The following is a 57,671-nucleotide window of genomic DNA, read 5'->3' on the forward strand; positions in this document are numbered from 1 at the left end:
AGATCAATTTTATTTCCTGTCCTACAGAAAACGCGCATCTGCAGGGGCGTGGCGATAGTTATCCGAAACGCCGGGGCCTGACACGTGTAAAGGAGCTACTAAACAACGGAAATCATGTTGCTTTTGCACAGGACTCAATTGCGGATTACTGGTACCCTTTAGGGAACGGAAACATGATGAATATCCTGGATAACGGAATCCATTTAGCCCATTATACTCACATCGACGAGATCAATAAAGCGTTTGACCTGATCACGTACCACGGCGCACACATTATGCGTGTAAATGACCAGTACGGCATTGAAGCGGGGAAACCAGCCAACTTTATTGTGTTGGATGCTTACGACGCATATGAAGCCATTCGCGAGCGAGCAGAAGTGCTTATGTCTATCCGTAACGGAGAATACCTGTTTAAGCGCGAACCACGAAAGAATGAGATAGAAATTGATTTTCTGAAACTATAGCTGGTTTCTTGACTCACGTCAAAGGTTATGCGAATGAATTTGCGAATAGACAGCGCTGATCAGACTGGTTTGCGAACCAAATTGTCTTGCTGCTGCAGTAATATCGCAAAATTTTAATATACTGCAGTTGTAAAGCGGCTCACATCCTGGCTTACATGCATGCTTTTCGCTTCTGCTTCAACTATAGCTACACCAACTATAGCACACTTTGATCCGGATAGGAAATGGTAAAGCCGGGCCGCACTATCAAAACAGAAAATTGCCAATCAGATGAAAAACGTATTTGCCCCTGAAACTACAGCTGAGCTGATAAACCGTGTAAATGCCTTAACGCCCGATAGCAGACAGTTATGGGGTAAGATGGATGTGGCCCAGATGCTGGCACATTGCAACGTGACCTACGAGCTGGTGTACGAAGACAAACACCCGACGCCAAACCCGATCATGAAGTTTTTGGTGAAGCTTCTTGTGAAGGATTTTGTAGTAAATGAGAAGCCCTTTAAGCAGAATGGGCATACTGCGCCGCATTTTAAAATCGCTGATGCCAGAGACTTTGAAGTGGAAAAAAACCGCCTGGTTGGCTTTCTCCAAAAGACCCAGCAATTAGGCGAATCACATTTTGAGGGGAAAGATTCTCACTCGTTTGGCAAACTGACCAGTACCCAGTGGAACAACATGTTTTACAAACATCTGAATCATCACTTGTGCCAGTTCGGGGTGTAAACCTATAGTGTAACTATAGTTTGCGGCAATTACTTTGTGAGGATAATATCGCGTTTGCCGACCCATGTACTGTCGGGCAACTTTCTTACATCCAGTATACCTGTACCACCTACCAGCGACGTAATGGTTTTTAAGTAAGAGGCATTAACCAGACTATCGTCTTTAAACACGAAATCAGAAACATAATAGCTCTGGTTTGTATCTGGTTTTTTAATAGCAGCGTGTATGTTTGCCGGCATGCTGTTATCAGGGTAGCGGGCAGGACGTATAGTCCGGATTTCGTAAAACCCCCTCGCATCTGTTTTGCACCATCCGTGCAATCGCCCGTGCCATTTCTGGAAACCCTTTTCATTTCCAGCTTTAGAATAGTAGCCGTTATCATCGGTTTGGTAAACGTACAGCACCACGTCCGGGTAAGGTGTTTTCCCATCTGCTTTATAGATAGTACCCGTGATGCGTAGCTTTTCCCCGTGCTCCCTGTCCCCGGCTATTTTCATTGTAGACGTCAGTGTTTCCGGTATATACTCATAGCAACACAAAATATGCGCATCGGGGTTGTTACAAGTGTCTGCTGGCAGGTGGGTGGCAGGTTCTCTTTGTGCGAGGTTCTGAGTGCTCTCCTGGCAGGCAACCAGCGTAATGACTACTGTAACTGCAAAGCATACGTTTCTGTGAATTACCTGCATCTGGAAAAGGGATTTACTGTAGGAATATACGTTGCCGATACTGATATGTGAGGTTATAGTTTAAGGTGGTAACTATAGCCTCACCACTTTAATACATGCTGTGTCTTTTACATATACCGGAACCCCGGCCAGCTTCCTCAACTACCAGAAAATTCATGAGTTTTTCTCTTAAAATTCCTGAAGCCGGAAAACGACAGAAAATGTCATCTCCCGGCTTCAGGCATCTATGAGCAGAAAGTTTATAGTTATTAGTTTGCCTCTACGTATTTCTTGAAGTTATTCAGTATTGCCTGCCAGCCGCTTTGCTGCACTTCTACCGGCATGCTTTCTTCTGCATCAAAGGTTTGGGTAATCCTGGTATGGTTGCCGTTATCCTCAAAATAGATGCTTACTTTGCGGCCATCGGCCATGCCGTATGCAATCAGTTTCTGATCTTCCACATCGGTATAAACACCTTCAAAATCGAAAGCCATGCTTTCGTCTTTGGCGGCCATTGTGGTTTTAAAAGCTCCGTTTACGCGCAGATCGTTTTCAGCGTGAGGTGCATGCCAGTCGTCGGAGGCAAAGGCCCAGTTTGTGATGTGCTGCGGCTCGTTCCAGTATTGCCACACTTTTGCTACAGGTGCGTTTACGGTAGCTTCTACGGTTATTGCAGTTCTGTTGCTGGTATCCATTTCGCTGTTTTATGGTTTAGTTATAGTTTACAATTTGTACAGTTCAGGTAGTCTAACAAGCTATAGTTGCTTTTGCTTAAATCAAGATACAAACTTGTTGGAATTAATAGTGTTCAGGCTATAAAAAATTAAGACAACTATAAACTGCTCTGGCAAAACAACACACCTAAACATTAAGCATATAAGCATCCACAGCCTTTCCATCATCAGCAAACTATACAGCCCTAAAACAACGCCGTAGGAAACAAAGAAGGTTTATTTCCAACCGTCGTACTTGCCTTAAGTTACCCGGCCCGCCTGTTTACTGCTTGCCTGCCGGTGGTGGCGGCGTGATCATGATATGCGCTGCATGCGTGCCAGGGTCCATGATCCAGGGCATGGCTGGCGCTTCGGGCTTTAAGGGCAGGCCGGTGCTCTCGGCGGTGGCATACGGAATATACACCACGTAACGCAGGTAACCATCTTTTACCTCGCCGGTAGTCGGGTTCACATTCTCGTCTTTAGCTGTAAAAACGAACAGCGAGGTAGGCTGTTTCGGCATTTTCAGCTTTCCGCTTTTCACTTCCTGCTCCCGCATGTCAAAGATCTCCTTGCTTTCTTTTCCCGCCTTTCTCAATTCGCGGCCACGGGCCATAAAGGGGTCCAGGTCTTTATGATAGCTGGATACAGAGAAACCTTTTTGATTCGGGTCATCGGCAAGACATACCATTTCGTTTGTACCTTTTCGTAACTGCACAAATTCGCCTTTCTGGTTGTAGCCGTATACGGTGGCGCCATCCCGCTTATCTGCCGGAGCCGCCTGCACGGCCAGCTTTATCTGCGTGGCAGCGGGTGGTATAGTTGCCTGGCCCATTGCAATTGCCGAGAGCAACAGGCAAAAGGAAGTGAGTAAAGTAGTTTTCATGCCCATTTCAGTTTATAGTTGTTGAAAATTGATGACTGTGTAAGCTACCTTATACGGCTAAACTGAAAACTGACATAACCTCATTATAGCGTGCGGCCCCGTCATTTAGTGGCTTTGTGGTTAAACTATAGTTTGCTGCCACTTACAGTGTTTTCCTTTCTACATCAGAGAATCCTGATCACCGCTATTCTTTATGCGTAAAAAAGCTGTTCCGTACTGGTTGTGGCTCCAATTGTCTGGCTGCGACAGTTGTTTGGCGTAAAATCTGGTGAGGGCAAGCATTTGTCTATCTTTTAATGACTATATTTACAGCAGACATCAACTAAATAACAGCATGTATACAGGAATACAGCATTTGCATTCTTATCTTAGCTACCTAGTGCTACTGGGTCTGCTTGTGAGCTTTGTAGCGGCGCTTGCCGGGTGGTTTGGCAACAAATCCTTTACCGATAAAGACAGAAAACTCGGTCTGCTGGGACTAATCCCGGTGCACCTGCAGTGGGTAATCGGTATCGTTCTTTATTTTGTATCTCCGCTTGGTATGAGCAACTTCTCCGGCGAGGCAATGGGCGATTCAGTTTCCAGACTTTACATACTGGAGCACCCGCTTACCATGATCATTGCTGTTGTGCTGATCACAGTTGGTTATTCGCGTGCGAAGCGCCAGATAGGTAGCGACAACAGAGGATTTAAGAGCATTGCTATTTTTTACGGCATTGGCCTGATCCTGATCCTAAGCCGTATTCCGTGGAACGCATGGCCAGGCAACTAAGCCACCATACTCCCTGAAACTATAAACAGCCGCTCTGCCCTTTAATGGAAGAGCGGCTGTTTTTTTTGTCAACTTATTTAAATAGTGCAGGTCTCTGAAGTGCTCTAAACTATAGTTATGCCATACCTGCTTTTACTCATCGGAAAACGTTTATCTTTATCAAAAACAAACAACCTCAACCCGATGAAAACACCTTTACTCCTGCTTTTCCTGTTTCTGACAACTTCTTTTATTACTCTACCCGATAACTGGCAGAAAGCTACTCTCCGGAAAGAAGTAAGTGTCGAGCTTCCTACTTTACCGCCACTTGAGAAAGCCTTTGGTGTTGAAGGGTACCGAGTTCACAATGGCCGAACCGCCTTTGTTGCTTCAGTAGCAGATCTTATGGTGCCAAAGGAACAGCAAATAACAGCATACGATGCACAAGTTATTTTAATGGGAGCAGAAATGGGTACCATAAAGCGAGCCAAAGGTGAACTTATAAATGCAACTGAACTGAAGTTAGGCAAAACTACAGGGCGCGAGATTACTTTTAAAACAACCGACCCCGATTCCGGAATGACGATCCTGAATTATATGCGCATGTTTGTAGTCGGCCGTAACATGTACTCTTTCCATTGCTGGTACCCAGAAACCGGTGATGCAGCTAGCCTTCAGGATAAAGAAAAGTTTTTCGAATCGATCAGTATTATCAACTGATTCTAAAATAAGGCACCACCGAACTATAGCTTATGCTATCTATAGTTTAGGGTTGTTATTAATCTGGTTCCATAGTTAAAACCTTGCTCCTACTCATTCCACTAACTATATCATCAAACTAAAAAAGGAGCCAATAATTGACTCCTCTTTATTTCTAACTTTAACTCAGCATTTATTAGGTTGCTTGAATTTCAGGTGTATAGCAATCTGTTATATCAATCTATAGTTCAGGCTGCTGCATTTTCAGATATTTCTTTACACGGCCCTTCATACCGGATAAAAATGTGGATCCAGACTGCCCTGGAAAGCCGGAAAATAACCGGTAAAAACCCGACTACCGTTACAGCTATCACGCCTATCATCATGGCCATCGTTACTTCCTCTACAAACTGATACAGCACAAAAAGCGATACTAGGAAAATAGCCACGTTGAAACCAAAACTGACATACATGGCCCCGTAATAATAGCCTACTTCGGGTTCGAATATCTGTCCGCAGCAAGGGCAGCTTTTGTGCATATCCGCAAACCGTGTAGTGTAAAGTGTGCCTTCCGGAAACATGTTTCCTTGTCTGCAGCGCGGACATTTTACGGTAGCCATACTATATAAAGCCGATTTTCTCTCCCCCATTTCGTTTACCTTTTATGAACTAAGCAAAAATACAACTTTTAACAGCCGGTTTCACGGCACAAATGAGACGAAATACTGTACTTTTATGCTCCGGTAGTTCCCAAAGCCGTGTTTTGGGCAATCCGGCTAAGTTGCAACTATAGCTACGCAGCAGCGCTCATGCAAAAAGATCATTTACCTATTTACCAGATTCAGGATTTTGAGGCGCAGGCCAGGAAGGATCATTACTTTTATTTCAGCTCTTTTGCAGCTCATTTAAAGGAGCATCTCTTTATCCGGGAGCCCCATAAACACGACTTTTATATTGTACTGCTCATTACCAAAGGCACCGGCACACATACCATCGATTTTAAAGCGTATGATGTTAAACCGGGAACCGTATTTTTTATGACTCCGGGGCAGGTGCACAGCTGGCAGCTGTCGCAGGATGCCGACGGACTTGTGATCTTCTTTACACATGCATTTTATACACGGGAGTACCCGGACCGACTGCTGTATGATTTTCCGTTCTTTAATGCCCTACTCCAGAACTCAGCACTACATCTGACAGCACAAGACGAAGCAACGCTTCTGCCTACTCTGCAACTACTTAAACAGGAGTACGAACAAGCTCTGCCCATGCGAAATGTGATGCTCAGCAGGTACCTGGATGTGCTGCTGATCGGGCTTAGCCGGATATACAGGCCTGATGATGCTGAGATAGAAACCATAGCTACCGAACAAACACTACTGCAGCAACTGGAGCGCCTGGTAAACCTGCATTACAAAGAGCACAAACCGGTAGCCTTTTATGCCGAACAACTGCACGTTACTGCTAAACATCTGAACGAGGTCTGCAAGAATGCTTTGGGAAGAACCACGAAGGAACTGATTCAATACCGAGTGCTGCTGGAGGCGAAGCGGCTGCTGGTGCATGCCGATCTTACCATTTCCCAGATAGCACTGGAGCTTGGCTATTTCGATACTACTTACTTCTTCCGATTCTTTAAAAAACAGACATGCCTTACCCCGGAGCAGTTCAGGGCGCAATATAAATAGAGGCTGTTATGCTACTGAATTAAGAGTTTGTTGCTAACTATAAACTATAGCAATCCTGCTTAAATCAGGAGTATGTGCTACTATAGTTGCATCAAAAAGGAATACGGCTCTACTCTCAAGCTCTTTCGGACTTCTAAGTCGAAAGCTTTATGTTGAAGGATTTCCTAATCTCCGTGTTGGGAATAAGGCGGAGAAGGATGTCTGCAGCAGCTTAAGTTCCGGACCTTCTTGCCCGGAACAGCAAAACACCTTGATGTATGGAACAGCAATGTTTTAACTGGCCGGAGGCCCAACTATAGTTCATTACGAGCGAGAACGTTTGCGCCATTGGCAGAGAGTTTACAGAATAAATCAGCAATGCTCTGAAGAAGGAGGAACTTCCTTCTTCAGAGATCATAACCTACTGTTCACCTTCAGCTTACTTTGCAGAGCAGGTTCCATCGCAGGCTTTTTCTACTATAGATTCAGCTTCGGCGTTATTGGCAACTATAGCATCTATTCCATCATTGCCATCCCATTTCTCCATCACCTCCGGGGCGGGACGTGCGTTTATGCCTTCGCCGTATACAGTGGCTGTACCATGAGTGTAAAATGCTTCCCAGTCCACACCCTGCGGATCTGTGATCCAAGACTTCTGGCTTTTGGAATAGCAACAGGTGCACTCTCCTTCTTCAAACACTTTGCCTTTTGCTTCCTGCATGTTGGCATACACTTGCTGCAGCGCCTCTTCAGAATCAACCTGTAGCCCCAGGTGCTCTATTCCAGTCTGTGCATGCCCCGTTGATATGGCAAAATTAATTCTTGGGTCTTCGAGCATCCATTTCGCATAATCCGGCTTTACAATTGCCGCAGCAGTTCCGAACAAAGCGTTGTAAAATGCGACGCTCTCCTGTAAATTTTTAACCCGAACGTGTACGTGAAATCTTTTCATGGCTGTATCAGCTTTAAGTTTAACCTTGTTTTTAAGGATGACTGACAAGCCCTGAAAAAGACGCAGCAATTATTCAGTTTTTTTTCGGAGTTGCTGCAAAGGTGCACAGCTATCTTTTACACTAAAGCCAACTATAGTGCCCCTGCTGTCAGTTTCTGTGTTGCAGCAGGCTTGTATCTCTTTTTGCAGCAGTTCTCTACCCCGTTGTATCCGGCTTTTGGTAGCACTTATCCCGAGGTTTAACTGTGCAGCTATATCCGTCTGCTTAAGGCCTTCTATATCCGACATGTACAGGGGCTTGGCGTACATTTCAGGTAAGAGGTTTATCAGGGGTGCCACATATTCCACCAGTTCGCTCCAGACCGATTTGTCATCTTCCAGCAGCACATCAGGCAGGTCGTGGCTGAGTTTTTTGTGGGTTTGCCAGTGGTCTGCTACCGCATTATGCGCAATCCGGAACAGCCAGGCATCTACTTTCTGAATTTCTCGGTCGGAGCAGCAGGCGCCGTAAATCTTCATCAGCACTTGCTGTGTGATCTCGTTCGTTGTATCTTCATCCTTTACCCGGCTGCGTATATAGTTTCTCAGTGCCTGCTGGTACTCCAGCCATAGTGTAGAGGCCTGCTGGTATTTCGTTATCTTCATAAATCTGATCGGTAGCGGAATGGAAGTTAAGCGTTCGCCTTTAAAATGATGCTAACTCCGCCTGAAAAATTATTTCTTCCGCAACTATAGTTTTGATGAGAGTTATAGTTGCAGCAGGTACCAAACTATAGTGGCAGGCATCAACTATAAACCAACTGAAGTGCACGTAATAAAATACAGTGAAACCGATCTGTCAAACTATAAATCTGAATTATGAAAAAGCATTCTCTCCTGAAAAGTGTAGGTGTTGCCGTGATCAGCCTGGCGCTGCTTGCCGGTTTTAAAGCCCCTGAGACTATAGCAAAGCAGGTAAAGGCCGAGCAACAGACGCAGGCAAACAGTCTGGAAGGTGCCTGGCGCCTGACCAGCAAAACCAAGAATGCAGCCGAAACGATAACCACAGTTAAGATTGTGCAGGATGGCTTTTTTACGGTAGCTGTATTTGATGAGCGCAACAAGAAATTTGTGGGCACTTATGGCGGTACTTATACGATAGCCAACGGACAGCTCACCGAGAAATATGAATTTAACACATTCGACTCAACACAGGTAGGCAAATCCAAAACCGGTAAATCCACTCTAAAGAGCAATACATGGCAGACCACCGGCCTTGGGCAACAAAACAGAACCGAGAACTGGGAAAAAGTGAACGAAACAAAGGCAGGCTCTCCGCTGGCAGGAACCTGGCGCATAACAGGGCGCGAGCAAAACGGGCAGATGAACACCATGCGGCCAGGCCCCCGCAAAACGCTGAAGGTACTTTCCGGCACACGTTTCCAGTGGATCGCCTTTAACTCAGAAACCGGCGAATTTTCCGGAACGGGAGGCGGTACTTACACTGCTAAAGACGGAAAATATACCGAAAATATCGAGTTCTTTTCCCGCGACTCCAGCCGGGTAGGCATGCAGCTGTCGTTTAACTTCGAAGTAAGAAATGGCAAGTGGCACCACAGCGGCCAGAGCAGCACTGGCAAGCCTGTTAACGAGATATGGGAACGCATTGCCGGTAACTAGCATCAACTATAGTTACACCAGAAACAAGCAGCTTTTCCTCGGGGGGAAGGCTGCTTATTACTTTTTCTCCATGCCATGTTGCTGCAGGTAAGCTGCGGTGTAAGGGTGTTCTGTAGCTACTTCCTCCTTCATTATGTGCATTACAAGCCAGCCCTCTTCCTTCAGGCAATCCGAGATGATGGCCCTGTGGCAACGCCACCAGACTGCCTCTGAGCACATATAAGCCGTACGTTTTTCCTGGGCTAGATCCTTCAACGCCTCTAGTGCATTCCTGAATTCTGCTGTCTCCGAATAATCGGCATACCCCCTGAACGATTCACTTCTCCAGATGGTATTATGAGAATCTGGTCTGGGTTTGCGGCGCCCGCCTAACGCTGTGAAGGGTGTATAATTTATGCCCGCTGCGGGCAGGTATTCTTCCAGCGCCTCTGCGTTAAAATGCGGGTATTTCCGGGAGCCCGGGTAGCGGCGCACATCTGCCAGCACTTCTATCCCGAAGGATTGTAATGCCTGAATAACTTCTTCGGGGCTGCGGGTAGAGTGGCCAAAGGTCCATATAGTTTGTTGAGCTGTCATATTTTTGTATTAGCCCTTATACCTACGATAACCTGCAGATTAGTATACTTAAACGACAGGGTTTGCCCAGACACGTGCTCCGGAACTATAGCTCAGGCCCAAAACCAAACCGCAGCGCCGGTGCCGGCGCTATGATGCCGGAACGGGCGCTGCAGTAAGGTATTCTATGGTTTTTATTGTCTTACTTAAACTCTTTCGTCAGGCAGCAGCATATAAAGCGAGAATGCCCCGATTGCCATAACAAGGTCACGAACAGCCACATCGAAGTACTGCCCGGAGATCAGCAGGTTAATGGCAATACCTACCAGCCAGAACGCTACGATCAGCGAGCCTATCTTAGGCCTGATCAGGACCAGCACACCGGCAATGATCTCGATTACCCCAACAATACTCATAAAAGTACCGACACTGAAAGGTAGAATATCAGCCACAGCCGGGGCAAGGTATTTATTCCAGTTGGTGAGCAGGTGTGTGTATTTGTCCAGCCCTGCTACTATAGGCACAATGCCGTAAGTATATTTCAGCAGGTTAATGGCAGTGGTCAGGCGGTCGTATGAGGGGCGCTCGGCCCTGTGCATGCCTGTTGATGTTGATGCGATAGTTCCCATGATGTTGTCCTCCTCTTTTAAAGTTAATTCTGATGATTAGATGATTGTGCAGGAAAAACGTTACACTAAATGTAACCAACTGGTTTTCAGAGCATCTAACCAGCAAATAAATACTTACAAAACAAGCTAATTATTATCACAAAGCCATGAAACAATTAACTGCAACAAACTATACAGAACTTACCGATGCGGAGGTGGTGACACGCGTGCTCGCCGGCGAGGTAGCGTTGTATGAACTGCTGATGCGGCGGCATAACCAGAAACTGTACCGCGTGGTTCGCAGCTACCTGAAGCAGGAACAGGAAGTAGAAGATGTGATGCAGGACACCTACCTGAAGGCATTCGAAAAGCTTTACCAGTTCCGCAGCGATGCCCTGTTCTCTACCTGGCTTATCCGCATAGGCATTAACAACGCGCTGGCACGGCTGCGCGAGCAGAAAAAGCTCTCGACCGGCAAGTTACTGCTGGACCAGCCGGATGATTTCTCTCACCTGTTAAACCAAACCAACCCGATGAACCCCGAGCAATTAGCCATACGGCAGGAAATTAAAGAGCTGCTGGAAAAAGCCATAGACGGCATACCAGCCCGGTACCGGATCGTGTATACACTACGCGAAATAGAAGACATGTCCATCCAGCAGATAACAGAATGCCTGGACCTGACAGAAAGCAACGTGAAGGTTCGGCTGCACCGGGCAAAAGCCATGCTTAAGGAAAGCTTGTTTAAATTGTCGGTTAACCGGGAGGTTTTTGAGTTCGGAAACAAACGCTGCGATGCACTGGCGGAACGGGTACTGAACGCGCTACCTCCGGACCGTGCAGCCTGAACTATAGTTTGCTACCAAACCAGCAGTTAGCTATAGTTTAAGAACAAAGCGGTAACAAAAAGGCTGCTATGTTACGCTCAAATCAGGGCTTTATTATATAACGGTAAAGCTTTAGGGCAGCTATTTTATAGTTCAAAAGGCGGGGCTACCTTTGGCATAAGGTGTTAATAATTAGTGTAAGAAGTTAGTTTGTTGTACATCAGAAAGGCGCTGCCGCAGGTGGCGCCTTTCTGTTTGCTACTACGGAATTTGCTGCAGCAGTTTCTGCACCCCCTCGCTGATGCGTTTCTGTATTTTCGGGGTATTATTCTCCGGTAAAACGCCTTCTGCAGCGCCCTGCCAAACCAGCTTGTTTGTAGCATTATCAACCAAGTGCAACGAGAGCGTGCCCTGCTTATAGTTGTTCACCACCACTTCTTCGCTTTTCCAGGTGTAGCGGCGCTGCCCGATGTAGTAGGGTGCATCACTCCCGTACCTGGTTTCGCGGGTCTGCACCTTACTGGCCACCACCAATCCCAGGTTTATTTTCAGTTCCGGATCGGAAGAACTTTGCTTTAGCCCGCGCTGCTCCAGTTGCCGGGCAATTTCCTGGCGCAGAAAGTCCAGCTGCGGCGCATAAGCCTCCAGTGCATCACCACCGGTTTCTACTTCATAAAAATCAAACGTGCTATAGTTGCTTAACCTGAAGCCTTCATCTGCCTTGGTATCCAGCACGCGTATAGAGGAGCATCCGGCCAGCAGTATTGTCAGCCAGCATAGTGCTATAGTTGCAATTCGTATTGTCATATATCCGGCGTGTTAATTCTCTTTCAATTTTATACGCCGCCGGTTTTGCCCGGTTAAAATAATTACTGGCTCCACGTTGGCATCTGATACACTATACTAAAAACAGGCTTAAATTTGCAGGTACAACAGCTGCTTTAAATGCGCGTAAGTGTGTACAGTGGCTGCTCCCAGGAAAGCCATGTGAAGAGAAATGACAACGACACCCACGACCCCAGGCCACGAGCCTAAAAGATTATTTGACTGCCTGCCCTACCAGCTACACCATTTTCCGCTGGATGATATGATGGCCGCAAAAGAAAACGGCGAATGGCGCAGTTATAGCACGCGCGTAGTACAGGAAAAAGCAGATCAGTTAAGTGCAGGCCTGCTACACCTGGGTATCACCCGCGCCGATGGCACGATAGAGAACCGCGATAAGATTGCCATCATCAGCCAGAACTGCCCCGAGTGGATGCTTGCCGACCTGGCCATACAGCAGATAGGTGCGGTATCGGTGCCGGTTTACCCGAACATCAACAACAACGAGCTACAGTTTATATTGCAGGATGCCGGCGTAAAAATAGCATTTGTAGGCGATAAATCCCTGTACCGCAAACTGGAAGCTATACAGGAACAACTGCCGGAGCTAAAGCTGATCTATACTTTTAAGCCAGTTGACTATGTGCCGAGCTGGACAGAGCTCCTGACAGAAGTTACCCCAACTATAAAAACTGAACTGGAAACGCTTAGAGCGCAGGTGCAGGAGCAGGATGTTGCAACGATACTTTATACATCCGGCACCACCGGCATACCCAAAGGCGTAATGCTGACGCACCGCAACATTCTGAGCAATGTGTTCGGCAGCGCTAAAATTATTCAGGAGATCGGTGTGCAGGGCAAGAGAGCGCTTAGTTTTCTGCCCCTGAACCACGCATTCGAGCGCATGGCTACTTACTGCCTCTTCTACTCCGGCACTTCCATTTACTACGCCGAAAGCATGGACAAAATAGCCATAAACCTGCGCGAAGTAAAACCGGTGCTGTTTACCACAGTACCCCGCCTGCTCGAAAAAGTGTACGAAGGCATTTTGGCGAAAGGAAAAGAGCTGAAAGGCATTAAACGAGCACTGTTTTTCTGGGCTTTGAAGCTGGCTGAACGTTTCGAGATCAATACACCTAAAAGCCTGGACTACAGGTTGCAGTTAGCCCTTGCCGATAAGCTGATCTTCAGTAAATGGCGTGAGGCGCTGGGTGGCGAGGTGAAAGCAGTTATTACAGGCGCCGCCGCCTGCCAGATCCGTTTGCTGAAAGTATTCACCGCTGCCGGTATTGTGATACAGGAAGGATATGGTCTTACTGAAGCATCCCCGATCATAAGCGGAAACCGGTACAGCGAGAAGAACCGGATGTTTGGCACAGTTGGCCCATTACTCGATGGTGTGGAGGTTAAAATTGCGGAAGACGGCGAAATACTTTGCAAAGGCCCCAACGTAATGCTGGGCTACTATAAACGCCCCGACCTGACTGCCGAAGTAATGGATGGCGAATGGCTGCGTACCGGTGACATTGGTAAAATGATAGATGGGAAATTCCTGAAGATTACCGACCGCAAAAAAGAGCTCTTTAAAACCAGTGGCGGCAAGTACGTGGCGCCGCAGCCCATCGAAAATAAAATGGTGGAAAGCGACTGGATAGAGCAGATTATGGTGGTTGGTGAAAACCAGAAATTTGTGAGCGCACTGGTAGTACCTGCATTTCAGGCAGTAAAAACCTGGTACAACAACCAGGGAAAACCCTACCCCGGTGACCAGGCCATTACGCAGGACAAACAGATCAAGGCGCTCATCCGTGAGGCGATCAACAAGTACAACAAAGACTTTAACCCTGTAGAGCAGGTGAAGAAGTTTGTACTGATGCCTTACCAGTTTACAATTGAGAACGGTGAGCTAACTCCTACACTCAAGCTGAAACGCAAGGTAATCGTGCAGAAATACGAAAGCATGATCGGCTCGATGTACGCCAATTAAAGTACTCCGAAGTCAGAAAGCCGGCATAGTTGCCTATAGTTTTAAACTATAGGCAGCCATGCCAGCTTTGTATTTCACATTGTCAGAACCGGTATCTATAGCCGGTTAAAATAAACTATAGTTTATGCAGCAGTAGCCTCAGATGCTTCTATGTAAAAATTCGGATCTGCCTGCACCGTAGCATTCTTTTTCAGGCCCTTCAGCTCTTTCCATTCGGTAGTTGGTTCCAACCATTTTTCCTGGCCGTTTATCATCACACGCACCGGCATATCAAAGCCATCCACCGTGTTAGTCCAACGGTATTTCAGCTTTTTGCCGTTTACCTGGTACTCCAGTTTCGGGATGCGTACGTCGCGCAGGTATTGGTCAAAAAACGGTTTCAGTTCGCGCCCGGTGTGCTGGCTTAGGTAATCTTCTATTTGTTGAGTAGTAACTGTCTGGTGGTAGAAATCCTTGTTGAGGCCACGCAGAATGCCACGCCATTTTTCATCGTTGTTCACGATCTGGCGCAGCGTGTGCAGCATGTTACCACCTTTATAGTACATATCGCCCGAGCCGCTGCGGTTTACATTATAAATACCAATAATCGGTTTGTCGTTTCTGATGTTCTGGCGCGTTCCAATCACATACTCACTACTCGCCTGTTTGCCATAGTGGTAATCAAGGAACAGGTTTTCTGAGTAATTGGTAAAGCTTTCGTGAATCCACATATCAGCCACATCCTTGTTGGTGATGTTGTTGGCAAACCATTCGTGGCCAGCTTCGTGGATAATGATAAAGTCGAATTTAAGGCCCCAGCCCGAGCCGCTCAGGTCGCGCCCGCGGTAGCCGTTTTGGTAGCCATTGCCATACGTTACGGCACTCTGGTGCTCCATGCCCAGGTAAGGCACTTCCACCAGTTTAAAGCCATCTTCATAAAACGGATAAGGACCAAACCAATGCTCAAATGCCTGCAACATGCGCTTGGCATCCTTAAACTGCACTTTTGCCTTTTCCAGGTTCTCACGCAGTACATAATAGTCGCAATCCAGCGTGCCCTTCTCTCCTTCGTACTTCTCACCAAAGTGCACATAATCACCCACACTCAGGTTCACGCCATAGTTGTTTATCGGGTTATTGACAAACCAGTGGAAGGTTCTTGTACCATCATTGTGCGGCTCTATGCCACGCAGCCTTCCGTTCGACACATCCGTCAGGTTTTCGGGTACGCGTACACTTATCTGCATGCTGTCGGGCTCGTCGTACATGTGGTCTTTGCAGGGCCACCAGATGCTGGCACCAGAGCCTTGGTTTGAGTTAGCGATGAATGGCAGGCCGTTGCTGTCCTTTGTCCAGGTAATGCCCCCGGTCCATGGTGGATTGGTGCTTACTATTGGTTTGCCGCCATAAAATACCTCCAGCTTATTCTGGGCACCGGCGCGCTGCGTTGCTGCCAGCTGAATAAAATAAGCATTGCCATCGCGCTTAAAAGTGAGCTCCTTTCCATCCTGCACTATCTTCTGTATCGCCATCGGCTCCTGCAGGTCTATCTGCATTACCTTATTGGGCTCCAGTACTTTGTAGTGGATAACATTGCTGCCTTTTATAGTGCTGTCAGCTGGATTCACCTGCACTTTCAGGTGGTAATAGGTAAGATCCCACCAGGCACGTTCCGGGGTTATGGAGCCTCGTAGGGTATCCTGCCGTGTAAACTGCCTGGTTTGTGCTTCGGTAGTGGTAGCTGCAGCCAGGCCAAGCAGTAGTGCTAAGGCAAATACATAGTTTCTGTAGTGTAGCATGCGTGTTGTTTTGATGATCTTCTTATTTGCCATACCTTACCTAAGGCAGACATAATCAAGGTAATATTCTCAAAATATACCAGATCATCAAACAAAAAGCCAGCGGGTGCTGGCTAAAACTGTCAATTATTCTTCGCGCTTCTGCAATGCGCCATATAAAACAGGACTAAAGAACCGGAGATTCTCCAGAATACAGGTCATGCCATAAAATTTTTCAGGGTCGATCTCGGAATGCTCGGCCATGGCAGCAATAATATCATCGAGCGCTGCAGCATACCTGTTATCAAATTCTTCCTGTGTCATCAGCTGTAGAGTATCCTATAGTTAACCCCAAACTTAGGCATATAATTTCATAATAGGCTGCTTCTTTACTCCCTTTCCACATCTTTCGCCTACATTTCTGCAGAACTGAAAACGGGCCGGCGTGGCATGGCTACAGCGCTGCTGGCTGGTATTCTCATCATCACGCTGGTGTATATCCTGGTAAACATGTCATTGCTTAAAGTACCGGTTTAGATGGTATGGCCACTTCTGAGGTTGTGGCAGGCGACCTGATGCAGGTTACCCTCAGGGAAGGCGGTGTGGTGCTGATCGAGGTACTGGTGGCTATTTCGGCGGTTATGTCTGCTAAAGCTACCAACTACGCACTTGGCCGCGATCTTTCTGTGTCCGGGGCGTTGGGTAAATGGAAAAAACGTACATCATCTCCGGTAAATGCCTTTCTGGTGCAGGTCGCTATCTCACTGGCATTGGTCTGTCTGGGCTTTTTCACCTGTAACGGCTTCGAAACTATAGTTGAATACACGGCATCTGTTTTCTGGTACTTTTTACTACTAGTTGGCATTGCCTTGTTTGTGCTAAGCCGCAAAGACCCGAACCTCGAACGTCCTTTCCGAGTGCCGCTTTATCCTGTGTTGCCGCTGGTATGTTGCCTTACAAGCGCTTATCTTTTTTACTCCAGCCTGATGTATACCGGCTTTGGTGCTATGGTTGGCATCACGGTTTAGCAGCCGGTATTCTGTTGCTGCTTGCTTTGCCAGCGCAGCCAGGCATTGCAAGCCCACCCAGGTCAACTATAGATTGATCAAAGGAAACAATAAAAACCTATCTTATTTTACATAATTTACACACTATAGACTCAAAGCTATGAATGCGATATTGAAACCAATATGTGCCGGAGCCTTAGCTTTTGGGTTCGCTTCGTTTTGCCATGCCCAGACAACTACGGCTCTGGGCAACTTCCGAAACAGAGTCGCCAAATGGAAGCTACTATTTGCTGGATGGATAAAAAGCCATTGCGCGTTGGCAGCAGTTACCTGGTGCAACATGGCATAAATGTATCAAGGTCCAAAGTAAGTGCGCTTGCTAACCTGGTAGATGTTGTATCACTGAATGCATTGAAGGCGGTAGCTGAGCTGAATCTGAATGAAACTGCAGACGTGCAGTTGCGCACCGCTAAAGAAACCTTTTACGATCCGTTCGCTGAGAATAAAGCCAATGGCGCATTTACTGTGCTAGACGAGCAAACGAATGCAACAATAGAGGTTGGGTTGATTAGATAAGTGTGCCTACTGCTCAGATAACTCCTGATCGTGATGTCCATCGGAAATCGCTTCATGAGAATGGGTCGATTTTATTTACCCACTTATCTGTTCTCGTTGGTGTGTGAGTGCAGCGAAACAGAGATCTCGGAAAGGTATGCCTGCATGTAGAGCAGTAATGCACGGATAAGCAAGATCATGCCGGCCATTTCCAGTGATTCTTCAAGGGTGGTAAGCAATTCATAAGTGATGTTTGCCTCGCCGTACATTTCAGCATAAGCACCACCCACCATTTCTATACCTATCAGGCCGCAAATGTAAACGATGGCAGCAGCCATAAAGCGGGCCCTGAATGTGTTAGTAAGCGAAAAGAAGAATCTGGCAAAGTACGCTGCAACAAAGAGCAATAAAGCAATGCCAATTATTACCCAGGAGAAATGAAACACCCCACTGAAACTATACATATCATTTAACGGGCGCATGACCAGCCCATGTATCTCGGTTGCTTCATCTACTGCCATATACATAAATATAAAGGCCAGTATGCTCCATTGCTGTGTAAAGGCATCTTTTACTGCTCGCTTATACATACTAATTATAAGGAAAAGAACGCCTGAGAAAAACAGCAGCAAAGCAGAAAAAAAGGACGGGATATTGCCTTCGGCATCCAGATTAAACTTTGGGAGCAGCCCATAACCCGAATCATGCCCGGTGAAATGCTTTATGCAGGTTCCCGCCAGGCTGAGTGTTATCAGGGCTACTGTAACTATAGCTAAGAGGGAGACGACTGAGTTTATACTAATTTTTAAACAAAAAGGCTTTAGTGCTGCCTTACTTTCTGCTCCCGGTTTACCCGATGCGCTATATGTAACACGCGCGCCCGGAATAGTATCGTAATTTGCCATTAGATTAACATTAAACTACCCCGGACACAAGCGCCGGTCAAACACAATAAGGTACATTATCTATAAAATAAGTACTTATTACGTACTCCTGTGTTCAATGTTATAACTAACTCCCTTGAATTATAAATTATTGGAGGCTAATTTCTTATCACCTGTTTTAGCGGGCTGGGCAGGATACAGTACTTCCTGCAAATCTTTTGCGTAGCGGATGCTACCATTAGGCACATTACTCAGCATGATGATCGTGCTGTGATCTTTGGGGTTGCGGAGCAAATAAGTCGCATAGCCATGCCACAGGCCACCATGATACACGGCCGTATCGCCGCTGGCAAGCTGCAGTATGCGCCAGCCAAACCCATAGTCTTCTTTCAGGTTCTTTTTGTTTCTTGAGCCTTTAAAAGCTTCCTGCAGGGTTTCGGGCTTTACCAGTTGATTTGTGTACAACGCCTGGTCCCATTTATACAGGTCTTCTACCGTAGAGTAAATCCCTTTATCGCCCAGCACGGTGTCCAGGTAATCAGGCGAGCGTTTGCGTCTGCCGCCTGTATGACCGGTGGCAATTTTACCGGTAAGTGCTACCATATCCTTGCTATAGGTAAAGGTGTGGTTCATCTCTAATGGCCTGAAAATATGCTGCTGCAGAAACTCTCCGAACTCCAGCCCGGAAACCCGCTCTACAATGCTGGCCAGCAACATATAACCTGTATTGCTGTAATCGAAGTGCATGTTGGGCGGAAAGTAAACCGGCGGCTGGTGTTCTGACATCAGTTTAAGTACATCGTTATTGGTAATGGGTGTGTTGCGGTCCGGCCATAGTTCGTCGCTGAAGTAGGTATAGTTGCCTAAACCTGAGCGATGCGTCAATAATTGCCGTACGGTAATGCCTTTGTAGGGAAATTCGGGCAGATACACCTGCACGCTATCGTCGTACTGTAATTTGCCTTGTTCCTGCAGCATCATTACAGCCATTGCGGTAAACTGCTTGGAAACAGATGCCAGCTGAAAGGCAGTGCTGGTGGTAAGCGTATCTTTTTCTGAAAAGTTTGTATACCCAAAGGCGCCTTTATACAGCACCTGGTCATATTTCGTAACCAGTACGGTACCGTTAAAGCCTTTTCGTTTGTGTATCGTCTTAAACAGGGAGTCCAGCTCCTGGCTGAGGATGCGCGCACTGTCGGATGTGAAAGCTGCCGGCACCTTTACCTGTTCTCGTACCAGTGCGGGTTTTGTTTCTGCTTTTGCCTGCTGCACCGGTGCAGATTCCTGGCAGGCTGCCATTATAAAAAATGTTATCGCTACGCAATAGCGTACTATATATCTGAATAAAGGAAACTTCATACCAATTCTAACTGCCAACACAATTTTTCCGGTTTTAAAGATAAGGCATCGGCGGGAGTTGCCAATACCTGCTGTAAACTATAGTTTACTGTAAACGCCAACGCAGCCTAAATAATTTAATTGTGCATAACTATAGTTCAGGAGAGCGGGATCTGGATAGTGACCAGGCTGCCTTTGCCGGTTTTGGGAGATGTGATGGCAAATATACCGTTCAGCAGTTTTACGCGGTCTTCAATCATTTGTAAGCCAATTCCTCTCGATCGTATATTGTCAGGGTCAAAGCCTATGCCGTTATCGCGCACCTGCAGTATGATCTTGTTCTTAATGTTGCGTACCTGTATGGCTGCCACCGAAGCCTCAGCATGTTTGATGATATTGTTGATCAGCTCCTGGCAAATACGGTAAATGGCAATTTCGATGTAAGATTCCAGCCGTTCTTCTATCCCCTCTGTGCTGCAGCTGATATATAGCGCGCTCTCATCATACATTGTGCACAGGTCGTGCAATGCCTTATCAAGCCCGAATTCTAACAGCAGGCCTGGCACCAACTCATGCGATACTTTACGCGTCTGGTAAATAGCCTGGGATAGCAGCTCTTTCGCCTGCTTTAGTGCGCTGATGGGGGCTGTTGTGGGTTGCAGTCGGTCCAGGTTTAGTTGCGCGGCGTATAGCAGCTGCCCTACCCCATTGTGCAACGATTCCGATATTCTGCGGCGCTCTACTTCCTGGGCTTCCAGTATGGCAATTAAGGTACTTTTCTGCAGGTCCAGCTTCATCTGCAGGTTTTCCTGTTCCAGCTGCATCACCTTTGATATGTCCTGCACCACGCTGATATAATGGGAAGGGTTGCCTGCTTTGTCGCGTTTAAACACTTTGCCGCGCGAGCGGTACCAGGTTGTGGTGTCGTCTTTAAGTACCCTATAGTCCAATGTATAGATCTCATCATCTAGCAGTGTTCTGAAACTATTTACAAAGGCCTTGAGTTTGCCCCTGTCATCAGGATGGGCCCGGTCCATAATGCTGTCATAATCAATTCTGAGGGTCTCCTGGTAGCGGGTCAGGTCATCTTTATAGGCATCCTGGTTTACATATTCTACTTTGTTTGTGAGCAGGTTAAATACCATGATAAAATCCGGGGTGGCTTCCATTACCTGTTCTGTTAACAACTGGCTTTCGCGCAGCTCAACGGTACGGGCTTCTACCAGGCGCTCGAGGTTTTCGTTCAGTTCATTTAGCCGCTGCTCATCTTTCCTGCGCTGGGTAACATCTTTAAACAGTACGGCCACATGATTTTTCTCCATCTCGTTTATCCGGAAGGCATATAGATCAAACCATTTATCCAGGTACCCGAGATAACTTTCAAACCGGATGGGCTCGCCAGTAAGTGCAACCTGCCCGTAAGTTTTTTTCCAGAAAGGCTCAATATCCGGAACCAGCTCATTTATTGTTTTGCCCAATACATTAGGTACGCCTACCTGTTCTTCAAATATATCGTTCAGTTCGATGTACCTGAAATCGACACATTCCATCTCGTCGTTAAAGATCACATCCAGCACACAGAAAGCCTCATCCAGCGAATTAATGATCTTTTTATACTTGTCGGTGGCATTACGTGTAACTTCATCTTTCAGGCGCAGCATCTCTTCCTCGGCCTGTACCTGGTCTGTAATGTCCTGCAGGGTTCCATACACTTTAACTGGTTTTCCCTGCGCATCTGTAATGAGTTGTGCCCGGCGCTGCACATACCGGATTTCGCCATCTGCCCTGATGATTCTGTGTGTGAAATTAAAAGGTATGCCTGTAGCATGTGTTTCTTTTATAGCATCCAGTGTCTGCTGCAGATCATCGGGGTGAACGAAGGATAAAAAATAATCAGTTGAGACATAATCGGGTGTAGGCTCCAGGCCGTGAATGCGGAATAGTTCATCAGACCAGCTAACGAATTTTCCTGGTAAAATGCGTTCAAAGCTCCCGATCCGGCCAATAGCCTGTGCATCGTTAAAATGCTGGTGTTCGTTACGCAGGGCGGTCTGAGCTTGATGCAGTGCAGATACGTCTTCGGCTTTGTGTATGATGTATAGAAGATTACCTTCTGCATCTGTTACAGGCAAATTCCGGAATCGCCAGCATGTATTTTCAAGGTTATCTTCTGATTCTGTAGTTTCCTGTGTTACCAGCACTTCCGGCAATTCGTGGGGCGCTTTGCTCGCCAGCACATGGTGCAGCGATTGTGCCAGATCAGCTAACAGTCCGCCACTGTTATAAGGATAAACATGTTGTAATACACGAAGAGCAGGTTGTCCCGTGAGAAGGGGGCGTTGCGTGTTGGTAGCCTGCAAAAAAGCATCCGAAACGGTAAGCACATCTAATTCAGGGGATAGAATCAGGTAAAGATCGGGCACCTTTTCGAACGCTTTCAGATCTGTTACAGCTGGCTTGGAAGTTGTGTTCATAGGCAATAACAGGATGAGGCGGCCAGTGGTACAGCATACCAGGCACAAAGCAACTATAGTTGCGCCTCTCGTTTGTTCAGTGATACGGATGCTGCCGGAAAATGACTTAAACTATAGTTTGCCTATTATTGCGGCATTTCCATTTTTATGATCTTATGCGCAATCGCGTATTTGATGAGATTAGCTGTATTCTTGGCTCCTGTTTTTTCCAGAATGTTTTGCCGGTGCGTTTCAATGGTGCGCTTACTTGTAAACAGTTTCTCAGCTATCTCGGCATTGGTATAGCCTTCTGCAATAAGCGATAATACTTCTATTTCACGTTTCGAAAGGCCGGCCTTGTCTTCTGTTTCAGGATCGAAACTGGCATTGTTATGAGACAGCATACTCATCGACAGCTCGCTGCAGATATAGTTTGTACCTTTTGCCACGAGCTTTATTGCCATGCGGAGCTCTTCCTTGCCTGTGGTTTTAAGCAGGTAACCAGATGCACCACATTGCATAATTTTCTGCACATAAGGCAGATTATTGAGCATAGAAAGCGCAAGCACCTTTGTTTCAGGGTATTGCTTGGCCACAAATTCTGTAGCCTCAAAGCCATTCATTTTCGGCATGTTAATATCCATCAGCACTACATCAGCCTGTTCCTGTTTCAGGAGGTCCATCAGCTCTACACCGTCTCCGGCTTCGCCAGTTACTTCTATCTCCTCGTCCTCGTCCAGCAGGACGCGCAGCCCCTGGCGTAGTATGATATGGTCTTCTGCGATGATAACCTTTACCGGTTTGTTATTTGCCATGCGTTTAGCCCGTAGCTTAAAAGTTCTGAAATACTTATTTGCTGATACACTTAAACTATAGTTACGGAAACAAGAAAAGCACCGGTGTGTAAACCGGTGCTTTGCATCAGTACTTATAGTGTATAGACTTTACCCCTGATTTTTCGTATCAATACATGCTTGGTAACTATAAGATGAGAGAGGACCATTCTCAGCACCTAAAAAGTATGGTCTCTCTCCATCTTAAAGTAACACAACTTGTACATTGCATTCATAGAATTATCCTTAAATACGCAATAAAAATACTAACAGATACTCAATATACCGTTATTACAGGGACATTTGCTACAAATACAGCTTTACCACAGTACATTACGTATTTACCGCAACTGCTTTACTGAACTATAGCTGAGCCAAACAATAGATGTCGTTTAGTCGAAGCGCAGGTTCGAAATCGGGTTGGCTTTTGCTGCTTTAAGTGCCTGGTAGCTTATCGTTATAAAAGCAACCGACGCAGCCACTACCCCGGCAGCAATAAAGATCCACCAATCCAGATCGGTGCGGTAAGCAAAGTCATCCAGCCAGGCACGCATGGCATACCAGGCCAGCGGAAAGGCGATCAAAGTAGCTACCAACACCAATACCAAAAACTCTTTGGAAAGCAGCGCCACGATCGTGTGGTTTTCGGCACCAAGCACTTTGCGGATACCAATCTCTTTTTTGCGGCGCTCTGCGGCATAGGCTGCCAGGCCAAACAGGCCCATACAAGCAACAAAAATGGCAAGCCCGGTAAAGATCCAGAGCAATGTTTTCAGCTTATCCTCCGATTTGTACATCTTATCGAAGTTCTCGTCCATAAAGATGTATTCAAGCGGGTAATCCGGCGAGAACTTGCTCCATATTTCTTTTACTTCACTTATCGTATTGGCCACGTTGGTGCCGTCTATTTTTACAGCTACTTTAAAGTAAGCCCCCGGAAATATCTGCATTACGGTTGGTTCTACTCTATCGTACAGGCTCTTATAATGGAAGTCTTTTACAACGCCAATTATCTTTCCGGTTTTAAGTGAGTCGGGGTTAGCGTCGTTCCAGACATTCCACTGCAGTGTTTTACCGAGCGCGTTCTCGGCTGTACCGTAGCCAAGTTCTTTTACAGCTGTTTCGTTCAGCATAAAGGCCTGGTCGGCATCGGTTTTATAGTCTTTGGAAAAAGCCCGGCCAGCTACCAGTTTCACATCCAATGTTTGCATGTAATCATAGTCTACCATCAGTTGCGTAACACTGTGGTGCACCCGTTCCCCGTTTTTGGGTACTATAATACCATCGCCTGCCGTGGCATCCCCCGGAAAACCATACCCTACCGATACATTTTTTACGCCGGGTGTTTTCTTCAGCTCATTTTTAAAGGTTTCATAGTTCTGGAACATGTTATCGCCGCGCATCTGGAAAAACATGATCTGCTCTCTGTTAAAGCCCAGGTCCTTGTTATGCAGGTACGATACCTGTTTGTAAACTATAGACGCACAGATGATGAGGAAAACAGACAGTGAGAACTGCAATACGATGAGACCGTGCCGCAGCCATTGTATGCGACCGGCCCTGCTCTGTACAACTACAGCACTCTTAAGCACCTTAACCGGTTTAAATCCCGACAGCACCAGGGCCGGGTAAAGGCCGGCCAGTATACCCACCACTACAGTTAAGCCCAGCAGCAACAGTACATAAGCCGGATTGGCAAAAATATTGAACTGCATGGCTTTTCCGGTGAAGGCATTCAGCGAAGGCAACAGTAAGGATGTAAGTGCAGCAGCAAACACAACACTTATAAGTGTCAGGATAATTGTCTCGCCAAGAAACTGCATGGTAAGTTGTGAACGACTCGCGCCAATAGCTTTGCGTACGCCTACCTCTTTGGCACGCTGCACCGATTTAGCGGTTGCCAGGTTCACAAAATTAAAGCACGCGATCAGGAGTATAAAAACGGCAATAATGCTTAGGGCACGCACATACGTAATATTCCCCTTCACAGACTGATCGTATTTAAAAGAAGCTGAATGGAGGTAGACTTCGCTAAGCGGCTGAAAAACGGGGTTATAGTTGAACGGCTTGTTTGACTCCGGGTCTACCTGTTTATCGGTTATAGTTTTAAACTTTTTTTGCACAAAAGTGGGGTCAGCGCCTTCTTTCAGCTTTACATAAGTATAAAACTGTTGCCAGGTCCAGCGTTTCATACGCTCCGGAGGCAGTTCGGCGGCAACCATTGGCATCACAAAATTTACCGGCAAATGAAACTTGTTGTTGCTGTCAAAAACGCCCCGTACTATGTATCCCAGCTTATTTACTGTTATTTTCTTACCCACAGGGTCGGTATCGCCAAACACACGCTGTGCAAACTGATCGGATATAACTATAGAGGATGGATCATCCAAAGCCTTTTCGGGGGAACCATAAAGGAAGGGTAGTTGAAATACCTTAAAGAAATTTGGATCGGCAAAAGTCCGGCCCTTCTCGTAGATCACTTTATCACCGGCTTCTACCAGGTTGTTTGCCTCGAACTGCAGCATCAGAATCCGCACCACCTCCTCTATTTCCGGAAAGTTCTGCTCCAGGGTAGTGGCATACATAGGCGGAACAGGGGCTATCTCACCGGCAGCTTCTTCGGCGCGCTGGTCGTTATAAATGCGGTAAATCCTGTCGCCATCCGGCAAAAACTTATCATACTGCAACTCGTCGTACACAAATAACCCGATCAGCAGGCAGGCGGTAAGGCCAAGCGCCAGCCCGGCAATGTTTATAAAAGTGAAACCTTTGTGCCGGAACAGGTTTCGATAGGCGGTGATAAAGTAGTTTCTCAGCATAGTTTTAAGGCTAAAATAGGTGAACCAGGAAAAGATGAAAACACAGATCCCACTTCGCACACAAAATGCCAATTTGGTATATTGTTGAAATCCAACAACTTACATAAACACAACAGTAATACACGTGCAAAACCGTGCGCCAAGCGTGCGAATTCGCACACTACTGTTCTGCCAACTATAGCCAAAGCTGTTCAGATTCAGGGGTTTGTATTAGTGGCATAATTATAGTTTATTTAGCTGTTATAGCAGTATCCTTATGCAATTATCCAAAGCATCCATACTTATAGTTGACGACGACACCGACGTACTTACTGCGGTACGCCTGCTGCTGAAGCCACAGGTAAAGGAAATCATTACCGAAAAAAATCCGGAGCAGATACAGTCGTTGCTGAACAGCCGTGCATTTGATGTAGTGCTGCTCGACATGAATTTCAAAAGTGCCCTGAATACCGGAAACGAAGGTCTGTTCTGGCTGAAAAAGATAAAAGAGCAGCGCCCGGATACTTCGGTTATCATGATCACGGCTTATGGCGCTATAGACCTGGCGATACGCTCGCTGAAAGAAGGGGCGCATGATTTTGTGGTAAAGCCCTGGCACAATGAGAAGCTGCTGCAAACTATAACCGATGCCTTACAGAAGGCAGGTTCAGGCAAAAAAAGTGCTTCCCGAACTATAGCACAACCCGGTGCCAACTCAGATCTGCTGGGTGAGTCGGAAGCGATGCATGATATATTGCTCAAGATCAGGAAAGTGGCTCCAACCGACGCGAATATACTGATTCTGGGCGAAAATGGTACAGGCAAAGAGGTAATTGCCAAGGCTATACACCAGCACTCCAACCGCAAAGACAAACCCTTTATAAAAGTAGATGTTGGCGCGCTGACAGAATCGTTGTTCGAGAGTGAGTTGTTCGGCCACAAAAAAGGTGCTTTTACCGATGCCCGCGAAGACCGCGCCGGTCGTTTTGAAGCTGCCCACGGCGGCACTATTTTCCTGGATGAGATCGGTAATATATCGTTGCACCAGCAGGCAAAGCTGCTGAGCGTACTGCAGAACAGGCAGGTAATTCCGCTTGGCTCTAACACACCGGTTGATATTGATGTGCGTTTGTTGTGCGCTACCAACGTACCGCTGGCCGAACTTGCCAATGAAAGCAGATTCCGGAAAGACCTGGTTTACCGCATTAATACTGTTGAAATTATAGTTCCGCCGTTGCGAAAACGTGGCAACGACATTCTGCTGCTGGCTAATCATTTTATGAATATGTATGCAGCAAAATACATGCGCCCGGTGCCGGAACTTTCGAAGTCGGCTGCTGAAAAACTGAAGACTTACCATTACCCGGGAAATGTGCGTGAGTTACAGTATGCTATGGAACGTGCTATTATTATGGCAGATGCCCCCTTGCTGGAAGCCCAGGACATCCTGTTCTCGCCTATCGAAAACCCGGAAACCGCTGCACCAACTATACAGGAAACCAACCTGGGTGAGCTCGAAAAAGCAACTATAAACCGCGTACTCGAGAAACACAGCGGCAACCTGACCAAAGCTGCAAAGGAACTGGGCATTACCCGTACCGCATTGTACCGCAGGCTAGGCAAATATGATATTTAAAACATTTGAAGCCCGCCTGACATTTAGGATATTGCTGTTGCTGGTAACGCTCAGTTTACCGGCTATAGTTGTCCTGAATGGGTTAGCTGAAGTGCTGGTATTCTTAGTTCCTATAGTTGCTTACCAGGTTTATGAACTTACCCGGTTTGTAAAGAAAGCGCAGCAGGAGTTCGATCAGTTTGTGGAATCGGTGCACTACCGCGATTTTTCCAGGTCATTTAACGAAGAAAAAGCGCCCGTTGAGCTGGAAGTGCTGCGCAAAGGCTTTAACGAGATCAACTCTACTTTTAAGGCGCTTACCAAAGAAAAAGAATCCCAGTTCCAGAACCTGCAGCAGGTGGTAACGCTGGTCAACACGGGCATCCTGACCTACGAAACCGAAACCGGTCAGGTAGTGCTGCTCAACGAATCGCTGAAGAAAATGCTGCACCTGCCTCACCTGTCCACCATACAGGCGCTGGCCAACCGCGACGAAGCCCTGTATCAGGAAGTGCTGAAACTACAGCCCGGCCAGACACGCATTACCACAGCCCATACCACTTTTCTGGAGAAAACATCTTTTAAAGTACTGCTCTCAGCTACGGCCTTTCAGAATGAAGGGCGGCGGTATAAACTGGTCGCATTCCAGAATGTGAGCGAAGCGCTGGATGAAACCGAATCACAGGCCTGGCAAAAGCTGCTGAACGTGATGACGCATGAAATTATGAACTCGGTGGCTCCAATTTCGTCGCTGGCCGATACGCTGAAACACCGCCTGCACCAGACCAGCGCAGAAAACATTACGCAGGATGACATGGAAGACCTGGAAGTAGGCGTAGAAACTATAAAACGCCGGAGCCAGGGCCTGCTGCGCTTTGCCGAAACTTACCGCAACCTGAGCAGGATCACGACCCTGAATTTGGAGACCGTGCACGTGCAGACCATTTTCCAGAACCTGCAACGGCTGATGCAGCCTACGCTCACCCAGAAAAACATTCAGCTATTAATTGAGCTCAAAAACCCGCAGATAGCCCTTAACGCCGACCCTGCTTTGCTGGAACAAGTGCTGATCAACCTGGTTGTCAATGCCATTGAAGCAGTAAAAGAATCCCCTGAGCCCCAGATTTTACTTACTGCCTTTACCGATACCCAAAACAAAACAGTGATAAAGGTATCTGACAATGGAACGGGTATGTCGCGGGAAGTGCAGGAAAAGATTTTTATCCCGTTTTTCAGTACCAAAAAGAACGGCACCGGTATTGGGCTCAGCCTTTGCAAACAGATCGTGCTATTACATCGCGGGTCTATTCAGGTACAGTCGGAAGAAGGTGTGGGCACGTCATTCGCCTTGCGGTTTAATTGAAACAATAGTCTGAAAGTGCTTTCAGCAATAACTAACCCACCCCTAACCCCTCTGAGGAGGGGAATTTCACTCTCTTTTGCCAGCGCATTTACAGGCGCAGATCTTTAATCCGTGACAAACTATAATTGTTGATCTGCGACCCGCTGGAAGGAACTCCCAACCATTGCTCTTTCGGACTTCTAAATCCGAAAGCTATCTGCCGGTGATTTCCTAATCCCCGTGTTGCGGTTCGCTCGAACTATAATTCGATATGAGCGAGAGTATTCAAGCTATGATCTATAGTTTGGAAATAAAGCGGACAAGCTTCAGGCTATAGGTGCACTCAGTAAAATGGTCACTATTATAACTATAGCTTCGAAGTCAAGAATGGTCGGCTCATCTATAAAATATTATAGTTGGTATAATGTTAACAATAAATTAACAAAGCACAGTTACATAATTCTCAGGAAACTTTTACTTTTGCGGCCGATTTCAGAATAGGTCACTTAACCGTCCTGTTCTGCTGCTACTTAAACCTACTCTACAAAACCATGAAAAAAGCAGTTTTTACCTTACCGGCCTATCGCCATCCGCTGCAACTATAGTAGTTTATTCATACTACCTTCTCCGGAATTTTATATAAAACTTTACAGAAATTATATAATAGCTACCCCAACAGGTTAGCCTAATTTTGCGCTGTGTTTCAGAAACACAATTGCACGCACTTACCTACATTCTACAATAAAACTATGATTAAGTATTTAATGACAACGTTGCTGCTGGCTTGCCTGGCGTTTGCCACAGCAGCTCAGGAAAAAGTAACCATAAGCGGTTATGTGAAAGACAAAGCAACCGGCGAAGGCCTGATCGGGTCGTCGGTGAGTGTGCAGGAATTGCCTGGCACCGGCGTAATTACCAATGAGTATGGTTTTTATTCGCTCACGCTACCCAAAGGCAACTATACGCTCAACTATAACTACCTGGGCTATGTAACTATAGCGAAGCAGGTACAGCTAACAGCCAGCCAGAAACTGGATATGCAATTAGAGCAGAACAGTACCGTGCTGAAGGAAGTGGTAGTGAGCACGCGCAAGGAGGACAATAACGTGCGTAGCATGGAAATGAGCACCCTTAAAATGCAGGTTGCCGAAATAAAAACTATGCCGGCCCTGCTGGGAGAAGTGGACCTTGTAAAGGCCATACAGTTGATGCCCGGAGTACAAAATGCTGGCGAAGGCACTTCCGGCTTTTACGTGCGTGGTGGTGGCTCTGATCAGAATCTCATCCTGCTGGACGAAGCACCTGTGTACAATGCATCGCACCTGATGGGCTTTTTCTCGGTATTTAATGCCGATGCCATAAAGGATGTGCAACTCTACAAAGGCGGCATTCCGGCCCAGCATGGTGGTCGCTTATCTTCGCTACTAGACATCCGGATGAAGGAAGGCAACAATCAGAAGATGGAAGTATCAGGTGGCATCGGAACTATAGCCAGCCGCCTGACCGTGGAAGCGCCTATCGTTAAAGACAAGAGTTCGTTTATAGTTTCCGGCCGCCGCACCTACGCCGACATGTTTTTTGGCCTGAGCAGCGACGAAGACATTAAAGGCAACGACCTTTACTTCTATGATCTGAACGCCAAAGTAAACTATACCCTGAATGATAAGAATCGCCTGTTTATGTCGGGTTACTTTGGCCGTGATGTAGCCGCTACAAAAGATTTTATGATGAACTGGGGGAACGCCACAGGTACAGTGCGCTGGAACCACCTTTTCAACGACAGGCTTTTCTCCAACACCACTTTCATTTTCTCTAACTTTGATTACGCCCTGGGATCCAGAGAAGAAGAATCAGAGTTTACTTGGAAATCTCAGATCAGGGATTACGGTGTTAAAAACGATTACACGTATTTCCTGAACCCTAAAAACCAGCTGCGCTTTGGTTTGCATGCTACATACCATCACTTTATGCCGGCAGAGATAAAAGCTGGTAGAAACTCTTATGTAAATGACCTGAAACTCAGCTCCACAAATGCGCTGGAAACGGCCCTTTATCTGAGCAACGAGCATCAGATCACGGATAAACTGACGATAGATTACGGCTTGCGCTTCTCTACCTTCGCTAACATTGGCCCGGGTAAAGTTTACCGCTACGACGATGCTTTTGAAACACCGGTTGATACTGTAAACTATAGCCGTTTCGAGAAGATAAAAAGCTACTACGGGCTCGAGCCGCGCATTGCCGCAAAGTATGACCTGAACGATGCGAGCTCTGTGAAGGCATCCTACAACCGTACCCTGCAGTACCTGCACCAGCTTTCCAATTCCACTTCTGCTATGCCTTTCGACATCTGGATTCCAAGCGGCACTTATGTAAAACCACAGATCGCTGACCAGGTTGCAGTAGGTTACTTCCGCAATTTCCACGACAACATGTTTGAAGGCTCTGTAGAGGTATACTATAAGTGGATGGGCAACCAGATCGATTACAAGGATTATGCTGAAATTCTGTTGAACGAGCGCCTTGAGACTGAACTGCTGCGCGGTACCGGCGAAGCCTACGGAGCCGAGTTTTACCTGCGCAAACAGAAAGGCCTGTTGACAGGCTGGGTAAGCTATACGTTGTCTAAAACTGAGCGCACCGTGCCGGGTATTAACGATGGCAGATCCTACGCTCCTCGCCACGACCGCAGACACTCAGGTAACCTGGTACTGAGCTACGAATTCAGCCCTAGCATAAATATTGGTGCCAACTGGACCTACAGCACCGGCGGCGCCATCACCATGCCGGTTGGCCGTTACGAATACAATGGCAAAACCTACCCGGTTTACTCAGAGCGCAACGGTTACCGTTTGCCGGCTTATCATCGCCTGGACCTTTCGGCTACTTACGAGAAACCACGCAACGAATTTAAGAAATATGGCAGTTCCTGGACACTGAGCATCTACAACGCTTATGCCCGCAAGAACGCATTCTCTATTTATTTCCGCGAAAGCGAAGACGACAGAACCAAAACTGAAGCTGTTAAAACCTACCTTTTCGGGCTGCTGCCATCGCTTACTTATAACTTTAAATTTTAAACTAATACTGCATCCACCACTATGAAAAAGATATATGTTTACTTGCTGGCAACTATAGCTTTTGCCTTTACCAGCTGCGAAGAAGTAATAGACTACGAACTCCGAAACGCTGATACCAAACTGGTAGTAGAAGGCCTGATCACAAACAAGCCGGGACCATACACCGTGCGCTTATCCAATACAAAAGGCTACCTGGAAGAAGGGCGCACGCAAGGCGTAGATAATGCCACTGTTACCATTTCGGATAACCACGGCAATTCTGAAACGCTGCTTGCTGCTGGCAACGGGCTTTACAAAACCCAAACACTTCAGGGCGTGCCGGGCTATACCTATTACCTGAATGTTGTGGTAGATGGCAAGACCTACACCGCACAAAGCTTTATGCCAAGTGTTTCAACTATAGATTCGCTTACATTCGAGTACCGCAAAAAAACGCACATGGAAGACGAGGGTTATTTCCCGATTCTTCACTTTGCAGACCCTGCAGGCAAGGGCAACTACTATAGATGGAATGTATACGTGAACGGCGTACTTGATCCTGATGAACTGGCTGTGCTGCAGGACGAACTATACGATGGCAGCTACGGCCACGCCAACATGGGCTTTTTAGTACAGAAAAACGACCGTCTGCGTGTAGAGCTTTATGGCATAGATAAACCGGCCTACAACTTCTGGCATGCCCTCATGAACCAGCAAAACTCCAACGGCGGGCCTTTTGAAAGTACGCCAGCCAACGCGCCGGGCAACATTTCAGGCGGGGCAATCGGTTTTTTCGGTGCATCTGCAGTTTCTGAAATAGAGGCAGTGGTGGAGTAATTTGTAATGGTTAATGATGAATGATGAATTATATGAAGACTTTATTGAAACTGGAAGACCTGGCAAAGCTTGTATTCGCTTATGTAGGTACCTTATACCTCGGTTTTGAGTGGTGGCTGTTCTTCGCCCTGCTGCTGGCCCCAGACCTGGGCATGCTCGGTTACCTGGTAAACCCCAAAGTAGGTGCCTGGCTATATAATCTTTTTCATCACCAGGGAGTGGCTATAATTGTCGGGATACTGGGTTTATACATGGGGCAAGAGCACCTGCAGTTCGCCGGCCTGTTGCTTTTCGGACATAGCGCCATGGACCGAGCCCTCGGTTATGGCCTGAAATACAACGACCACTTTAAGCACACACATCTAGGGTGGATAGGCCCGGAAACCAAACGGGGATACGTCAAATCCTAAACTATAGAAAGCCTTTGCCCCAAGCAAAGGCTTTTTTTGCCACCCTTCAAACTATAAGTTACCTGTTTCAGGAGTTTAAAATCGCTCATACACAAGACTCATAAATTTCTACTCACACAGTAGACTTTACCTATAGTTCACCTCCTGCCTTACTGCATTTATCCTTCATCGCCAATACCCTATTTATATTTATACTAATTTTAAACTATAGACTTTAAGCTGTTTAAACATTAAAAACAGCCCCTCATGCTGGGATATTAAGCCTGAAGCACTATTTTTGTTTTTCATGAAAATTCTTGCCCTACTCATGTCTGTCTTTATTTTTGGTATGGCCTGGCAGCCATGCACTGATAAAGTAGTGGACCGCCATGAGCATGCACACATCCTGGTAGACCCTGCCAACACTACCGGCGAGAGCCCGTTTCATGAAGATACCTGCCCTATTTTCTGTGCCTGTACCTGTTGCGCCACCCTTACAGTAACGCAGGAATCTAGCCAACTGGTTTTCAGGTTTTTTGTAGAGCTTAACAGCGAGCGGGTACAGTTACTGGTGCCCCAGGAAAAACGCATCGCCTTTGTGTGGTGGCACCCGCCCCGATCTATAGTTTAACTCCTTCACCCTTTTCGGTAACTATAGCCTCCTGCTACATACAGCCAGGCCTATAGCATATTTGCTGCCTTTTGTGCAGCCTGATTCACCGTACCGGAAGATTTTTTTCCAGCATTAAATTACAGATCAATGTTTCAGAAGATAATTAGTTTCTCCATCCATAATAAACTGGTGGTAGGGCTGATGGTACTGGCGCTGGTAGTAGTTGGTATTTACAACGTTACCAAACTGCCCGTAGATGCCGTTCCCGACATCACCAATAACCAAGTGCAGGTAGTTACATCCTCTCCTACACTTGCCGCTCAGGAAGTAGAGCGCTTTATTACCACCCCAATCGAAATTGCCTTAGCCAACACCCCCGACGTAGTAGAGATGCGTTCGGTATCGCGCTTTGGCCTTTCTGTTATTACCGTTGTTTTTGAAGACGGTGTAGACATTTACCTGGCCCGGCAGCTTATAAAAGAGCGCCTGGATGTGGCCGTTGATGAGATTCCACCTGGCGTAGGTAAGCCTGAAATGGCCCCCGTTAGTACTGGTCTGGGCGAAATCTACCAGTACACCATCCATCAGGAAGCAAACAGCCCGAAAGAGTACAGCGCGATGGAATTACGCACCATCCAGGATTGGATAGTGCGTCGGCAGTTGCTGGGTACGCCCGGCGTGGCCGATGTGAGTAGTTTTGGCGGCTTTTTAAAAGAATACGAAGTAGCCCTTAACCCCGACCGCCTCCGTAGCTTTAACCTAACCGTACCGGAAGTGCTGGAAGCCATTGGTACCAACAATGAAAATACCGGGGCGGCCTATATTGAGAAAAACAACAGTGCTTTCTTTATCCGTGGCCTGGGCATGGTTACCGAGCTTAAGGATATTGAGCAGATCGTGATCAGCAACCGCGAAGGTGTGCCGGTGCTGGTGCGCGATGTTGCAGAAGTTAACTTTGGCCACCCGGTGCGTTACGGTGCCCTGACCCGCAACAACGAAGGCGAAGTAGTGGGTGGAATCGTGCTGATGTACAAGGACGCCAACTCATCGCAGGTGATAAAAGACGTACAGCAGCGCGTAGAAAAAATTCAGGCCAGCTTGCCCGAAGGACTCGTGATAGATGCCTACCTGGACCGCAGCGAGCTGGTGGACCGCGCCGTGAATACCGTTACCAAAAACCTGATTGAAGGTGGCCTGATCGTGGTGTTCGTACTGGTATTGCTATTAGGCAACCTACGTGCTGGTCTGGTAGTTGCCTCGGTTATTCCGCTTTCTATGCTGTTTGCCATTACCATGATGAACCTGTTCGGCGTGTCGGGAAACCTGATGAGTTTAGGTGCCATTGACTTTGGTCTGATCGTGGATGGCTCGGTAATCATTGTGGAATCGGTGCTGCACTTTATAGTCAGCAAAAACGCCAACCTGCCGCTCCGCAAGCTCACCCAGAAAGAGATGGACCATGAAGTGGAGAACGCTGCCTCCAAGATAATGAACTCTGCCGCTTTCGGTATGCTTATTATCCTTATTGTTTACCTGCCAATTATGGCGCTGGTAGGCATAGAAGGTAAAATGTTTAAGCCAATGGCACAGACCGTGAGCTTTGCCATTCTAGGTGCCTTCATCCTGTCGCTTACCTACGTGCCGATGATCTCGACACTGGCGCTGAGCAAAAAATCCAAGCACAAGCGCAACATCTCCGACCGCATCATGGATAAGATCATGAACGCGTACCAACCTGTTATCCGTTTTGCGCTGCGCAGCAAGGCTATCATTTTAGGTACAGCCGTTGGTTTGTTAGCAATAAGTTTGGTGGTGTTCAGCCGCATGGGTGGTGAGTTTATTCCGCAATTAGATGAAGGCGACTTTGCCATGGATCTGCGCCTGGTGCCGGGAGCATCTTTGGAACAAACCATCCAGACAACGCTAAAAGTCAGCGAAATACTGCAGAAGAATTTCCCGGAAGTAAAGGAAGTGATCGGCAAGATCGGTACGGCTGAGATTCCTACCGACCCGATGCCAATTGAGGCTGCCGACGTGATGATCCTGCTCAAAGACCGCGACGAATGGACCAGCGCCAGCACCCGCGAAGAACTGGCCGCCAAAATGGATTCGGCATTGCAGGTAATTCCGGGCGTAAACTATGGCTTCCAGCAACCAATTCAATTACGCTTTAACGAGCTGATAACCGGTGCACGCCAGGATGTGGCCGTGAAGATTTACGGTGAGGACCTGGATGAACTAAGCAGACTTGCCGCTGATGCCGAACGTATTATTCGTCCGGTGCGTGGCGCGCAGGATATGTTTGTGGAAGAAGTGACCGGCCTGCCGCAGATTGTAGTAGACCTGAAACGTGAGAAACTGGCGCAATATGGCCTGCACGTACAGGACGTGAACCGCGTGCTACGCACCGCTTTTGCCGGCGAAGCAGCGGGTTCGGTATACGAGGGCGACCGTCGTTTTGACCTGGTAGTGCGCCTGGAAAAGGATTACCGCCAGAACCTCGGTGATATAGAAGACCTTTTTGTGCCACTGCCAAATGGTGGACAGGTGCCATTACTACAGGTAGCTGACATCCGCTACGAAAACGGCCCGATGCAGATCTCCCGCGAAGAAGGACAGCGCCGCATTGTAGTAGGCTTTAACGTGCGCGACCGCGACGTGGAATCTATAGTTGAGGAGGTTAGACTGAAACTGGAGCAGGAACTGAAGATGCCGGCCGGGTACTACATTACCTATGGTGGTCAGTTAGAAAACCTGATCAATGCCAAGCAACGCCTGCAGATAGCAGTTCCGGCAGCTCTGCTGCTTATTCTGGTGCTGCTGTACTTTACCTTCCATTCTGTTAAGCAGAGTCTATTGATTTTTACAGCCATTCCGCTGGCTGCTATTGGGGGTATTTTTGCGCTCTGGCTCCGCGACATGCCGTTCAGTATTTCGGCAGGTGTTGGTTTTATTGCGCTCTTTGGTGTGGCGGTACTCAATGGCATCGTGCTCATCGGTTATCTGAACCAGCTCAAGAAAGAAGGCTGGGATAATGTGTATGAACGCGTAATTGAAGGAACAACCGTTCGCCTGCGGCCTGTATTGATGACAGCATCGGTGGCAGCGTTGGGCTTCCTGCCAATGGCGCTCTCTACATCGGCAGGTGCTGAAGTACAGAAACCACTGGCAACAGTGGTAATTGGCGGTCTGGTAACATCCACCCTGCTCACGCTGGTAGTGCTTCCGGTGCTGTATTACATCTTCACATCCCGTGAAGAAAGCAAGCTGAAGCGGGCAAAAGCACACCATGTGGCTACTTTACTGATCGGTTTAGGTCTGTACTTTGGTAGTACTTTTACGGCACAGGCACAGCAGGCTCCACAACAACTGGACCTGCAGGGCGCGCTCCAGTATGCCAAGGAAAATAACCCGACGCTGAAAGCTGCCGAGCTGCAAACAGCACAGCAAAAAGCGTTGAAGGGAGCAGCATTTGATTTGCCTAAAACGAACCTGAACTATAAACGTGGCCAGATCAGTACCGTTGAGAAAGACGAAGAAATCACGGTGTCGCAGGAATTTGCCTTCCCTACAGTGTATAGTAACCAGGCAAAACTGGCCGATGCAAACGCCACGCAGGCCGAAATACGGCAACGCATAACAGAGCGACAGGTCCTGCGCGATGTGAAACTGGCATTCGAACAATGGCAGCATCTACAGAGCCGCAAACAAATGTTGCTGTCCCGCGATTCGCTCTTTGCTAATTTTGAGCACGCCGCCCGCGTACGTGAAAAATCCGGCGAAACGGGCGCTCTGGAACGAGCCACCGCCGAAGCCAAACGACTGGGCCTGAAAGCTGAACTGGCACAGACCGATGCCGAAGTTAAAATGGCGGAAAACAGCCTTCACCAGCTGTTACATGCCCCGGCCGGTGAGATCCGTTTTATAGTTGGTCCGCAGCAAAAGTATAGTTCCGTTGTGCTTACCGATACCATTGCGGCCCAGGTGTGGCTGCAGTATCTGCAGGGAGAAGTGCAGGTAGCGAAACAGGAAACAAAACTGGAAAAAGCACGCCTGCTGCCCGACTTCAGTATCGGTTACTTTAACCAGACTTTTATAGGCGAGAGTTTTGCCACTGATCCGGGACGTGTATATGGAAGCTCGGACCGCTTTACAGGCGTTGAAGCCGGCATTTCGGTTCCGCTTTGGTTTGGTGCGCAAAAGTCTAGAATACAGGCCGCCCGACTGAACGAGCAGGCCGCACAAAAGCAGGCCGAAGCACAGCAAAAGCAGCTGGAAACCGACATGCAAAATGCACTTCAGGAGCTGCAAAAACAAGCCCAGCAACTATACTACTACGAGCAGGGTGCCCTGCAGCAGGCAACACAACTCGAAAAAGCTGCTAACCTGAGCTTCAGGCTCGGCGAAGTGGATTACGTGGAGTTTGTGCAGGCCATGGATCAAGCCTATAGTTTGCGCCTGCAATACCTGAACGCGTTGCTCAACTATAACCAGAGCATCATTAACCTACAGTTTTTAACCGGAGAAGAATAACATGAAACGATATATAGTATCGGCTGCTTTAGCCGCCTTGATTTTTACAACAGGCTGTTCATCAGAGCAAAGTGAACCTGCTACCCAAACCGAAGCAACGGAAACAACATCGGCAGCTACTGCTCCTGATATAGTCCAGTTCTCGAAAGAAATGCAGCAGGTAAGCAAACTGGAAGTAGGACCATTGCAAGAGAGAACGCTTTCTACGCGCGTACCGGCCAAAGGCCAGCTTTCGTTGCCACCGGAAGGTAAAGCCAACGTGAGCCCGCTGGTAGGTGGCATGGTGCGCAGCATCCATGTAATTGAAGGCGATTACGTACAGAAAGGCAAGGTACTGGCAACTATAGAAAACCCTGACCTGCTTAGCATGCAGGAATCTTACCTGACTGCGAGCAGCCAGCTAAGCATGGCCCGCCAGGAACTGGAGCGCCAGAAACTGCTGTCCGACGAGCAGGTAGGTGCTCTGAAAAACTACCAGCAGGCCAACTCTAACGTAAAGGTTCTGCAGGCAAGGTTAAATTCATTGCGCGAGCAGCTGCAGACGCTGGGCATTTCTCCTAAAAATGTGGAAAACGGTCGCATTACCCGCACTTTGAACCTGGTTGCACCTATATCGGGCCACGTGCAGGCAGTAACTGTAAACCTGGGTACCTTCGCAGAACCGAACCAGCCCATCCTGCAGATCATCGACGACAGTCACCTGCACCTGGACCTGAGTGTGTTTGAAAAGGATTTCGCGAAACTGGAGAAAGGCCAAAAAGTGGTTTTCACCTCGCCTAATGTTTCGGGAGAAGAAGTGGAAGGCGAAGTATTTGCCATCGGCCGCTCTTTTGAAGGAGAAACACGTGCTGTGCCGGTGCACGCCGAAATAAAGAAAAACGGTACCAAAGGCTTGCTGCCCGGCATGTACATCAACGGCCATATTCTGGCGGGCAAACACGCTGCGCTATCGGTTCCTGAAGAAGCCATTGTACTTTATAAAAATCAGGCTTACATTTTTCATCAGATCAGCGATACTTCGTTTAAAATGATTCCGGTGGAAACAGGAGTAACAGAAGGCGGCTTTACGGAAGTAAACCTGAAAGAAGCGTTACCTGAAAATGCACAGGTTGTGCAGAAAGGGGCTTCGTTTATCCTTTCAGAAAAAATGAAGTCGGAAGTGGCGGAAGAATAGCGCTTAACTATACGTACAGACAGAAACGGCTCCTCAGCAATGGGAAGCCGTTTTTTTGTGCAGAAAGTTTTTACGTTCAACTACAGCAGGTTGTAGTAGCGCAGCAACTTTTTATAGTTGTAAAAGTATAGTTCAGGTACATCTGCCGGCCAAGATTTGTTTCTCCGTTGAGGCCGCTGCATCATTCAATTCTTAGTAAGCAATTAACAAAGCGCACTCCAGTAGGTTAGTCTAGTTGGTGTTAACTAGTTTATATGGATCTTATTTTATTTGACTCTCATGAAGTTACCCTGGGCAATGTCGTCATCAGGGTGTTGTTAAGTGCTGTTTTGGGTGGCCTCTTAGGCTGGGAACGTGAAAAGCGCAGGCAGCAGGCCGGGCTGCGCACGCATATTGTAATTGCCGTTGGCGCCTGCCTACTCATGCTCATTTCGGTTTACATACCACAAACCTTCTCAGAATACCGCAACGTAGACCCTGCCCGACTTGCTGCGCAGGTTGTTTCCGGCATTGGCTTCTTGGGTGCGGGCGCTATTTTCAGGCTGGGAGGCAACACACATGGGCTAACTACAGCGGCTACCATTTGGGCAGTGGCAGCAGTTGGCCTGGCGGTAGGAGTGGGTATGTATGCACCAGCTGCAGTGGTAACTATAGTTTTGTTGTTTGTGCTGGCCGTGCTCGATAAGGTTGGCAAACGCTACCTGAACACCGGCACGCTCAAAACCCTGAAAATAACCTATGAATCTTCCAAAATAGAAACGAGCAAAATACTGGGCATTCTGGAAAACCACGATATCATTACCAACAACATCAACATTGTACAGTCTAAAAACAGGCAGCACACCACTATAAAGCTATACGTTTACGTGCCGAAAGCTCTGCATGTAAAGCAATTATACAAGGAGCTGAACGACCTTAAAAACGTGGGCCGCATCTCGCTGGGACAGGATTTTTAAGGGCTGCAACTATAGCACCAGCAACTGGCTTTACCTTATTACAACTATAGTTGGCATTTAGCCAAACCCTTCCTGCTGCCGGAAGTATAGCCTGATGATGGTTAAACTTCTGATAGCGTTGACATACCTGCTGCTGTATGTGACCCTGCTCCCGCTTTGGCGCCACAATGCCTGGTGGGTGCGTGGCCTTGATTTTCCGCGCTTTCAGTTTATGCTGCTGGCCTTTGCCATGCTGGTAGCTGAATTTATCCTGCTTGATTTCTCGGATTATGAAAGCTGGCTGATGACAGGCATCGCTTTCGGGAGTTTGTGCTACCATGCCGGCTGGATTATACCGTACACCCGCCTTTTTCCGGTGGAAGTAAAGCAGGCACGTCGCCGGGAACTGCAAAACCAGATCAGCATTTTAACTGCCAATGTACTGACACCCAACCGTAACACAGCAGGCCTGATACAAATGGTAAGCCAGTATGAGCCTGATGTGCTGGTTACGCTTGAAACCGACAAATGGTGGGAAAACCAGTTGGCGGTACTGGAAACATACTATAGGCATACCATGAAGTGCCCGCTGGATAACCGCTATGGCATGCACGTATATTCGAAACTGGCACTGCAAGATACGGCTATCCAATATCTGGTAGAGCCTGATGTGCCCTCTATGCATGCGTTGGTCGTGCTCCGATCCGGCATTAAAGTACGGGTACACTTTCTGCACCCGGCACCGCCCAGCCCAACCGAGAACCTGAAATCGTCGGAGCGCGATGCCGAGTTGCTGGTAGTTGCCAAAAGCGTATCTGATGAGATTTCTCCGATTATCGTTACCGGCGACCTGAATGATGTGGCCTGGTCGGCAACTACCCGTTTGTTCCGCAAGATCAGCGGCTTGTTGGATCCACGGATAGGTCGCGGCATGTTCAATACATTTCATGCAAGCTTTTTCTTTGCCCGATGGCCGCTCGATCACCTTTTCCACAGCGAACATTTCACGCTCATCGGAATAAAACGCCTGCCTTACTTCGGTTCCGATCACTTCCCGATGCTGGTAGAACTGCTTTATGACGAAAAACATGGTGCTGACCAGGAGGGTCTCCAACCCGAAGAAAAAGACCTTGCATGGGCAGAAAGCAAAATGGACGAACATGACGTGGAAGAAGAAGATGTACACGAGCCAGGCAAATAACTAAACGATAATCTTTCATTAATTCTGAACCAATTTAGCTAGTCATCAGCAACATATTTTGACCAATAATTATATTTTATGTAACTTTTTTAGTTAACATCCATATATAGGGTTATATCTATTCTTTGATTAATCACCTTTAATCATAAAAACCCTAAACCCATGAGATGTAATTTTTACACCTTGTTCACAATGCTGATTATTTCAGGTACTTTTCTGTTTACCAGTTGCGACTCCGAAGACACAGAAGTAGACCCTGTAACTGAGACAAACAACTGGAGCGGAAAACTAACCCACGACTGGTCGTCATCAGTAAGAGAATACAACTTTGCGACCAAGGCAAACCCGGAGTTGTTTGAAGGCCGGATGCCAAACCGCATGCCAAATGGCTCTACCCTGCACATTTCCGGTGTGTTTGAGCGACTGGAAATAACCAACGCCAGCGGCTCGCAGAAAACCGTGGTGTATGATACCAAAGAAACGACCGCCGTTTACTCGCCACAGCTTTCGCCGGATGGTACCAAAATCGCTTTCACACACAATAAAATTTTTGAGCCATCGAAATACCCGGTTAAGCGCGGCACCGTGATCATAGACCTGGCAGGTAATTATGTAGCGGGTATTCCGGATATGTACAGTGCTGTATGGTTGCCGGATGGCAGACTTGTAGTAGCCGGGGATCATTCTTCGGATGGCTACGTGCCAAGCAGACCGTCTGCCAAAGCAGGGTTATACATCGCAACGCTAAACGGAACCACCGCTACCCTGACCAACATAAATCCACAGTTAGCCAACCCGACGCCACTACTGCCATCTGTTAGCCCGGATGGAAAAAGAGTAGCCTTTATGCTGAACAAACACATCTGGACCATGAACATAGATGGCTCAAACCTGAAGCAGCTGACTGCGTCTGATAATGACAACGAAGAAAGCTTTAGCACCTGGTCGCCAGACGGGAAATACATTGCTGTCTGGACATTCAAGACTTTTGAGTTTACCTATTATACAGCCATCGCGATTGTGCCATCTAACCCGGCCCAACCAATTGCCTTAACAAACAAAGCCGACATCTGGCCACGTGATAAGGAAGGTGACCGCTTAAGTGGAGGCCGCGGCAACATGACCTGGCAATAAAACTATAGTTATACCAAAGCCCGCCTGTAAAATACAGTCGGGCTTTTACAATTCTCAGCTATAAACTATAGTTATACGCTCACACTTTCATCGCGAAACTATAGCTGTATAGCCAGCTATACCCTGCGAATGGCTAAATCTGTAAATCTTTTCTGTAAAAGTATAAACACCATCCTGTCTTAAGTATTACCTTTGCAGAGTATCATTCAGAGCATGAAAGGCTTACAACGGATCATATTGCTAACGCTTACCCTACTGGTGCTTGTAACTTCTACAGGCCTGTCGGTGGGGCTGCACTTTTGTGCCGGCGATATCCGTGATTTGAGCTTTCTAGGCCAGGCGGCAGAATGCCCGATGGAGCAGCAGAAAGAAGCACTGCCGGCCTGCCATAAACCGGCTGATACCTCGACTGACGAAGACTGCTGCAACGATCATAAACTGGTAATTGAGCGCCAGGACAACATTTCGGATTCTAAATCCATCCAGCTAACCAAACTTCCCGACTACCAGTTTCTGGCTATAGTTCATGCTGTAGTGCTGCAACTGTACTTCCCGAAAGTTACTCTTAAACCTGCTTACGCACTTTACACCTCCCCTCCTGTCGTCCGCGACATACCGGTGCTGGTGCAATCCTTCCTGCTATAACCCAACAGGTTCTGATGCCGCTTTGTGGCTGGCGTAGCTGTGCCCTTTGATCAAAGCATTTGGCTGCACTATAGCTATAGTTTATAGTTTTGGCATCATCTCTTTTCTGCTGCAACCCGGCAGCTTTACAGATCCTGTTCAGGTTAAACTTATTTACATGATTGCGAAATTAATCTCCTTTTCGCTCCGTAACCGATACTTTGTGCTGCTCATTTCGGCTGCGCTTTTCGGTTGGGGCTTATATGCTGTACAAACAAATAAAGTAGATGCCATTCCCGACCTTTCGGAGAACCAGGTAATTGTTTTTACAGAATGGATGGGCCGCAGCCCCCAGATCATCGAAGACCAGATCACCTACCCGCTTGTCACCAATTTGCAGGGCCTGCCCGATGTAAAATATGTGCGCGGCAGCTCCATGTTCGGGATGAGCTTTATCTACGTTATTTTTGAGGACGAGACCGATGTGTACTGGGCCCGCGAACGCGTGCTGGAACGCCTGAGTTCGGTAGGCAATATGCTGCCTGAAGGCGTTGCTCCTACCCTTGGCCCGGATGGAACAGGCGTAGGCCACATTCTCTGGTATACCCTGGATGCTCCCGGCATGGACCTAGGTGAACAACGTGCCGTTCAGGACTGGTACGTAAAATTTGCACTGCAAAATGTGAAAGGCGTGAGTGAGGTAGCATCTTTCGGCGGTTTCCAGAAGCAGTACGAGATCACGCTGGACCCGAATAAACTCACCTATTATAATCTCTCAGTTCCGCAGGTTATCCAGTCTGTAAGGGCAAATAACAACGAAGGAGGCGGCCGCAAATTCGAGCTCTCTGATATTGGATACATCATTAAAACTACCGGCTATCTGGCATCGGCAGAGGAGATCGAAAACATTGCCGTTGCTACCAACAACACCATACCTGTCCGCATAAAAGACGTAGCCACCGTGCAGATGACCGGAGAAAGCCGCCTGGGCATTTTTGACCTGAACGGCGAAGGAGAAGCAGTGGGTGGCATTGTGGTGATGCGCTATGGCGAGAACGCCGACGAAGTGATCGACAACGTGAAGGTGAAGATGGAAGAAGTAGCCAAAGGTTTACCCGAGGGCATGAAGTTCAACATTGTGTACGACCGCAGTGGCCTGATCAACGAATCGGTAGACTCCATTAAAAAGACCCTGATCGAAGAGATGCTGGTGGCCTCGGTGATCGTATTCCTTTTCCTGTTTCACTGGCGCAGCGCCTTGGTTATTCTTATTCAGTTGCCGCTCTCTGTTGCCATCGGCTTTATACTGCTCAATGCGTTCGGCATCTCCTCCAACATCATGTCGCTAACCGGTATTGCGCTGTCTATAGGTGTGATTGTGGATGATGCGATCGTGATGGTAGAGAATGCTTACCGGCATTTGGCCGATGCGACAAAGGGAAAAGAATGGATGGAAGAAGAGTAAGTTGGATGAGCTAAATCACTCATTCACACAATCACTCATTCAAAATTGAATCATGAAATTATCAAAAGAAGATAGAATCCGGATCATTGAGAAGGCCAGCAAGCAGGTGGGGCCGAGTGTGTTCTGGAGTACCGTAATCATCATTGTTTCCTTTTTGCCGGTGTTCCTGCTTACTGGTCAGGAAGGGAAACTGTTCGGGCCGCTGGCCTGGACCAAAACCTTTATACTTATAGTTGATGCCATCATTGCCATCACACTTACACCGGTGCTTATTTCCTTTTTCCTGAAAGGGAAGTTTAAAGAAGAAAACGCCAACCCGATAAACCGCGCCCTGGAGAAAGTCTACAGCCCTGTGCTGAAGTGGTGTTTGAAATGGCGCAAAACAACGATAGGATTGAACGTACTGGCACTGCTCATAGCTGTACCCATGCTGTTTAACCTCGGAAATGAGTTTATGCCACCTCTCGACGAAGGCTCTATCCTGTTCATGCCTGTAACCTTACCAGATATCTCCAATGCTGAGGCCAAGCGCATACTACAGGTACAGGACAAGATCATTAAATCGGTGCCGGAAGTAGAGAGCGTGTTGGGTAAAGCAGGCCGTGCCAGCACCGCCACCGACAACTCCCCTATCAGCATGATCGAAACGATTATTATGCTGAAACCGCAGTCGGAGTGGCGCGAAGGCATGACCAAGCAAGACATTATACAGGAACTGGATTCCAAACTGCAGATACCGGGCGTAGTAAATGGCTGGACCCAACCTATCATCAACCGCATTAACATGCTGGCAACCGGTATCAGAACGGACGTGGGCGTAAAAGTGTACGGCCAGGACCTGGACTCCATTGCAGCAGTATCGGAGCGAGTACGTGATGCCCTGGGTAGTGTGGAAGGTGTACGCGACCTGTTTGTTGAGCCGATCACGGGTGGAAAGTACCTGGAAATCGACATTAACCGCGATGCCCTGAGCCGCTTCGGCCTGACCGTGGATGATGTGAACATGATCATTGAGTCGGCTCTGGGCGGAACAACTATAGGCAATACCATTGAAGGCCGCCAGCGCTTTGCCATTAACGTGCGCCTTGCGCAGGAGTACCGCAACAGCGTGGAGCGCATCAAACGCATTCCGATCCAGACACCTTCTGCCGGAACTATACCGCTGTCGTCAGTTGCTGATATTAAGTTTACCGAGGGCCCGCCTATGATCAGTTCCGACAATGCGCAGCTGCGCGGAGCCGTGCTGTTTAACGTGCGCGACCGCGACCTGGGCAGTACCGTGGAAGAAGCCATTGAAAAGATAAACCAGGAAGTTACTGGTATTCCTGATGGGTATTATCTGGAGTGGAGCGGCCAGTGGGAAAATCAGGTGCGTGCCAACCAGACGCTGCAACTCATCATTCCGCTGGTACTCATCATCATTTTCCTGATCCTGTACTTCTCCTTTAACTCGCTTAAGGAGGCTTTCATAAACCTGGTAACGATACCATTTGCGCTGGTGGGCGGGGTATTTATAGTTTACTTCTATGGCGTAAACCTGTCGGTGGCCGTGGCAGTGGGCTTTATTGCCTTGTTTGGTATGGCCGTGGAAACCGGGATGCTGATGGTAGTTTACCTGAACGAAGCCATGCACGAGCTGGTAGCCCTGAAAGGAAACAGTTCAGATACGATCACTAAAAAAGACCTGCGCGAGTACGTGTTCCGGGGTGCAGCCAAGCGCCTTCGCCCTAAGATCATGACCGTTTCTGTTTCCCTTTTCGGTTTGATTCCTGTGTTGTGGGCAACGGGCGTGGGTACTGATGTGATGCTGCCTATCGTGCTTCCGCTGATCGGGGGGGTGTTTACATCATCCATCCACATTCTGCTGGTAACACCGGTAGTGTTCGAAATGACCAAAGAGTACGAGTTAAAGAAACACGGCAAAATTGAGATCTACGATGTTAGTCACTAAAAAATATACTTCAGAAATTCCCCTCCTCAGAGGGGTCAGGGGTGGGTTAATCGCAACTATAGCTTTACTGCTAACTATAGTTCCTGCCCTGGCTCAGACACAACAGCCACAGGTCATGAACCTGGACAGCGTACTGCAGCGCATCAGCAAACAAAACCCGATGCTGCAGATGTACGACACGCGTGCCAAAGCCATGGATGCGTACGCCGAAGGTGCAAAGAGCTGGATGGCCCCTATGGTAGGCGGCGGTCTGTATATGAACCCTTATCCGGGAGCCGAGGTGATGGATGCTGGGGACAAAGGTGCTTACATGATCACGGCAGAACAAAGTATCCCAAACCCTGCCAAGCTGCGCGCTAAGGAAAAGTACATGAAATCCAGGGCGGCTATAGAGAGCTCTGGCCGGAATGTGACCTATAACGAGCTGCGGGCACAGGCCAAAACGGCATACTATAACTGGGTCGTGCTGGAGAAAAAAATAGATGCCCTGCAGGATAACCGCAAGATTATGGACTACATGCTGAAGCTGGCCCGCATCCGCTACCCTTATAACCAGGGCAGGCTCGGCAGCATCTATAAAGCCGAAGCCAGGATGCACGAAGTAGATAACATGATCGAGATGACCGAACGGCAGATCACGCAGCAGAACATTACGCTTAATACCCTGATGAACCTGCCCCGTGAACAACGCTACAAGATCGACACAACTATAGTACAGCACCAGCATATGCTGCCAACGATAGATACTACTTACCTGGCGGCTGCCCGCAGCGATGTGCAGCGCATAGACCGCAGCATTGAAAGCATGCGTCTGAATGTGCAGCTGGAAAAACTGGAACGCAAACCGGACTTCAGTATTCAGTTCGAGCACATGTACCCGAAGTCAGACATGATGCCGCAGCAGTTCTCAGCTATGGCGATGGTCTCGATTCCGATTGCACCGTGGTCGTCTAAAATGTATAAGGCTAATACCAAGGCCATGAACCTGGAGATAAACGCGATGCAACAGGAGCGCGAAGCAATACTGGCCGAAGCACAGGGCATGGCGCAGAGCATGGCCCTAGAAGCAACTGCCCTGCACCACCACCTCGAAAACTATAAGAACAAGATTCTGCCGGCCCTAAAGAAGAACTACGATGTAACCATGCTGGCCTATGAACAGAACAGCGCCCAGCTGCCGGAGGTGATCGATGCCTGGGAAGCCCTGAACATGGCGCAGATGGATTACTTGAATGACCTGCAGCAGTATTACCAGATGGTGGTGAACTACGAAAAGGAAATTGAGAAGTAGTTGATTTGAAGATTTGAAAATTTGGAGATGTGGAGATTTGAAAATTAAAACTCACTCAACCACTCATTCAAAATTAGAAACGATGAAAAGATATATAAACATACTGCTGCTAGTGCTGGCTATAGTTGTTGCGGCCTGCTCAGGTGATGAGCATAAGCACGCAGAGGGCACAACCTACACCTGTCCGATGCACCCTCAGATTGTGCAGAATGAGCCCGGGACCTGCCCTATCTGCGGCATGGACCTGGTACCACAGAATGCGCACAGCGAGGGCATAGAAATTACCGAAGATCTGGCCTTTCTGCTGAAGCCAACCAACACAACAGTTGTTGCCTCTATTGCTACCACAAAACCGGAGCATAAAAGTGTGCAGGCAACTATAAATATGGAGGGCATCATCAGCTACGATCCGAATCGGGTATACACCATTCCAGCGCGTGTGGCCGGCAGAATAGAATCACTGCAGGTAAAATTTAATTTCCAGCCCGTCCGCAAAGGCCAGAAGCTGATGGAGATCTATAGTCCGGACCTGATAACGGCGCAACGGGAGCTGATTTACCTGGTACGCGCTGCCCCCGAAGACAAGCAACTGATTGAAGCAGCCAAACAAAAACTAAGACTGCAAGGCGCTACCGATGCCCAGATAAACCAACTGGTAAGAACCGGAAAAGAGAGCTACACTTTCGCGATCTATAGTCCTTACGATGGCTATGTAATTGGATTAAATACCACAGCGCCTACTGCTTCTGCCGCGCCAACTATGGCGGCTGCTCCTGCGGCGTCGGGCATGGATGGAATGGGCAGTGGAGCCACGACAACACCTGCAGTGCCGCAACCAACGGCATCTGCCGGATCGGAAATACAGCTGCGCGAAGGCATGTACGTGAGCACTGGGCAGGCCTTGCTACAGGTAGTAAACCCAAACCAGTTGTGGGCAGAGTTTAACGTAGCTGCCGCCGCTGCAAATGCACTTACCAAAGGTGCTCCCTTGCAGGTCACGTTCCCGCAGGTAACCGACAAGCAGGTGCAGGCTAAAATAGATCTGCTGCAGCCGTTTTACCAGGCCGGCGAAAACTTTGCAAAGGTTCGGGTATACCTGCCTGGTGAGCAAAAAGCAGCAATGGTCGGTCAACTGGTTAACGGGAAAGTAAACTATAGCACAGAACCTTCTCTATGGATACCAAAAGCTGCTGTGCTGGACGTGGGCGCAAGCGCAATTGTGTTCCAAAAAGTAAAGGGTGGTTTTGAGCCAATTGCCATACAGGTCGGCACAACCGAAAACAACCAGATACAGGTGCTGGACGGACTGCAGCAAACCAATGTAATTGCTACCAACGCCCAGTTCCTGGTAGATAGCGAAAGCTTTATAAGAGTAAAAAAATGATTTGAAAATGTGGAGACGTAAAATTCACACATTCACTCCATCACTCATTCAAAATTGAATTATGAAACGATACATAAACATACTTTTGCTGGTGGTGGCTATAATTGTAGCGGCCTGCTCTGGCAAAGAACACAAACACGCAGAAGGAGTTACCTACACCTGCCCGATGCACCCGCAGATTGTGCAGAACGAACCGGGCACCTGCCCTATCTGTTTTATGGACCTGGTACCTGTGTCGCAGAGTGGGCAGAAAGAGGGCGAACTGATGCTGAGTAATGGCCAGATCGCATTGGGAAATATCAAAGTAAAGCGCATAAAATTCGGCGATGTGAACAACAACACTATCCTGACCGGACGACTCGCGCTAAACGAAGAACAGACCGACGTGATCAGCAGCCGCGCTGCAGGGCGTATAGATAAACTGCATATAAAAGAAACCGGTCAGCCAATAAAGCAAGGGCAGCCACTATACGAACTATACTCCGAACAGCTCCTGACGCTACAGCAGGAATACCTACTGGCTTTAAAACAGCAGCAGGAACTGGGCGCAGAGAACCCGCGGTTTGCGTCCTTCCTGAACGCTGCCAAACAGAAACTCAAACTATATGGCTTAACCGAAAGCCAGATCAGTAGTCTTGCCAGAAGAGGCACTACTAACCCGCGCATCACGTTTGTAGCGCCAGCCTCAGGTTTAGTAACTGAAGTAGCAGCCGCTGAGGGCCAGTATGTAACGGAAGGCAGCGAATTATATAAACTAAGTAACCTGGGCAGCATTTGGGTAGAGGCCGAACTATACCCGCAGGAAGTGGCCAATGTATCGGTAGGCGATGAGGTGCAGGTTTCGGTGCAGGGTGCTGCTGATCCGGTTACAGCCAAAGTTACGTTCCTGAGTCCCGAATACAGGTCCGGAAGCCAGGTAGCTGTGCTCCGCGCCGAACTGCCAAACAAACAGGGTAACTACATGCCGGGCATGCAGGCTAATATTGTACTGCCGGGCAAAAGCGGTTCCAGTCTGGTTATACCAACCGATGCTGTTATCAGAAGCAGCCAGCATAACCATGTGTGGGTGCAAACCGGAAAAAACACTTTTGCTGCGCGGGTTGTTACCCTCGGAGAAGAAAGCGCTGATAACGTGGCCATACTTTCGGGCATCAAAGAAAACGACAGAGTGGTGATCTCTGGTGCTTATTTGCTATACAGCGAATTTGTACTTAAAAAAGGCGGCGACCCTGTTGCCAGCCATCAACATTAATATTATATTTTTGTATTATGAAAGACTGCTGCAGAACCGGCGACGAACAACCTGCCAATCCGAAATCATCCTGGATGAAATGGTTGTTGTATCTTGCTATCGGGCTGGCGCTCGGCTTTGTTATTCTTGAACAGATTAATTTTTAAACGATAATACCTACTTATGAAGAAGAACCTGTTTTATAACCTTACCCTATCGGCGCTTGTGCTGGCTTCCTGCTCGTCGGATAAACCAGCGCAAACACAGGCTGATGCTGCACCTGCCGAAACGACAGCAGCCATGGACCACAGCATGCATACTGCCCAGCAAGCTGCAACAGCAACACCTGCTGAATTAATGACAGAAGATGGCCTGCCAAAAGACCTGGTGTGCATGGTAAACAACGCCTTTATGGGTAAAAAGCAATACCCGGTTGAGTTTGAGGATAAGATGTACTACGGCTGCTGCGAGATGTGCGTGAACACTATAAAAAATCAGCGTGAAGTGCGTTATACAAAAGATCCGCTAACCGGCGAGGAAGTTGATAAGTCGGCGGCATTTATTGCGCTTAAACCAGGTGGAGCCAACGGCGATGTGCTGTACTTTGCATCCGAAGAGAACTATAGGCAATACCAGCAACTATAGTTGCACACAGAACTATAGTTCAGAATCATCAAACCAATTCCTATATTTATAGTTTCAACCATCCAGTAACATAACCATGAGAAAAACACTCGTAGCCGCTGCCCTTGCAGCCTTTATATTTACAGCCTGCACTGACAGCAAGCAGGAAGCCGCAAACGAACACGCTGACCACCACGAAGGTATGGCCCACGGCGATAACATGCCTGACGCCACTACTATAGTTGTTGAAACGCCTGACTATACGTCGGTAAACGGTCCTGTTAAAGAGCAGATTGCAGCGGTTGTAGACAGCTACCTTAAACTGAAAGACAACCTGGTAGCGTCGGATGCCGGAAAGGCGCAGGCAGATGCAAAAGAGGTTAAAGCTGCCGCTGAAAAAGTAGAGGTAAGTGCGCTGGAAGGCGAGCAGAAAACTTTTGCAGAAGAAAGACTGAGCGAAGTGAAACAGGCTGCATCAGCCATGGCCGAAGCTGCTGATCTTGATCTACAGCGTGCGCAGCTTGAGCTGCTTTCAGAAGCTACCTTTGCCCTTACAAAAGCATTTGGTGCTGCAAACGAAACACTTTACTATCAGCATTGCCCTATGGCTAACAACGACCAGGGTGCTTACTGGCTGAGCTCTAACAAAGAGATTCGCAACCCATACTTTGGTGATGCCATGCTGAAGTGCGGCAGCAACGAAGAAGTTTACAGCAAGAAGTAATTTCTATTTACATACCACAGAAAAGGCAACCTATACAGGTTGCCTTTTCTGTTTTTATAGTTGCCTATAGTATCCTTTAAACTATAGCTAATTACCAAACTATAAGTTTGCACCAGCAATTCAACACTTGCCGCATCTCCGCGTTTAAGCAAACGCACCTAACACATACCGTATGAATTACATTTACCTGGGGCTGGGCATCCTGCTTTTCATACTTGTTGCGCTGGATATCACCAAAACTACATTATCCTCCAACGGCGCAGGTTCGCTTACCAATCATATTGCCAGAAGCATCTGGATGTTGTTCCTGTATGCATCCCGCAAAAACGGAAGGTCCAGGATGTTATCGTATGTGGGCTCTGCTATACTGGTAACTATACTTCTAACCTGGATCATTGCTCTCTGGGGCAGTATGCTGCTGATGTTGATGGCTGATAAAGGCGCTATTAAAAACAGCAATACTAATGCAGATGCAAACCTGCTGGAGCAGCTATACTATGCGGGCTACACCCTTTCTACCTTAGGTGTGGGAGATTATATTCCAACCACCGATTTCTGGCGCCTTGTTACCAATATTACAGCCTTCGCCGGGCTGGCTTCTATCACGGCATCTATTACGTATTTTATACCGGTGCTGCAGGCAGTAGAGCACCAAAGTAAACTAAGTTTTTATATCAGCAGCATGGGCCACACACCCAACCAGATACTGCGCAACAGCTGGAACGGGAAAGACTTTTCGTCTTTTTACGATAACACTACCACCATCTGCCAGATGCTGATGCAGCACATTACGCACCACCATTCCTATCCTATTATTCACTACTTTCATAACCATCGCATCCAGTTCTCTATATCAGTGGGGGTTGCCTTGCTTGCCGAAACCTATTACCTGCTGCAGTACAGTGCGCAACCGCAAGTGAACGATAAACTTAAGCTTACCATGCTGAAGAACACCCTGGAACAATACCTGCAACTGGTAAAAAGCGAGTACATTAAAGACGCTAAACCCGACGAGCGACCTCCCATGCCAGAGCTGGATGAGTTGCTGGAAGCTGGCATTCCCCTACAAAACAAAGAAACGATAGCAGCAACCTTTCAGAATCGGCTCAAAGACCAGCGCACGCTGCTAACAGTGTTAATTGAAACCGATGGATGGACCTGGGAACAGGTGTATCGGGATGAAGTTGAACTATAGTTACCGGTTTGCCCTCTGGTAATTATTGGCAAGTTTCCGGCGCGGAGATGATACAAAAAATAACACAAACCCTGAGATAACCGTCAGCAGTCCGAAAACAGAAAATACCCGCAGTAGCAGGTTTCCGAAGTTATCGCGGCTCTCGTAGTCCATGGTGTGCAGCATCCAAAGGAAATCGAACATGCGCCACTGGTTATGCCGGATGGCCTGAAACGTACCCAGCTCTGCCGAGACATACACGGTGCAGTTAGCAGGTTGGCTAAACGTGATGGCCCATGCTGGCAGCGGTTTTTCGCGGTATTCGTGGTGTGCCCCTGCTTCGGTCAGGTATTCCACGTTCTCTACTTTAACAGGTGCCTTAAGCTGGCTGCTGGCAACTGCTATGGCTTCCTCTTTTGTTAAGGCAGGCAGTAATTCACCGGTTGTAGCCCGCGCTAACTGCACTTTCTGGTTGGTAGCATTTGCCCCCGCATGGCCACCTGCTTCGCCAGCGGCATGTGTGGCGCTGCCGGCAAAATAGCGCACCTGGTAAACCGGCTCGCCAACAATCTCCACAAGCTGTATAGTTGCTATAGAATCAATCTGCTGTGTACGCTTAAGGCTATCCAGCACTACCTGCGGCGACACCAGTGCTAAATCTGCAGGCAAATACCGCTTCTCGCTGCGCAGATGGTCGCCATGCACTTCGTCAAGGTCATTCCAGCTGAAATATAAGCCACCAATGGTCCAGAAAAGGAATTGTAAGCCAAGTACAACACCCAGGTAGCGATGCGATTTACGGATATAATAGTGCCTGCTTTTTAGCTTCATAAAGCTAATTTAGTATAAAAAAGCATTTGCACTTAGCAGTCATATTTTAAGACTATCAATTGCTGATAAAAAAGCGGGTCAGTTTTCACTGACCCGCTTTCAAACTATAGTTTAGGCTACTGCATCTATTATACTACTGGCTTCCAGTTTTCGTATCCGGTCCGGGTTTCCTACAATCCAGACCAGGTCGCCTTCCTCAAAAATCAGCTCCGAGTCCGGGTTAGGAATACGTTCGCCGTTACGTTCCAGCCCTACAATCAGGCCATTGGTCTGGCTGCGCACACCCGAATTCCGTATCGATTTGCCTAACAGTACTGAGCCACCCGACACCAGCAACTTCTGCAGCGCTACATTTTCTTTTTCTCCTTCCACTTCAGGCAAAATGCATTCTTCTTCAATAAACCTGCGGAAGGATTCGATCTGTTCATCCGACCCGAAAACATACAGTACATCTCCCGGAAAAATGAGCTCGTTGCGTGTAGGAGCCGTAATGGTGCGGTTGCCCCGCTCTATAACGGCCACATTTACGCCATACTTTTCGCGCACCTGCAGGTCCACAAGCGATTTGCCTACCAGCCCAGCTTCCGATGGTATCACGAAACGGATCAGGTGTGCATCCCATGGAGTAAGCGTGTGGTGCATGCGGCTGGCCTCTTCAATCTCGCGGGCGTTCAGGTTAGACATGAAACGGTTTTCGATGCGGATGTAAAAGCTCTGGATCCGTTTAGAGAAAATAACCAGCAGCATGATAATAACCAAGCCTGCAACGATAGAAACCTGCACCGGGAAGAACTGGTGCAACAGAAACCCGATAAACAACACGGCAATACCGATGCGCACAAACTCCATCACAATGATCAGGCTGCGGTAGTTGCGGTTAGCCCATAAGCGGCCCTGCACCTCTTTTAGCGGATGGTACACAGCAAGCGCCCACAGGAACGGCGCCATGAAAACCAGTGTAACAGCTGTAGTTACTAACTTGCCTGTAGTGCCATTGATTACATTTTCTGTAATAAACGGATTCAGGAATTGGGCTGATAGCAGAACTATAGCAATAATGATAACAGAAAATACTACTGTTTGGATCACATAAGACTGCAGCAACCGCTTCCAGTCGCTGGTGCTGCTTACTACCTGTGCACCTGAACTATACTCATCCAGAGAACGCTTCCATTTAGCCGGCATAATACGTTCTACAAACTGGTAGGCCGGTGTCGAGAACTTGATCATGTACGGTGTGGTAAACGTTGTGATCGCGGATACTGCCACTGCCACCGGGTACAGAAAATCGCTGGTAACATTTAAGGTAACGCCCAGCGTGGCAATAATAAAGGAGAACTCCCCTATCTGCGACACGCTTAAACCCGATTGTACCGATGTTTTGATTCCCTGTCCTGCAATCAGGCCACCACCTGCAATGCTTATCGTTTTACCCACCAGCGTTACCACCGTTATCAGGGCAATTGGACCGGCATAGGTAATAATGGTTTCAGGATTGATCAGGATACCCACCGATACAAAAAAGATGGCTCCGAAGAGGTCTTTAACAGATGTGATCAAGTGCTCTATCTTCTCAGCCTTCGTGGTTTCGGCAAGGATAGAGCCCATAATGAAAGCGCCCAGTGCCGGAGAGAAACCTGCCTGCGCTGCAAGTATTACCATCAGCAAACACAGGCCAAGCGCCACGATCAGCAACGTTTCGTCATTCATCAGTTTGCTGGCCCTGCGCAGGAATGTCGGGATCAGGAAAATACCGCCCAGGAACCAAAGCAGCAGGAAGAAACCCAACTTCAGTACGGCAGTTACCATCTCGGCACCGGCAAACTGCTGGCTTACCGCAACAGTAGACAGCAGTACCATCAGCAAAATGGCAACCAGGTCTTCTACAATCAGCACCCCGAACACCAGGCTGGCAAAGCGCTGCGACTTAACGCCCAGCTCATCAAACGCCCTGATGATAATGGTAGTGGAAGAAATAGAGAGAATACCGCCCAGGAAGATGCTGTCCATAGTGGACCAGCCGAGTAACTTACCGGTAAGGTAGCCCAGCAACAGCATTGAGATTACTTCTACAAAGGCCATGATGGTAGACGCGCCACCTACCTTTACCAGCTTTTTAAAGCTAAATTCCAGTCCAAGGCTGAATAAAAGGAAAATCACCCCTATCTCAGCCCAGATGGTAATGTTCTCGGGCTCAGAGATAGTAGGGAACAGGCCCACGTGCGGGCCCACCAGCAGACCGGCAATAATATAACCGAGCACCAAAGGCTGCTTCAGTTTCTTAAAAATAAGAGTCATGACACCGGCAGCCGCCAGTATCAAACCCAGATCGGTGATAAGATGTGGTAAGTGCATCCGTTGCTTTTAGAACGTTTTAAGCGTTTTGTTAAACTATAGGTTGTTAATTCTGCAATGTTTCCAGTGGCGGTATTGCCCTTGTAACCAGGTTTTGTGCTTCGCTCAGGCGGCGCATGTCATCAGAGGCAGGCATTTCAAACACTTCCAGATCGAAATAGCGTACCGCTGCCAGCAGGTGGTCAAAAATATCGGCCATAATATTTTCGTAGTACACCCAGCGCACATCGTTCGAGAACAGGTAGAGCTCTATCGGCATGCCCGTGGTTGTAGGCTCGAGTTGGCGAACCATCATGGTCAGCTCTTTGTGTACGTTCTCGTTCTGGGCAATGTAGGCGCTGGCATAAGCTCTGAAAACGCCTGCATTGGTCAGGTTACGGCCATTAATGAGCAAGGTCTTGTCGATGCCCTTTTCCTTGTTATGCCGGTCTATCTGTTGCTGTCGTTCCTGCAGGTAATCTTTCAGCAGATGTATCTTACTTAGTCTGGCAACATCTTCCGGAGATAAGTATTTAATGCTCGATATCTTCAGATGAATAGAGCGCTTGATGCGCCGGCCACCGGTGCGCTGCATTCCACGCCAGTTCTTAAAGGAATCAGATATCAGGTAGTAAGTCGGGATCGTGGTGATGGTCTTATCCCAGTTCTGCACTTTTACAGTTGTCAGGTTAATTTCTACCACATCGCCGTCTGCGCCATATTTTTCCATTGTTATCCAGTCGCCGATACGTACCATGTCGTTGGTAGATACCTGAATGCTGGCTACAAAACCAAGAATGGTATCTTTAAACACCAGCAGGAGAATGGCCGATGCCGCTCCCATAGCTGTAATAAAGGTCCATAAAGGTTTGCCTGTTAGTAACGAGAAGATCATCAGGCCGCCTATAAAAAAGGTAAAGATGGTCAGTACCTGCGTAAAGCTATCAATGGGCTTATCCTTCAGGGAATCAAAGGTTTTCAGGTAGTCGCGGCTGGTACGTAGCACAGACCGGATGATCCAGATGCCCAACAGCACCACATACACGTCCGTCAGCTTCAGGAGCGGTGCAATCCAGCCACTGAAATCAGCAAAGATGACTGGTATGGCTAATACAACTATAGTTAGCGGAAAAATTCTGGAGAGGTGCAGTACCACTTTATTTTGCAATAGGTAATCGTCGAAGCTGGTAGTGGTACGACTTGCAAATTTCTGGAGCATACCCACCATTATTTTTCGTGCTATAAAACCAGATAACAGGGACAGCAGAACCGTTGCCAGCAAAAGCAACAACATATTCAGGTACACAGCTGCAACAGCATGTAGACCCAGTTGCACCAGTTGGTCGGTTAGCCAGGAAGTATCGAGAGTCGGTAAGGGCGTAGAATTCATGATAATAAGGTAATTAAAAGCAGGCAGAGATACATATGTCGCAGCCGGTTGATCGGAAAAAATGGTGCACCTGCATTTGCCAGCACACCTGAAACTATAGTAAGTGAAATTTAAGAAAGACGCACTATGATCAGCAATTGGGCTGCCTAGGGTGCGTTGGGTAAGTTTGAAATCGTTAGTTGTTGCGACAGGCTATAGTTTGAAATCGCC

The 57,671-nt window shown here is 47.8% G+C and carries 53 protein-coding genes (2 of these 53 running past the window's edge); 31 read left to right on the forward strand and 22 right to left on the reverse strand.

What is annotated here, in order from left to right:
* Positions 1-464: the 3' end of an amidohydrolase family protein gene (locus GXP69_RS12105; RefSeq protein WP_163915338.1), read on the forward strand. 787 nt of this gene lie to the left of the window's left edge; 464 of the gene's 1,251 nt are visible here — the last part of the coding sequence; the start codon falls outside the window, past its left edge; the stop codon is at positions 462-464.
* Between the two features lie 270 nt (positions 465-734).
* Positions 735-1,187 carry a DUF1569 domain-containing protein gene (locus GXP69_RS12110; protein WP_163915339.1) on the forward strand — a complete coding sequence of 151 codons (453 nt, stop codon included), beginning with the start codon at positions 735-737 and terminating at the stop codon, positions 1,185-1,187.
* Between the two features lie 29 nt (positions 1,188-1,216).
* Here the strand turns inward: GXP69_RS12110 and GXP69_RS12115 are convergent, their stop codons facing one another.
* From GXP69_RS12115 to GXP69_RS12125, 3 genes are all read right to left on the reverse strand, one after another.
* Positions 1,217-1,873 carry a dioxygenase family protein gene (locus GXP69_RS12115; protein ID WP_163915340.1) on the reverse strand — a complete coding sequence of 219 codons (657 nt, stop codon included), beginning with the start codon at positions 1,871-1,873 and terminating at the stop codon, positions 1,217-1,219.
* Between the two features lie 248 nt (positions 1,874-2,121).
* Positions 2,122-2,547: an SRPBCC family protein gene (locus GXP69_RS12120; RefSeq protein ID WP_163915341.1), complete on the reverse strand. Its 426-nt coding sequence runs from the start codon at positions 2,545-2,547 to the stop codon at positions 2,122-2,124.
* A 301-nt stretch (positions 2,548-2,848) separates the two neighbouring features.
* Positions 2,849-3,451 carry a hypothetical protein gene (locus tag GXP69_RS12125; protein ID WP_163915342.1) on the reverse strand — a complete coding sequence of 201 codons (603 nt, stop codon included), beginning with the start codon at positions 3,449-3,451 and terminating at the stop codon, positions 2,849-2,851.
* A 334-nt stretch (positions 3,452-3,785) separates the two neighbouring features.
* Between GXP69_RS12125 and GXP69_RS12130 the strand changes: the two genes are divergently transcribed.
* Positions 3,786-4,223 carry a hypothetical protein gene (locus tag GXP69_RS12130; RefSeq protein ID WP_163915343.1) on the forward strand — a complete coding sequence of 146 codons (438 nt, stop codon included), beginning with the start codon at positions 3,786-3,788 and terminating at the stop codon, positions 4,221-4,223.
* A 183-nt stretch (positions 4,224-4,406) separates the two neighbouring features.
* Positions 4,407-4,922 carry a hypothetical protein gene (locus tag GXP69_RS12135; RefSeq protein ID WP_163915344.1) on the forward strand — a complete coding sequence of 172 codons (516 nt, stop codon included), beginning with the start codon at positions 4,407-4,409 and terminating at the stop codon, positions 4,920-4,922.
* Positions 4,923-5,149: 227 nt separating this feature from the next.
* On the opposite strand, the gene GXP69_RS12140 is transcribed toward GXP69_RS12135, so the two are convergent.
* The gene (locus GXP69_RS12140; protein WP_235925690.1) at positions 5,150-5,521 is read right to left on the reverse strand and encodes a DUF983 domain-containing protein; all 372 of its coding nucleotides are present in this window, start codon (positions 5,519-5,521) and stop codon (positions 5,150-5,152) included.
* A gap of 189 nt (positions 5,522-5,710) precedes the next feature.
* Here GXP69_RS12140 and GXP69_RS12145 point away from each other — a divergent pair, with 189 nt between their 5' ends.
* The gene (locus tag GXP69_RS12145; protein WP_163915345.1) at positions 5,711-6,589 is read left to right on the forward strand and encodes an AraC family transcriptional regulator; all 879 of its coding nucleotides are present in this window, start codon (positions 5,711-5,713) and stop codon (positions 6,587-6,589) included.
* Between the two features lie 211 nt (positions 6,590-6,800).
* Here GXP69_RS12145 and GXP69_RS12150 read toward each other — a convergent pair whose 3' ends face one another.
* From GXP69_RS12150 to GXP69_RS19215, 4 genes are all read right to left on the reverse strand, one after another.
* Complete coding sequence (locus tag GXP69_RS12150) at positions 6,801-6,986, reverse strand: hypothetical protein (protein WP_163915346.1); 186 nt, start codon at positions 6,984-6,986, stop codon at positions 6,801-6,803.
* A 21-nt stretch (positions 6,987-7,007) separates the two neighbouring features.
* Positions 7,008-7,520 (reverse strand): ArsI/CadI family heavy metal resistance metalloenzyme, encoded by a 513-nt coding sequence (locus GXP69_RS12155; RefSeq protein WP_163915347.1) that lies wholly within the window; start codon positions 7,518-7,520, stop codon positions 7,008-7,010.
* Positions 7,521-7,589: 69 nt separating this feature from the next.
* Complete coding sequence (locus GXP69_RS12160) at positions 7,590-8,165, reverse strand: sigma-70 family RNA polymerase sigma factor (RefSeq protein WP_163915348.1); 576 nt, start codon at positions 8,163-8,165, stop codon at positions 7,590-7,592.
* 40 nt (positions 8,166-8,205) lie between these two features.
* Positions 8,206-8,331 (reverse strand): hypothetical protein, encoded by a 126-nt coding sequence (locus GXP69_RS19215; protein ID WP_262887438.1) that lies wholly within the window; start codon positions 8,329-8,331, stop codon positions 8,206-8,208.
* A gap of 47 nt (positions 8,332-8,378) precedes the next feature.
* Here GXP69_RS19215 and GXP69_RS12165 point away from each other — a divergent pair, with 47 nt between their 5' ends.
* Positions 8,379-9,179, forward strand: coding sequence for a membrane or secreted protein (locus tag GXP69_RS12165; RefSeq protein ID WP_235925691.1), 801 nt, complete (start codon positions 8,379-8,381; stop codon positions 9,177-9,179).
* Between the two features lie 57 nt (positions 9,180-9,236).
* Here GXP69_RS12165 and GXP69_RS12170 read toward each other — a convergent pair whose 3' ends face one another.
* Entirely contained in the window at positions 9,237-9,755 is a 519-nt protein-coding gene (locus GXP69_RS12170; RefSeq protein WP_163915349.1) for a DUF488 domain-containing protein, read from the reverse strand.
* 185 nt (positions 9,756-9,940) lie between these two features.
* Positions 9,941-10,363 (reverse strand): tRNA (5-methylaminomethyl-2-thiouridylate)-methyltransferase, encoded by a 423-nt coding sequence (locus GXP69_RS12175; protein WP_204282011.1) that lies wholly within the window; start codon positions 10,361-10,363, stop codon positions 9,941-9,943.
* A gap of 146 nt (positions 10,364-10,509) precedes the next feature.
* Between GXP69_RS12175 and GXP69_RS12180 the strand changes: the two genes are divergently transcribed.
* Positions 10,510-11,190, forward strand: coding sequence for an RNA polymerase sigma factor (locus GXP69_RS12180; protein WP_163915350.1), 681 nt, complete (start codon positions 10,510-10,512; stop codon positions 11,188-11,190).
* Between the two features lie 240 nt (positions 11,191-11,430).
* Here the strand turns inward: GXP69_RS12180 and GXP69_RS12185 are convergent, their stop codons facing one another.
* A complete protein-coding gene (locus GXP69_RS12185; RefSeq protein WP_163915351.1) occupies positions 11,431-11,976 on the reverse strand; it encodes a DUF4136 domain-containing protein in 546 nt (181 codons plus the stop codon).
* 190 nt (positions 11,977-12,166) lie between these two features.
* Between GXP69_RS12185 and GXP69_RS12190 the strand changes: the two genes are divergently transcribed.
* A complete protein-coding gene (locus GXP69_RS12190) occupies positions 12,167-13,981 on the forward strand; it encodes an AMP-dependent synthetase/ligase (RefSeq protein ID WP_163915352.1) in 1,815 nt (604 codons plus the stop codon).
* A gap of 122 nt (positions 13,982-14,103) precedes the next feature.
* Here GXP69_RS12190 and GXP69_RS12195 read toward each other — a convergent pair whose 3' ends face one another.
* Together GXP69_RS12195 and GXP69_RS18975 are read right to left on the reverse strand one after the other, a co-directional pair.
* On the reverse strand, positions 14,104-15,792 hold the full coding sequence (locus tag GXP69_RS12195; protein WP_235925693.1) for a M1 family metallopeptidase: 1,689 nt from the start codon (positions 15,790-15,792) through the stop codon (positions 14,104-14,106).
* A gap of 93 nt (positions 15,793-15,885) precedes the next feature.
* On the reverse strand, positions 15,886-16,062 hold the full coding sequence (locus tag GXP69_RS18975; protein WP_204282012.1) for a hypothetical protein: 177 nt from the start codon (positions 16,060-16,062) through the stop codon (positions 15,886-15,888).
* A 218-nt stretch (positions 16,063-16,280) separates the two neighbouring features.
* Between GXP69_RS18975 and GXP69_RS12200 the strand changes: the two genes are divergently transcribed.
* On the forward strand, positions 16,281-16,766 hold the full coding sequence (locus GXP69_RS12200) for an amino acid permease (protein WP_235925694.1): 486 nt from the start codon (positions 16,281-16,283) through the stop codon (positions 16,764-16,766).
* A gap of 252 nt (positions 16,767-17,018) precedes the next feature.
* Positions 17,019-17,321: an elongation factor 1-alpha C-terminal domain-related protein gene (locus tag GXP69_RS12205; RefSeq protein WP_163915353.1), complete on the forward strand. Its 303-nt coding sequence runs from the start codon at positions 17,019-17,021 to the stop codon at positions 17,319-17,321.
* A gap of 83 nt (positions 17,322-17,404) precedes the next feature.
* On the opposite strand, the gene GXP69_RS12210 is transcribed toward GXP69_RS12205, so the two are convergent.
* The 5 genes from GXP69_RS12210 to GXP69_RS12230 form a co-directional block, all read right to left on the reverse strand.
* The gene (locus tag GXP69_RS12210; RefSeq protein ID WP_163915354.1) at positions 17,405-17,890 is read right to left on the reverse strand and encodes a hypothetical protein; all 486 of its coding nucleotides are present in this window, start codon (positions 17,888-17,890) and stop codon (positions 17,405-17,407) included.
* 435 nt (positions 17,891-18,325) lie between these two features.
* Entirely contained in the window at positions 18,326-19,483 is a 1,158-nt protein-coding gene (locus GXP69_RS12215) for a serine hydrolase domain-containing protein (protein ID WP_163915355.1), read from the reverse strand.
* A 197-nt stretch (positions 19,484-19,680) separates the two neighbouring features.
* Positions 19,681-21,996: a sensor histidine kinase gene (locus GXP69_RS12220; protein ID WP_163915356.1), complete on the reverse strand. Its 2,316-nt coding sequence runs from the start codon at positions 21,994-21,996 to the stop codon at positions 19,681-19,683.
* A gap of 125 nt (positions 21,997-22,121) precedes the next feature.
* Complete coding sequence (locus tag GXP69_RS12225) at positions 22,122-22,790, reverse strand: response regulator transcription factor (protein ID WP_163915357.1); 669 nt, start codon at positions 22,788-22,790, stop codon at positions 22,122-22,124.
* Between the two features lie 410 nt (positions 22,791-23,200).
* On the reverse strand, positions 23,201-25,627 hold the full coding sequence (locus GXP69_RS12230) for an ABC transporter permease (RefSeq protein WP_163915358.1): 2,427 nt from the start codon (positions 25,625-25,627) through the stop codon (positions 23,201-23,203).
* Between the two features lie 256 nt (positions 25,628-25,883).
* Between GXP69_RS12230 and GXP69_RS12235 the strand changes: the two genes are divergently transcribed.
* The 21 genes from GXP69_RS12235 (at position 25,884) to GXP69_RS12330 (ending at position 52,927) form a co-directional block, all read left to right on the forward strand.
* Positions 25,884-27,242 (forward strand): sigma-54-dependent transcriptional regulator, encoded by a 1,359-nt coding sequence (locus tag GXP69_RS12235; RefSeq protein WP_163915359.1) that lies wholly within the window; start codon positions 25,884-25,886, stop codon positions 27,240-27,242.
* Positions 27,232-28,584, forward strand: a complete 1,353-nt coding sequence (locus GXP69_RS12240) for a sensor histidine kinase (protein WP_163915360.1) — start codon at positions 27,232-27,234, stop codon at positions 28,582-28,584. The genes GXP69_RS12235 and GXP69_RS12240 overlap by 11 nt, the downstream gene beginning before the upstream one ends.
* 728 nt (positions 28,585-29,312) lie before the next feature.
* Positions 29,313-31,643, forward strand: coding sequence for a TonB-dependent receptor (locus GXP69_RS12245; RefSeq protein WP_163915361.1), 2,331 nt, complete (start codon positions 29,313-29,315; stop codon positions 31,641-31,643).
* 21 nt (positions 31,644-31,664) lie between these two features.
* Positions 31,665-32,459, forward strand: a complete 795-nt coding sequence (locus GXP69_RS12250) for a DUF4249 domain-containing protein (protein WP_163915362.1) — start codon at positions 31,665-31,667, stop codon at positions 32,457-32,459.
* A 32-nt stretch (positions 32,460-32,491) separates the two neighbouring features.
* The gene (locus GXP69_RS12255) at positions 32,492-32,869 is read left to right on the forward strand and encodes a DUF4260 domain-containing protein (RefSeq protein WP_163915363.1); all 378 of its coding nucleotides are present in this window, start codon (positions 32,492-32,494) and stop codon (positions 32,867-32,869) included.
* A gap of 307 nt (positions 32,870-33,176) precedes the next feature.
* Positions 33,177-33,479, forward strand: coding sequence for a hypothetical protein (locus GXP69_RS12260; RefSeq protein WP_204282013.1), 303 nt, complete (start codon positions 33,177-33,179; stop codon positions 33,477-33,479).
* A gap of 129 nt (positions 33,480-33,608) precedes the next feature.
* Positions 33,609-37,994 (forward strand): CusA/CzcA family heavy metal efflux RND transporter, encoded by a 4,386-nt coding sequence (locus GXP69_RS12265; RefSeq protein WP_163915365.1) that lies wholly within the window; start codon positions 33,609-33,611, stop codon positions 37,992-37,994.
* Position 37,995: 1 nt separating this feature from the next.
* Positions 37,996-39,168, forward strand: coding sequence for an efflux RND transporter periplasmic adaptor subunit (locus tag GXP69_RS12270; protein ID WP_163915366.1), 1,173 nt, complete (start codon positions 37,996-37,998; stop codon positions 39,166-39,168).
* Positions 39,169-39,422: 254 nt separating this feature from the next.
* A complete protein-coding gene (locus tag GXP69_RS12275) occupies positions 39,423-40,124 on the forward strand; it encodes an MgtC/SapB family protein (RefSeq protein ID WP_163915367.1) in 702 nt (233 codons plus the stop codon).
* Positions 40,125-40,218: 94 nt separating this feature from the next.
* Entirely contained in the window at positions 40,219-41,304 is a 1,086-nt protein-coding gene (locus GXP69_RS12280) for an endonuclease/exonuclease/phosphatase family protein (protein WP_163915368.1), read from the forward strand.
* Positions 41,305-41,466: 162 nt separating this feature from the next.
* Complete coding sequence (locus GXP69_RS12285) at positions 41,467-42,438, forward strand: DPP IV N-terminal domain-containing protein (RefSeq protein WP_163915369.1); 972 nt, start codon at positions 41,467-41,469, stop codon at positions 42,436-42,438.
* A gap of 192 nt (positions 42,439-42,630) precedes the next feature.
* Complete coding sequence (locus tag GXP69_RS12290; protein ID WP_163915370.1) at positions 42,631-43,083, forward strand: HYC_CC_PP family protein; 453 nt, start codon at positions 42,631-42,633, stop codon at positions 43,081-43,083.
* 157 nt (positions 43,084-43,240) lie between these two features.
* Positions 43,241-44,527 carry an efflux RND transporter permease subunit gene (locus tag GXP69_RS19220; RefSeq protein ID WP_163915598.1) on the forward strand — a complete coding sequence of 429 codons (1,287 nt, stop codon included), beginning with the start codon at positions 43,241-43,243 and terminating at the stop codon, positions 44,525-44,527.
* Between the two features lie 52 nt (positions 44,528-44,579).
* Entirely contained in the window at positions 44,580-46,478 is a 1,899-nt protein-coding gene (locus tag GXP69_RS19225) for an efflux RND transporter permease subunit (RefSeq protein ID WP_163915371.1), read from the forward strand.
* Positions 46,465-47,769, forward strand: coding sequence for a TolC family protein (locus GXP69_RS12305; protein WP_163915372.1), 1,305 nt, complete (start codon positions 46,465-46,467; stop codon positions 47,767-47,769). Before GXP69_RS19225 ends, GXP69_RS12305 begins: the two co-directional genes overlap by 14 nt.
* An 82-nt stretch (positions 47,770-47,851) precedes the next feature.
* Positions 47,852-49,153 carry an efflux RND transporter periplasmic adaptor subunit gene (locus GXP69_RS12310; protein ID WP_163915373.1) on the forward strand — a complete coding sequence of 434 codons (1,302 nt, stop codon included), beginning with the start codon at positions 47,852-47,854 and terminating at the stop codon, positions 49,151-49,153.
* A 61-nt stretch (positions 49,154-49,214) separates the two neighbouring features.
* Positions 49,215-50,405 (forward strand): efflux RND transporter periplasmic adaptor subunit, encoded by a 1,191-nt coding sequence (locus GXP69_RS12315; protein ID WP_163915374.1) that lies wholly within the window; start codon positions 49,215-49,217, stop codon positions 50,403-50,405.
* 17 nt (positions 50,406-50,422) lie between these two features.
* Positions 50,423-50,551 carry a hypothetical protein gene (locus GXP69_RS19230; protein WP_262887439.1) on the forward strand — a complete coding sequence of 43 codons (129 nt, stop codon included), beginning with the start codon at positions 50,423-50,425 and terminating at the stop codon, positions 50,549-50,551.
* A 16-nt stretch (positions 50,552-50,567) separates the two neighbouring features.
* Positions 50,568-51,029 (forward strand): hypothetical protein, encoded by a 462-nt coding sequence (locus GXP69_RS12320; RefSeq protein WP_163915375.1) that lies wholly within the window; start codon positions 50,568-50,570, stop codon positions 51,027-51,029.
* A 76-nt stretch (positions 51,030-51,105) separates the two neighbouring features.
* Positions 51,106-51,732 (forward strand): DUF3347 domain-containing protein, encoded by a 627-nt coding sequence (locus GXP69_RS12325; protein WP_163915376.1) that lies wholly within the window; start codon positions 51,106-51,108, stop codon positions 51,730-51,732.
* Between the two features lie 172 nt (positions 51,733-51,904).
* Positions 51,905-52,927 (forward strand): potassium channel family protein, encoded by a 1,023-nt coding sequence (locus tag GXP69_RS12330; protein WP_163915377.1) that lies wholly within the window; start codon positions 51,905-51,907, stop codon positions 52,925-52,927.
* Here the strand turns inward: GXP69_RS12330 and GXP69_RS12335 are convergent, their stop codons facing one another.
* From GXP69_RS12335 to GXP69_RS12350, 4 genes are all read right to left on the reverse strand, one after another.
* Positions 52,928-53,737 (reverse strand): hypothetical protein, encoded by an 810-nt coding sequence (locus GXP69_RS12335; RefSeq protein WP_163915378.1) that lies wholly within the window; start codon positions 53,735-53,737, stop codon positions 52,928-52,930.
* A gap of 111 nt (positions 53,738-53,848) precedes the next feature.
* A complete protein-coding gene (locus GXP69_RS12340) occupies positions 53,849-56,092 on the reverse strand; it encodes a cation:proton antiporter domain-containing protein (RefSeq protein WP_163915379.1) in 2,244 nt (747 codons plus the stop codon).
* Positions 56,093-56,138: 46 nt separating this feature from the next.
* Entirely contained in the window at positions 56,139-57,461 is a 1,323-nt protein-coding gene (locus tag GXP69_RS12345) for a mechanosensitive ion channel family protein (RefSeq protein ID WP_163915380.1), read from the reverse strand.
* Between the two features lie 146 nt (positions 57,462-57,607).
* Positions 57,608-57,671 carry the 3' portion of a hypothetical protein gene (locus GXP69_RS12350; RefSeq protein ID WP_204282014.1) on the reverse strand. It continues 335 nt past the right edge of the window, so the window shows 64 of its 399 coding nt (coding positions 336-399); its start codon lies beyond the right edge, outside the window; the stop codon is at positions 57,608-57,610.

It is taken from the genome of Pontibacter burrus (genome assembly GCF_010686685.1).
Taxonomy (GTDB): domain Bacteria; phylum Bacteroidota; class Bacteroidia; order Cytophagales; family Hymenobacteraceae; genus Pontibacter; species Pontibacter burrus.

Coding starts and splice junctions, on each gene's coding strand:
- GXP69_RS12175 (WP_204282011.1), bottom strand. CDS start 10,363: ATGGGAACTATCGCATCAACATCAACAGGCATGCACAGGGCCGAGCGC.
- GXP69_RS12205 (WP_163915353.1), top strand. CDS start 17,019: ATGGAAGCTACTATTTGCTGGATGGATAAAAAGCCATTGCGCGTTGGC.
- GXP69_RS12225 (WP_163915357.1), bottom strand. CDS start 22,790: ATGGCAAATAACAAACCGGTAAAGGTTATCATCGCAGAAGACCATATC.
- GXP69_RS19220 (WP_163915598.1), top strand. CDS start 43,241: ATGATTGCGAAATTAATCTCCTTTTCGCTCCGTAACCGATACTTTGTG.
- GXP69_RS12240 (WP_163915360.1), top strand. CDS start 27,232: ATGATATTTAAAACATTTGAAGCCCGCCTGACATTTAGGATATTGCTG.
- GXP69_RS12115 (WP_163915340.1), bottom strand. CDS start 1,873: ATGCAGGTAATTCACAGAAACGTATGCTTTGCAGTTACAGTAGTCATT.
- GXP69_RS12340 (WP_163915379.1), bottom strand. CDS start 56,092: ATGCACTTACCACATCTTATCACCGATCTGGGTTTGATACTGGCGGCT.
- GXP69_RS12110 (WP_163915339.1), top strand. CDS start 735: ATGAAAAACGTATTTGCCCCTGAAACTACAGCTGAGCTGATAAACCGT.
- GXP69_RS12195 (WP_235925693.1), bottom strand. CDS start 15,792: ATGGCAAATAAGAAGATCATCAAAACAACACGCATGCTACACTACAGA.
- GXP69_RS12260 (WP_204282013.1), top strand. CDS start 33,177: ATGTCTGTCTTTATTTTTGGTATGGCCTGGCAGCCATGCACTGATAAA.
- GXP69_RS12200 (WP_235925694.1), top strand. CDS start 16,281: ATGGCCACTTCTGAGGTTGTGGCAGGCGACCTGATGCAGGTTACCCTC.
- GXP69_RS12280 (WP_163915368.1), top strand. CDS start 40,219: ATGATGGTTAAACTTCTGATAGCGTTGACATACCTGCTGCTGTATGTG.
- GXP69_RS12315 (WP_163915374.1), top strand. CDS start 49,215: ATGAAACGATACATAAACATACTTTTGCTGGTGGTGGCTATAATTGTA.
- GXP69_RS12155 (WP_163915347.1), bottom strand. CDS start 7,520: ATGAAAAGATTTCACGTACACGTTCGGGTTAAAAATTTACAGGAGAGC.
- GXP69_RS19225 (WP_163915371.1), top strand. CDS start 44,580: ATGAAATTATCAAAAGAAGATAGAATCCGGATCATTGAGAAGGCCAGC.
- GXP69_RS12150 (WP_163915346.1), bottom strand. CDS start 6,986: ATGATCTCTGAAGAAGGAAGTTCCTCCTTCTTCAGAGCATTGCTGATT.
- GXP69_RS12265 (WP_163915365.1), top strand. CDS start 33,609: ATGTTTCAGAAGATAATTAGTTTCTCCATCCATAATAAACTGGTGGTA.
- GXP69_RS12140 (WP_235925690.1), bottom strand. CDS start 5,521: ATGGCTACCGTAAAATGTCCGCGCTGCAGACAAGGAAACATGTTTCCG.
- GXP69_RS12305 (WP_163915372.1), top strand. CDS start 46,465: ATGTTAGTCACTAAAAAATATACTTCAGAAATTCCCCTCCTCAGAGGG.
- GXP69_RS12170 (WP_163915349.1), bottom strand. CDS start 9,755: ATGACAGCTCAACAAACTATATGGACCTTTGGCCACTCTACCCGCAGC.
- GXP69_RS12130 (WP_163915343.1), top strand. CDS start 3,786: ATGTATACAGGAATACAGCATTTGCATTCTTATCTTAGCTACCTAGTG.
- GXP69_RS12335 (WP_163915378.1), bottom strand. CDS start 53,737: ATGAAGCTAAAAAGCAGGCACTATTATATCCGTAAATCGCATCGCTAC.
- GXP69_RS12220 (WP_163915356.1), bottom strand. CDS start 21,996: ATGAACACAACTTCCAAGCCAGCTGTAACAGATCTGAAAGCGTTCGAA.
- GXP69_RS12160 (WP_163915348.1), bottom strand. CDS start 8,165: ATGAAGATAACGAAATACCAGCAGGCCTCTACACTATGGCTGGAGTAC.
- GXP69_RS12180 (WP_163915350.1), top strand. CDS start 10,510: ATGAAACAATTAACTGCAACAAACTATACAGAACTTACCGATGCGGAG.
- GXP69_RS12120 (WP_163915341.1), bottom strand. CDS start 2,547: ATGGATACCAGCAACAGAACTGCAATAACCGTAGAAGCTACCGTAAAC.
- GXP69_RS12270 (WP_163915366.1), top strand. CDS start 37,996: ATGAAACGATATATAGTATCGGCTGCTTTAGCCGCCTTGATTTTTACA.
- GXP69_RS12310 (WP_163915373.1), top strand. CDS start 47,852: ATGAAAAGATATATAAACATACTGCTGCTAGTGCTGGCTATAGTTGTT.
- GXP69_RS12190 (WP_163915352.1), top strand. CDS start 12,167: ATGACAACGACACCCACGACCCCAGGCCACGAGCCTAAAAGATTATTT.
- GXP69_RS12125 (WP_163915342.1), bottom strand. CDS start 3,451: ATGAAAACTACTTTACTCACTTCCTTTTGCCTGTTGCTCTCGGCAATT.
- GXP69_RS12185 (WP_163915351.1), bottom strand. CDS start 11,976: ATGACAATACGAATTGCAACTATAGCACTATGCTGGCTGACAATACTG.
- GXP69_RS12210 (WP_163915354.1), bottom strand. CDS start 17,890: ATGTATAAGCGAGCAGTAAAAGATGCCTTTACACAGCAATGGAGCATA.
- GXP69_RS12135 (WP_163915344.1), top strand. CDS start 4,407: ATGAAAACACCTTTACTCCTGCTTTTCCTGTTTCTGACAACTTCTTTT.
- GXP69_RS12275 (WP_163915367.1), top strand. CDS start 39,423: ATGGATCTTATTTTATTTGACTCTCATGAAGTTACCCTGGGCAATGTC.
- GXP69_RS19230 (WP_262887439.1), top strand. CDS start 50,423: ATGAAAGACTGCTGCAGAACCGGCGACGAACAACCTGCCAATCCGAAA.
- GXP69_RS12230 (WP_163915358.1), bottom strand. CDS start 25,627: ATGCTGAGAAACTACTTTATCACCGCCTATCGAAACCTGTTCCGGCAC.
- GXP69_RS12320 (WP_163915375.1), top strand. CDS start 50,568: ATGAAGAAGAACCTGTTTTATAACCTTACCCTATCGGCGCTTGTGCTG.
- GXP69_RS12245 (WP_163915361.1), top strand. CDS start 29,313: ATGATTAAGTATTTAATGACAACGTTGCTGCTGGCTTGCCTGGCGTTT.
- GXP69_RS12145 (WP_163915345.1), top strand. CDS start 5,711: ATGCAAAAAGATCATTTACCTATTTACCAGATTCAGGATTTTGAGGCG.
- GXP69_RS12250 (WP_163915362.1), top strand. CDS start 31,665: ATGAAAAAGATATATGTTTACTTGCTGGCAACTATAGCTTTTGCCTTT.
- GXP69_RS18975 (WP_204282012.1), bottom strand. CDS start 16,062: ATGACACAGGAAGAATTTGATAACAGGTATGCTGCAGCGCTCGATGAT.
- GXP69_RS12215 (WP_163915355.1), bottom strand. CDS start 19,483: ATGGCAGCCTGCCAGGAATCTGCACCGGTGCAGCAGGCAAAAGCAGAA.
- GXP69_RS12235 (WP_163915359.1), top strand. CDS start 25,884: ATGCAATTATCCAAAGCATCCATACTTATAGTTGACGACGACACCGAC.
- GXP69_RS12325 (WP_163915376.1), top strand. CDS start 51,106: ATGAGAAAAACACTCGTAGCCGCTGCCCTTGCAGCCTTTATATTTACA.
- GXP69_RS12285 (WP_163915369.1), top strand. CDS start 41,467: ATGAGATGTAATTTTTACACCTTGTTCACAATGCTGATTATTTCAGGT.
- GXP69_RS12255 (WP_163915363.1), top strand. CDS start 32,492: ATGAAGACTTTATTGAAACTGGAAGACCTGGCAAAGCTTGTATTCGCT.
- GXP69_RS12165 (WP_235925691.1), top strand. CDS start 8,379: ATGAAAAAGCATTCTCTCCTGAAAAGTGTAGGTGTTGCCGTGATCAGC.
- GXP69_RS12330 (WP_163915377.1), top strand. CDS start 51,905: ATGAATTACATTTACCTGGGGCTGGGCATCCTGCTTTTCATACTTGTT.
- GXP69_RS12345 (WP_163915380.1), bottom strand. CDS start 57,461: ATGAATTCTACGCCCTTACCGACTCTCGATACTTCCTGGCTAACCGAC.